This window comes from Pseudonocardia sp. EV170527-09, assembly GCF_008369905.1.
Lineage (GTDB): Bacteria > Actinomycetota > Actinomycetes > Mycobacteriales > Pseudonocardiaceae > Pseudonocardia.
Genome location: NZ_VRMC01000039.1, coordinates 1 through 51,904, shown reverse-complemented (window position 1 = coordinate 51,904; position 51,904 = coordinate 1). Strand labels below are relative to the sequence as shown.

Genomic DNA, 51,904 nt, shown 5'->3' with positions numbered 1-51,904 from the left:
CAACGACTGAACACCCGACAAGGGGGTCAGTCCCAATCCGTCGTTACGGGGTTACTCCCAACCCGCCGTTGACAGCTGCAGACCCCGCAGCACGCCGACGCCGCCGTCGACGCCCTGACCTCCACCGCGGGCCGGTTCGTGCTCGCCTACGGCAACATCCACGACGCCCCCGCGAACTGGACCGCCGACCCCGGGTTCGCGGAGTTCGTGTCGCGGCGCATCACCCCCGGCGACGACATGCTGGGCTTCCAGCTGGCCTTCGACGTCACCGGCGACCCGGCGTTCCCCGAGCGTCCCGCGTTCGAGGTGGCCCGTGAGCTCGGCATCGGCGTCACCACCCACGCCGGGGTGTGGGGCGCCACGGGCGACGACGGCGTCCGGCTCATGCACGAGCACGGCTTCGCCGGCCCGGACACCGTCTACGTGCACGCCGCGTCGCTGTCCGCGGACTCCTACCACCGGATCGCCGCGACCGGCGGCTCGGTGTCGGTGTCCACCGAGAGCGAGCAGAGCGCCGGTCAGGGCTACCCGCCCACCTGGGCGCTGCGCGAGCACGGCATCCCGGTGTCGCTGTCGATGGACTCCTCGATGTGGTGGAGCGCGGACCTGTTCTCGGCGATGCGCACCACGCTGGGCGCCGACCGGTCCCGCGAGCACCTGGAGGCGCACGGGCGCGGGGACACGGTCACCCACTCGTCGCTGCGGGCCGAGCAGGTCGTCGAGTGGGCCACCCGCGGCGGGGCCCGCGCGATCGGGCGCGAGTCGGACCTGGGCTCGGTCGAGGTCGGGAAGAAGGCCGACCTGGTGCTGCTGCGCAACGACCACTCACCGGTGTCGTTCCCGGTGCTGCACCCGCACGGCCACGTGGCGTTCCAGGCCCAGCGCGGCGACGTGCACACGGTCCTGGTGGACGGGCGCGTGGTGAAGCGCGACGGGCGTCTCGTCGACGTCGACCTGCCCGCCGCCCGCGCCGCGGTCACCGCGACCGTGGAGCACCTGCGCGCGACGATGGGTGAGCAGGCGTGGCAGGCGGGGATGAACCCGGAGATCCCGGAGGCCAAGGTCCTCGACAACCCCTACACCTACACCGACTACCGCAGCGCGGCGACGCACGGCGGCTGAGCGGCGGCGCCCGTTCAGGCGGGGGCGCGGGCGACGAGGTGCGCCTCGCCGTCGCCCTCGCGGTGAGCGAGGACCTCGAGGCCGGCGAACGCGGCGGTGAGCTCCCCCGGCGCCGCCCGGAACGCCCCGCCCATGTCGCCGACCTCGGACAGGACCGTGACCACCAGAAGCCCTCCCGGGGCGAGCGCCGCGGCCATCGCCGGGTAGAGCGCCGGGTCGCGGAAGCGCTGGCACACGACGAGGTCGTAACGGTCGTCCTCGGCCGGGAACCCGGCGTCGAGGTCGGCCTCCACCCAGCGCACGCGACCGGGCGGCTGCTCGCGGGTCACGAGCTCGGCCCCCGCGGCGAGCGCGGCCGGCGACACGTCGACGGCGACGACGTCGAGCCCGCGCCCGGCCAGCCACACCGCGACGCTCCCCCGCCCGCAGGCCACGTCCAGCGCCCGGCCGGACGACGGAAGCAGGTCGAGGTGCCCGCGCAGGGCGTCCGGCGGAGCGGGGGTGCCGGTGCCGAGGGCGCGGTGCTTCGCGTCCCACCGGTCCCGGTCGGTCCGGGCCACGGCGGGCCTCAGCCCGCCAGGGCGGTCACGACGGCGTCGGTGACCGCGTCCAGCGGGACGTCCTGCTGCTCGCCGGAGACGAGGTCCTTGAGCCCGACGGTGCCGTTCTCCAGGTCCCGGTCCCCCAGGACCAGCGCGAACCGCGCCCCGGACCGGTCGGCGGACTTCATCGCGCCCTTGAGTCCCCGGCCGCCGTAGGCCAGGTCGACCCGCAGGCCCCGGGCCCGCAGCTGCGCGGCGATCACGACCAGGCGGCGCTGGGCGGCGTCGCCGAGGGACACCCCGAACACCTCGACCCGCGCGTCCGACCAGGGCTGGACACCCTCGGCGCGGCAGGCGAGCAGCGTGCGGTCGACGCCGATGCCGAACCCGACGCCGGACAGCTCCGGTCCGCCGAGGGTCGCCATGAGGCCGTCGTAGCGGCCGCCGCCGCCGATGCCGGACTGGGCGCCGAGGCCGTCGTGGACGAACTCGAAGGTCGTCTTGGTGTAGTAGTCCAGGCCCCGGACCATGCGCGGGTTCGGCGTGTAGGCGACGCCGAGGTCGTCGAGGTGGGCCAGCACGCGGGCGTGGTGGTCGGCGGCGGCGTCGGACAGGTGGTCCATCAGCAGCGGCGCGTCGGCCATCGCGGCGCGGATCTCGGGGCGCTTGTCGTCGAGCACCCGCAGCGGGTTGATCTCCGCCCGGGCCCGGGTCGCCTCGTCGAGGTCGAGCCCGGCGAGGAACTCCTGCAGCAGCGTGCGGTAGGCGGGGCGGCACTCGGCGTCGCCGAGGGAGGTGATCTCCAGCCGGTAGCCGGTCAGGCCGAGGGCCTTGAACCCCTCGTCGGCGATCGCGATGACCTCGGCGTCCAGGCCTGGGTCGTCCACCCCGATCGCCTCGACGCCGACCTGCTGGAGCTGCCGGTAGCGGCCGGCCTGGGGGCGCTCGTAGCGGAAGAAGGGTCCGGCGTAGCGCAGCTTGACCGGCAGCCCCTGCTTGTCGAGGTTGTGCTCGATCACCGAGCGGACCACGCCCGCGGTGCCCTCGGGACGCAGCGTCACCGAGCGGTCGCCGCGGTCGGCGAAGGTGTACATCTCCTTGGAGACGACGTCGGTGGACTCCCCCACCCCGCGGGCGTAGAGGCCGGTGTCCTCGAACACCGGCAGCTCGATGTGGCCGTACCCGGCGCGCTCGGCGGCGGCGGCGAGGGTGTCCCGCACGTGCACGAACCCGGCCGAGGACGGCGGGAGGTACTCGGGGATGCCCTTCGGCGCGGCGAACGGCTCGGGCCTGCGGGCCCGGCTCGCCTGCGGCTCGGTGGCGGTCACGGTGGGTGCACGTCCTCTCCGGGGATCAGATCGGGTCCTCCCAGCCTAGAACCGGTGTCTCTCAGCTTTCTCCCCAGGTCGCCCCGATACCCTCACCGCGCGTACGGATGATCAAGTCAGGGAGTTGGCGGGACGTGGCGACGAACGAGCAGCGCCGGGAGGCGGCCAAGCGCAAGCTGGAGGCGCAGCAGGCCCGCCGGGCCGAGCGCGAGCAGAAGCGCAAGCGGAACACGACGATCGCGGCCGTGGTGACCGTGCTGGTCGTCGTACTGGCCGCGGTCGGGATCTACGCGCTGACCTCGGCCTGGGGCGGCCCCGACGACGCCACCCCGCCCGCCGCCGCCCCGCCCGCCGGGAACGGCCCGGACACCTCCGGGCTGCCGACCGTCGCCCTGCCGAAGCGCCCGACGGCGCTGCCCGCCTCGGTGGACTGCACCTACCCCCGGTCGTCCGAGCCCGCGTCGAAGCCGGTGAACCCGCCGGCCGCCGGCGCCACCCCGGCCCAGGGGACGGTGACCGCGGACCTGCAGACCAGCGCCGGCCCGATCGACCTGACGCTGGACCGTGCCCTCGCGCCGTGCACGGTCAAGAGCTTCGCGAGCCTCGCGCAGCAGGGCTACTTCGACGGGACCTCCTGCCACCGGCTGACCACCAGCCCCGGCCTGCAGGTGCTGCAGTGCGGCGACCCGTCCGGCTCGGGCAGCGGCGGCCCCGGGTACTCCTTCGCCGACGAGGTGTTCCCCGGTCTCACCTACGGCCGCGGCCTGCTGGCGATGGCCAATGCCGGGCCGAACACCAACGGCAGCCAGTTCTTCATGATCTACGGCGACGCCCAGCTGCCCCCGAACTACACCGTGTTCGGCTCCATCGGCTCCGAGGGCCTCTCGACCCTGGACAAGGTCGCCAAGGGCGGCGAGTCCGGTGGCTCCGGCGACGGTGCGCCGAGCATCCCGGTCGAGATCCAGCGCACCACCCTCGGCTGACCGGCGCCCCGGTCCACCCCCCCGAGTGGGGTGGACCGGGGTCAGGCCGCGCTGGTGACGCGGTAGACGTCGTAGACGCCCTCGATGTTGCGCACCGCGTGCAGCAGGTGCCCGAGGTGCTTCGGGTCCCCCATCTCGAAGGAGAACCGGGAGATCGCGACCCGGTCGCGCGACGTGGTCGTCGTCGCCGAGAGGATGTTGACCTTCTCGTCGGCCAGGACCTTGGTGACGTCGGACAGCAGCCGGTGCCGGTCGAGCGCCTCGACCTGGATGGCGACCAGGAACACCGACTCCGGCGACACCGACCAGGTCACGTCGACCAGGCGCTCCTCGCGGGCGGTGAGGTCGCCGGCGTTGGTGCAGTCGGTGCGGTGCACGCTGATCCCGCCGCCGCGGGTGACGAACCCGAGGATCTCGTCGCCGGGCACCGGGGTGCAGCAGCGGGCGAGCTTGACGTAGAGGTCACCGAGGGACTGGCCGTCGGCGCCGGTGACGACGACACCCGCGTTGCCCGACGGGCGGCGGTGGCGGACCGTCGACGGCGTCGCCCGCTCGGCGAGCTCCTCCTCGGCCTCCTCCTCGCCGCCGAACCAGGCCACGAGGCGCTGCACGACGTGCTGGGCGCTGGCCTGGTGCTCGCCGACGGCGGCGTAGAGCGCGGAGACGTCGGAGTAGTGCATCTCCCGGGCGAGCGCGGACATCGCGTCGGCGGAGATGAGCCGCTGCAGCGGCATCCCGGTGCGGCGTGCCTCCCGGGTGATCGCCTCCTTGCCCTCCTCGACGGCCTCCTCGCGACGTTCCTTCGCGAACCACTGCTTGATCTTGGCCTTGGCCCGCGGGGACTTCGCGATCTGCAGCCAGTCCCGGCTCGGGCCGGCGTCCTCGGCCTTCGAGGTGAAGATCTCGACGACGTCGCCGGAGGACAGCTGGCGCTCCAGCGCGACGAGCTTGCCGTTGACCCGCGACCCGATGCAGCGGTGCCCGACCTCGGTGTGCACGGCGTAGGCCAGGTCGATCGGGGTGGAGCCGGTCGGCAGGGTGACGACGTCGCCCTTCGGGGTGAAGACGAAGATCTCCCGCGCGGCGAGGTCGAAGCGCAGCGAGTCGAGGAACTCGCCGGGGTCGGCGGCCTCGCGCTGCCAGTCGAGCAGCTGGCGCATCCACGCCATCTCCTCGACCTCGACCTCCTTGTTGCCGCCGCCCTTGACCTCCTTGTACCGCCAGTGCGCGGCGATGCCGTACTCGGCGGTGCGGTGCATGGAGTGGGTGCGGATCTGCACCTCGAGGGGCTTGCCGTCCGGTCCGATCACCGTGGTGTGCAGCGACTGGTAGACCCCGAACCGGGGCTGGGCGATGTAGTCCTTGAACCGGCCGGGCATCGGCTGCCACAGCGCGTGCACCATGCCGATCGCGGCGTAGCAGTCGCGGACCTCGTCGACGAGCACCCGGACCCCGACGAGGTCGTGGATGTCGTCGAAGTCGCGGCCCTTGACGATCATCTTGCGGTAGATCGAGTAGTAGTGCTTCGGCCGGCCCTCGACCTTCGCCGGGATCCGCGCGGAGTCCAGCTGGGCGGACACCTCGTCGATGACCTGGCGCAGGTAGGTGTCACGCGAGGGCGCCCGGTCGGCGACCAGCCGCACGATCTCCTGGTACTTCTTCGGCTGCAGGATCGCGAAGGACAGGTCCTCCAGCTCCAGCTTCACCGTGGCCATGCCGAGCCGGTGCGCGAGCGGGGCGAACACCTCGAGGGTCTCGTTCGCCTTCTTGACCTGCTTCTCCGGGCGCAGGAAGCGCATCGTGCGCATGTTGTGCAGCCGGTCGGAGAGCTTGATGACCAGCACCCGCGGGTCCCGCGCCATCGCGACGACCATCTTGCGGATCGTCTCGGCCTCGGCGGCGGTGCCGAACTCGACCTTGTCGAGCTTGGTGACCCCGTCGACGAGGTGCGCGACCTCGTCGCCGAAGTCGGCGCGCAGCCGTTCCAGGGAGTAGTCGGTGTCCTCGACGGTGTCGTGCAGCAGCGCCGCGACCAGCGTCGTGGTGTCCATGCCCAGCTCGGCCAGGATCGTGGCGACGGCGAGCGGGTGGGTGATGTAGGGGTCCCCGGACTTGCGGGTCTGCCCGTCGTGCTTGTCCTCGGCGACGTCGTAGGCGCGCTGCAGCAGCACCAGGTCGGCCTTGGGGTGCAGCGACCGGTGGACCGCGGCGAGCGGCTCCAGCACCGGGGTCACGATGGCGACACGCTGCGGGGTCATCCGCCGGGCGATCCGGGCGCGGACCCGGCGGGTCGCGGACGGGCGTGGCGGCTCGTCGTCGGCAGGCGACAGCGGCCGCGTGGCCGGGTGGGTGCTCGTCCGGTCGACCTCGGTCACCGCACCTCCTGCTCGTGCTCGGGTGGCGGGGAGGTCCCCGCCACCCGAGGATAGTCCGCGTTCGGGCCCGCGTCGTCGTCAGGCGTTCAGCAGGGCGTCGATCCGCAGGTCACCGAGCTTCGCCCGACCGTTCAGCGCGGTCAGCTCCAGCAGCGTGCCGAACCCGACGACCTCGGCCCCGACGTCGGCGAGCAGCGCGCAGGCCGCGGTGGCGGTGCCACCGGCGGCGAGCACGTCGTCGACCACGTAGACCCGGGCCCCCGGCTCGACGACGCCGGCCGGCAGCTCCAGGGTGGCGCTGCCGTACTCCAGGTCGTAGCTGCGCGACGCGGCGACCGCGGGCAGCTTGCCCGCCTTGCGGACCGGCACGGTCCCGACCCCGGCGACGAGCGCGACGGCGGCGCCGAGCAGGAACCCGCGCGCCTCCACCCCGACGACGAGGTCCGCCTGGCCGGCGCCCGCGGCCAGCTCGGTGGTGACGGTCGCGAAGGACTCCCCGTCCGCCAGCACCGGGGTGATGTCCCGGAACAGCACGCCGGGCTGCGGGTAGTCGGGCACCGAGCGGACCAGCTCGGCGACCCGGAGCAGGTCCTCTGCGGAGTCGCCGCTGATCCCGGGCCCGACCCGGATGCCGTCGACCTGTGCCCCGCTCACCCGCGACGCCGTCCGGTCTTGCCGGTCGGGCGGGCGCCGGGCCGCGGGGCGGCGGGTGCGGAGGAGCTCACGGCGGCGAGGGTATCGGTGGCCGGGCCGCCGTCGACGTCGGAGTCGGTCCCGGTGTCGGGCCCGGAGTCCGTCCCGCCGCGGCCGGCCGCGCGGGCACGCCGGGCCTCGACCCGGGCGGCCTGGTCCCGGACCCGCTTGTCGCGCAGCTTGATGTCCACCAGCACGGGGGTGGCCAGCAGCAACGAGGAGACGACACCGGAGATCATGCCGACCAGCTGGACCAGGGCCAGGTCGGCCAGGGTGCCGACGCCGAGCAGCCCGACGCCGATCACGAGCAGGCCGAGCACCGGCAGGATCGCGATCAGCGAGGTGTTCATCGACCGCATGAGTGTCTGGTTCAGCGCGAGGTTCGCGGCCTCGGCGTAGGTCCGCCGGGTCAGCTTGAGCAGTCCGCGGGAGTTCTCCCGGACCTTGTCGAACACCACGACGGTGTCGTAGAGGGAGAACCCGAGGATGGTGAGCAGCCCGATCACCGTGGCCGGGGTGACCTCCAGACCGATGATCGAGTACACGCCCGCGGTGACGACGATGTCGTTGATCAGGGCCACCAGCGCGGCGGCCGCCATCGCCCGCTCGAAGTAGAACGCCAGGAACAGCGTGACCAGCACGATGAACACGGCGAGCGCGATCAGCGCCTGCGTGGTGACCTCGCCGCCCCAGGTGCCCGAGACCTGCGAGTCGCTGATCGAGGCGGCGCTGGGGGTGCCGTCCGCGCCGAGCGGCTGCAGCTGGGTGAACAGCGCCTCGCGCAGCGGCACGAGCTGCTCGGAGGTCAGCGGCTCGGACTGCAGCACGATCGACGCGGCGTCGCCGGACCCGACGGACTGGGTGACCTCGGGCGCGGAGCCGATCACGCTCTCGTAGACCCGGTCGACCTGCTGGGTGCTGATCGCGCCGTTCGCCCCGGTGGCGGGCATCTGGATCTGGGAGCCGCCGGTGAAGTCGATCCCGAGGTTGAAGCCCCGGAAGACCAGCGACAGCAGGCAGATCGCGATGAGCACGCCGAACCCGATGTACCAGGTCTTCCGGCGGCCGATGATGTCGACGTTCGCGGTGCCGGTGGTGAGCCGGGTCCAGCCCGACATCGACTCGGGGTTCGTCATGCGCCCGCTCCCTTCCCGGTGGTGGCCGCGCGCCTGCCGACGGCCGGCTTCTCACGGCGGTGCCGCTGCCCGATCCGGTCGACCGCGCCGAGCCCGGACAGCCCGGGCCTGCCCAGCGACTTCGACCGGGAGATGAGCACGACCAGCGGGAACGTCACGAGGAACACGACGACGAGGTCGAGGACCGTGGACATGCCCAGGGTGAACGCGAAGCCGCGGACCTCGCCGACGGCCAGGATGTAGAGCACCGCGGCGGCGAGGAAGCTGACGGCGTCGGCGGTGAGGATCGTGCGCCGCGCCCGCTCCCAGGACCGCGGGACGGCCGAGCGGAACGTGCGGCCCTCCCGCATCTCGTCCTTGAGCCGCTCGAAGAAGATGACGAACGAGTCGGCGGTGATGCCGATGGCGATGATGAACCCGGCGACCCCGGCGAGGTCGAGGGTGAACCCGATCCAGCGCCCCAGCAGGATCAGCACCGCGTAGACGACCAGGCCGGACAGGGCCAGCGACAGGATCGTCAGGATGCCGAGCAGCCGGTAGTAGAACAGGCAGTAGGCGAACACCAGGGCCAGTCCGACGGCGCCGGCGAGCAGCCCGGCCTCCAGCGAGGCGAGCCCCAGGGTGGCCGAGACGGTCTGGGCGTTGCCGGAGTCGAACGACAGCGGCAGCGAGCCGTAGCGCAGCACCTGGGCGAGCTGCTGGGCCCGCTCCTGGTTGAACTGCCCCGAGATCTGGGTCTGCCCGTAGATCGGCTGGTTGATCGTGGGGGCCGAGACGACGTCGCCGTCGAGCACGAACGCCACGTTCTTGCCGACGTTGTTCGTCGTGTACTGCCCCCAGGTGTCGGCGCCCTGCGGCTTGAAGGTCAGCGAGACCACCCAGCCTGCGCCCTGCGGGTTCTGCTGGGCCTGGGCCGAGGCGATCTCGGTGCCCTCCAGGAAGGAGGGGCCGAGCAGGTACTTGTTCTGCTTGTCCTCGCTGCACGCGACCAGCGGCTTCGTCGGGTCGTCGTAGCCCTGCAGCGGGTCGGGGGCGTTGCAGTCCAGGGTCAGCAGCGCCTGCAGCTGGGTGGCCTGGTCGGTGCTCTGCCGGGTCTCACGGAGCTTCGCGACCTCGGCGGCGACCCGCGGGTCGTCCGGGGCGAGCCCGCCCGGGCCCGGAGCGGGGGACGGCGCAGGCGTCGGCGGCGGGTCCTGCAGCGGCGAGACCTGCGCGACCGGGGCGACGGGGCGGCTCTGCTCGCCCATCCCCTGCGGCTGCGCAGGGGCAGGGCTCGCGGGGGCCGGGCTCGCCGGGGCCTGGCCGGTCTGCGCGCCCTGGCCCGGTGCGGGCTGCCCGCCGGCGGCCTGGTTCGCCGGGACCGGGCCCTGCAGCACCTCACGGAAACGCAGCTGGGCGGTCTGCCCCAGGGAGCGGGCCTGCTCGCCGGCGTCACCGGGGACGGTGATGACGATGTTGCTGCCGTCCAGCTGGACCTCGGCGCCGCTGACACCGAGCCCGTTGACGCGCTGCTCGATGATGTCCTGCGCCTGGACCAGCTGGTCACGCGGCGGTGGCTGCCCGTCGGTGGTGCGCGCGGTGAGCGTGACGCGGGTGCCACCCTGCAGGTCGATGCCCAGCTTCGGCGTGAGGTTGCCGCCCCCGGTGAGGAACACCAGTGCGTACAGCACCACGACGATGCCTGCGAAGGCCGTCAGGTAGCGCCAGGGGCGCACGTGCTGCTGCCCCGACGACGTTGCCACGTGATCGTTCTCCTGATCCGACTCGTGCGGCGGCCGCGGCCGGCCTCACGGTCGGTCGCCGTCCCACCGGGCCGGTGCGGCAGAGCCGCGGCCGGACCCGGTACGGACGCCGAGGCCGCCGGAACGGGCCGTCCGGCCCGTTCCCGACGTGCTCAGTGGATGGTCGGCTTGTTCTCCGACGCGTCCTTGTCGGCCGGCTCGGCGACGGTCTCCTCCGTCGCCTCGTCGGTCGTGACCTTCTCCCGGATCGCCGCACGCAGCCAGGTGGTGACCACGCCGTCGGCGATCTCGAGGTCGATCGTGTCCTCATACGAGGCGTCGACGATGGTGCCCCGCAGCCCGGACGTGGTGACGACGACGTCGCCGTCCTCCAGCGCCTGCTGCATCGCCTGCGTCTCCGCCATCTGCCTGCGCTGCTTGCGGCCGTTGAGGAACAACGGCACGAACAGCAGCAGGATGATGAGGAACGGCAGCAGGGAGAAGATGCTCGAGCCGCCACCGGCCTGCTGGGCGAGAATTGATGTCATCGTGCGGGGTCTCCGTCTCGTCTCGTAATCGTGAGTGTGCCAGCCGGGACCGACACCGACGGCCTGCCCCCTCCCGGCGGCGGACCGCTCGTCGCAGTGCGGCGGGCCGAACGGCGTCGTCCGAGACCTGTCGACTGTCCGACCTGCCCCGGAACGAGTCGCACGCCCGGATCGTTCCGACGTCCCGGTCCGGGTCGCCGGTCGGGGCACGCGGTGTCCGGAGGGCTCCGCGCGGTGTGCGGGCACCAGGGTGCCCGTCGTCCCGGCCGGGCGCTGCCCGATCCGTTCGGTCCGTCCGGATCCTCCCATGTGCGACCGGCCGTGCGCTCCGGTGCCCCGGCGGCGCGCCCGGGTCAGAACAGCGGGTCGGTCCGGTGCCCGGCCGGCGCGTCCGCGGGCGGGGTGAGCCCGAGGTGGGTCCAGGCCAGCGGGGTCGCGACCCGCCCGCGCGGGGTGCGGGCGATCATCCCGGCCCGCACCAGGTAGGGCTCGCAGACCTCCTCGACGGTCCCGGGCTCCTCCCCCACCGCGACGGCGAGGGTCGACACCCCGACCGGGCCGCCGTGGAAGGAACGGACCAGCGCGCCGAGCACGGCGCGGTCGAGGCGGTCGAGGCCGAGCTCGTCGACGTCGTAGACGGCCAGCGCGTCGCGGGCGACCTCCCGGGTGACCACCCCGTCCGCACGGACCTCGGCGTAGTCGCGGACCCGGCGCAGCAGCCGGTTCGCCACCCGGGGGGTGCCGCGGCAGCGACCGGCGATCTCGGCCCCGCCGTCGGGGCGCAGGTCGATGCCGAGGATCCCGGCGGCACGGCGGAGCACCAGTTCCAGCTCGGGGACGTCGTAGAACTCCATCTGCCCGGTGAACCCGAACCGGTCGCGCAGCGGACCGGTCAGTGACCCGGCCCGCGTCGTGGCGCCGACCAGGGTGAACGGCGCGACCTCGAGCGGGATCGAGGTCGCCCCCGGGCCCTTGCCGACGACGACGTCGACCCGGAAGTCCTCCATCGCGAGGTAGAGCATCTCCTCGGCGGGCCGGGCGGTGCGGTGGATCTCGTCGATGAACAGCACGTCGCCGGGCACGAGGTTGGACAGCATCGCCGCGAGGTCCCCGGCACGCTCCAGCGCCGGGCCGGAGGTCAGCCGGATCGCGGCCCCCATCTCCTGGGCGATGATCATGGCGAGGCTGGTCTTGCCGAGCCCGGGCGGGCCGGACAGCAGGATGTGGTCCGGCGGGTCGCCGCGGCGACGGGCGCCCTCCAGCACCAGCTGCAGCTGCTCGCGGACCCGGGGCTGGCCGACGAACTCGGCCAGCGAACGGGGCCGCAGCGACGCCTCGACGTCGGTGTCCCCCGGCTGGACCCCGGCGTCCACGGCGCGCTCGTCGAGCCGGCCGCCGACCCCGGCGTAGGGGTCGGGGTCGGTCACCGCGACCTGCCCAGGCTCGACAGCGCGGTGCGCAGCAGGTCCCGGGCGTCGGTGTCGGGGGCGTGGGCGAGCACCGCGTCGACGGCCTGCTCGGCCGGGCGCTGGGTGAACCCGAGCCCGAGCAGCGCCTCGACGACCTGGTCGCGCACCCCGAGCATCGGGGCCGGTGCGGCCGCGACGGCGCCCGCGGGCACCGCAGCCGGCGCGGTCACCTTGTCGCGCAGCTCCACGACCAGGCGCTCGGCGCTCTTGCGCCCGACGCCGGGGATGCGGGTGAGCACGGCCAGGTCGCCGTCGGCCAGCGCGCGGCGCAGTGTGTCCGGCTCCAGCACCGCGATCGTCGCGAGCGCGAGCCGCGTCCCGATCCCGGACACCGTCTGCAGCAGCAGGAACAGCTCGCGTTCCTCGGCGTCGGCGAACCCGTAGAGGGTCAGGGAGTCCTCGCGCACCACCAGCGTGGTCGGCAACCGGGCCTCGTCCCCGCGACGCAGCCCGCCCAGCGTGGCGGGGGTGGCGTACACCGCGAGCCCGACCCCACCCACCTCGATGACCGCGTGGTCCAGCCCGATCTCCAGCACCGGACCGCGCACCGAGTGGATCACTGACAGGTCCCCTTCCGACGAACGACCGTTCGAGCACCGACGCTACCGGGCCGCACCGACCGGACCGCACGCGACACCACGCCACCACCGGGCGAGAGGGGTCAGCGCGCGCGCCACCCGCCGGCCGAGCGGGCGTCGGCCGCCGCGCGTGCCGCGGCCCACTGCTCGGCGGCACCGGGCCGGGTGCCACCCCGCTCCCGCTGGGCCTCGGCCAGCCGGGCCCGGTGCACCGCGGCCAGCTCCTCGGCGCGGGCCTGGGCCTGCGCCATCCGGTCGATCATCGGTGAGCGCCAGCAGTGGCAGATGGCGAGCGCGAGCGCGTCGGCGGCGTCGGCGGGCTTCGGGGGTGCGTCCAGGCCGAGGAGCCGGGTGACCATCGCGGTGACCTGCGCCTTGCCCGCGCGGCCCTCACCGGTGACGGCGGCCTTCACCTCGCTGGGGGTGTGGAAGGCGACCGGTAGCCCCGCCCGGGCCGCGACGAGCGCGACGACGCCGCTGACCTGCGCGGTGCCCATCACGGTGCGGACGTTGTTCTGGCTGAACACCCGCTCGACGGCGATCACGTCGGGTCGGTGCCGGGCCACCCAGCGCTCCACCTCGTCGGCGACGGCGAGCAGCCGCCGTTCCAGCGGCAGGGCCGGCTCGCTGCGGGCGACGCCGACGTCGACGAACCCGACGGTCCGGCCCGCACCGGCCTCGACGACGCCGATGCCGCACCGCGTCAGTCCGGGGTCGACCCCGAGCACCCGCACCGCGTCCCCCTCGCCTCGGACCGCACAGCCGTTCGAGAACCGTACCGGTCGGGACGGTCCCATCCGGGCGGGCACGCCGGACCGGCGGGTCCGGGCCGGGCCGGACGGAGCGGGATGACAGGGTGCGCAGGTGACGTCGTTCCTCCGGGTCCTCGCGTGGGTGTGGGCCGCGCTGCTGCTGGTCGTGCTGGTGGGGACGTTCCGCCCCGAGACCCCGGCGATCGGGCTCGCGGGGTCGTTCCTGTCCGGCGCATACCCGCTGCACGTCGCCCTCGCCGGAGTGCTGGGGATCCTGTTCGGGCTGGCCGCGCGGGCCGCGGGCGCCCGGTTCACCGGCGTCGCGACGGCGGTGCTCGCCCTGGCGGCGGTCGTCGGGTCGGTCACGGTGCTGGCCGCGCAGGGCCGGGCCGCGTCCGAGCAGGGCGTCCCGCTGGACTGGACGGCGGCGCTGACCGAGCTGGGCCAGCCCGACGGGAAGCCCGACCGGTCGGTGGAGTTCGCCCCCGGCCGCACGCTGGACCTCTACCTGCCGACCGGCGCGGGTCCACATCCGACGATGGTCTGGGTGCACGGCGGGTCGTGGACCAGCGGGGACCGCAGCGACCGCACCGCGCTGAACCGGTGGCTCGCCGAGCGCGGCTGGGCGGTCGCCGCGGTGGACTACCGGCTGCCGCCGCCCGAGCCCGTCGGCCGTGACCAGCAGCGCGACGTCGCGTGCGCCGTCGACTGGGTCCGCGCGCACGCGGGCGAGGCGGGTCTGGACCCCGCGCGGCTGGTCCTGGGCGGGCAGTCCGCCGGGGCGACGCTGGCGCTGTCGGTCACCTCCGGGCTGCTCGACGGGACGCTGGCGTGCTCCGAGGCACCCGCCGCGTACGGCGGCACCGGCCCGGCCGACGCCCCACCGCCGACGCCCGGCCCGCCGCCGGTCGGCGTGGTCGCCTACTACCCGCCCGTCGACCTGACGCTGGTCGACCCCGACGTGGCGCGCACCCTGTTCGGCGGCACCGCCGACCAGGCGCCGGGCCTGCTGCGGCTGCTCTCCCCCGCCGAGCAGGTGCGACCCGGGCTCCCACCGACCCTGCTGCTGGTCGGCTCCGCGGACCACTACGTCCTGCCCGACCGGGTCGCCGCCTACGACCGGCAGCTCCGATCCGCGGGGGTCGACGGCAGGCTGGTCACCGTCCCCTACGCCGACCACGTCTTCGACCGCCCCTTCGGCAGTCCCGGTGCGCAGCTGACCCGAGAGGCCGTGATCCGCTTCCTGACCGGGCTGAACTGATGCGGGTCGAGATCACCGCACTGGTGGTCGCCTCCCGGCACGCCTACGAGGGCAGGCCCGCCGACGGGCCGCGTCCCGACCCGGAGCCGCCGCTGCGCGACGAGGTCCGGGTGCGCGCCGGCCACGGGATCGTCGGCGACCGCTACGCCGGCCGACCGGCGCACGCCCGGGCCGCGGTGACGCTGCTGGCCGCGGAGTCGCTGGACCACCTGCGCACGGTCCTCGGCGACGTCGTCGAGGCCACCGCGACCCCGCGGGCGGCGCGGCGCAACATCGTGCTGCGGGGCGCCCCGGTCGACGCGCTCGCCGCACCGGGCCGGGGCGGCACCGGCGCGCTGTTCGCCCTGGACTCCGGCGACGGCCCGGTCCGCTTCCGCGCGCACCGCGCCGCCGCGCCGTGCCGCTGGATGGACACCGAGATCGGCGACGGCGCGTGGGCCGCGCTGCGTGGCCGGGGCGGGGTCCGCTGCGAGCCCCTCGACGACGGCGTGCTCCGCGTCGGCCCCGCCGAGCTGACGATCCTGGAACGGGCGGCGGCCGCACCGCAGACGGCCTTACCGCCGACAGCCGCACCGCGGGGATCCGCGACGCCGGGAGCCGCACCGCCGGACGCCGGGCACGAACCGTCCGGCGGGGGGCCCGCACCGTCCGCCGCCGCGCCGTAACAGCAGGTGGGAGGGTTTGCGACCCTACCGACGTCGGCACCGCAGGAGGTGACGCCGATGTCGTCCCCGGTCCCGCATCCCCGCCGCCCCGACGTGCCACCGGCCGTCCCCGCGCAGGGGGGCGTCGTTGTGCACCGGGGTCTGCCCGGGGACCGGGCGACCTGGGCCCGCCGGGCCGTCCTGATCGGGGAGCTGCTGGTCGCCCTGGCCGATGCCGAGTCCGACGGTCTGGGGCTTCCCCCGTCGCTGGCCGGGCGGCGTGCGCTGCGGGCGTGGTCGCGTTCCGCGGAACGCGCGGTGGCCGCGGCCGGGGACGCCGAGGCGGTCGTCTCGGTCCACACCGACGACGCCGACGTCCTCGCCGCCGCCGGGCGCGACCTGGCCGCGGTGCTGCGCCACGAACGCGACATCCGACGCCGCACCGGCCCCCGTGCCACCCCGACCGGCGCCACGGCCGACACCACGACCGGTGTCACGGCCGGCACCACAGGCACCGCAGGCACGGCCGACACCACGGGCGACGCGGGCACGGCCGACACCGCCGACACGGTCGGGCGGCTCTGCGCGATCCTGCACGCCACGGCCCGCCGTCAGGACGTCGCGGTCGAGCAGCTCGTCGCGGAGCTGGGCCGCGCCGCCCGGATCCTGGCACCGGGACATCTGCGCCCCCGCTCCGTACCCGCCCTCGGCACGGGAGCCGGCACCGCGCCCACCCCGGGAGCGGTCGCCGGCTGACCCTGGCGCGGGTCAGTGCGCCGCGGCGTCCCAGCTCCGGCCGGACCCCACCGACACCTCCAGCGGCACCGACAGGTCCGCCGCGGCCGCCATCTCACGACGCACGAGCGCCTCCAGGGCCTCGCGCTCGCCCTCGGCGACCTCGAGGACGAGCTCGTCGTGCACCTGCAGCAGCATCCGGCTGCGCAGCCCCTCGGCCTGCAACGCCCGGTACACCCCGAGCATCGCGACCTTGATGATGTCCGCCGCGCTGCCCTGGATCGGGGCGTTGAGCGCCATCCGCTCGGCCATCTCCCGACGCTGACGGTTGTCGCTGGTCAGGTCGGGCAGGTAGCGCCGCCGCCCCAGGATGGTGGCGGTGTAGCCGTCCTTGCGGGCCTGGTCGACGACTCCCGCGAGGTAGTCGCGCACTCCGCCGAACCCGGCGAAGTAGTCGTCCATCAGCCCCTTCGCCTCCTCGGTGGAGATCCGCAGCTGCCCGGACAGGCCGTAGGCCGACAGCCCGTAGGCCAGGCCGTAGTTCATCGCCTTGATCTTGGCGCGCTGCTCGGGCGTCACCTCGGTGGCCGCGACGCCGAAGACCCGGGCGGCGGTCTCGGCGTGGAAGTCGTGCTGTGAGCGGAAGGCTTCGATCAGCGCGGCGTCCTCGGACAGGTGCGCCATGATCCGCATCTCGATCTGGCTGTAGTCCGCGGTGAGCAGCTCGGCGTAGGGCGTGCCGTCCGGCGCGGACCCGACGACGAACGCGTCCCGGATCCGGCGCCCGGCGGCGGTGCGGATCGGCACGTTCTGCAGGTTCGGGTCGGTGGAGGACAGCCGGCCGGTCGCGGCGATCGTCTGCGAGTACGTGGTGTGGATCCGGCCGTCCTCGGCGACGGACTTCATCAGCCCGTCGACGGTCACCTTCAGCCGGGTCGCGTCGCGATGCTGCAGCAGGAACTGCAGGAACGGGTGCTCGGTCTGCGCGTAGAGGCTCGCCAGCGCGTCCGCGTCGGTGGTGTAGCCGGTCTTGGTGCGCTTGGTCTTGGGCATCTCCAGCTCGTCGAACAGCACGACCTGCAGCTGCTTGGGCGAGCCGAGGTTGATCTCCTTGCCGATCACCTCGTAGGCCTGCCGCGCGGCCTCCCGGACCTGGGTGCCGAAGTCGGACTCCAGGTCGGACAGGGTCTCGCCGTCGACGGCGATCCCGGCGGCCTCGCAGTCGGCCAGTACGAACGCCAGCGGCAGCTCGAGGTCGGCCAGCAGCTCGCTGCCGCCCCGCTCGGCGAGGTCGGCGTCGAGGGCGTCGGCGAGCTCGGCGATCGCCGAGGCCGCGAGCATCTCCTGCTCGGCGGCCCGGGCGTCGGCCTCCTCCTCGCCGCCCAGCAACGACAGCTGACCGTCGGCGGGCTCCTCGGTGCGCAGCTCGCGACGCAGGTAGCGCAGCGCGAGGTCGGCCAGGTCGAAGGTCCGCTGCCCGGGCTTGGCCAGGTACGCGGCGAGCGCGGTGTCGCTGGTCAGCCCGCCCAGGGTCCAGCCCCGCGCCCGCAGCGCGTGCAGCACCGGCTTCACGTCGTGCGCGGCCTTGGGCACGGACGGGTCGGCGAGCCAGTCGCCCAGCGCGGCCTCGTCGTCCGGGGTGAGGCCGGTCAGCGCGAGGTAGCCGGCGGCCGGGACACCCGCGGTGGCGCCGGCTGCCCGCTGCTCGACGGTCGGCTCGCCCGCGGCGAGCGCGATCCCGTCGAGGTCGCGCCCGGCGATCGGGCCGGTGACCCCGGCGAAGCTCACCGCGACGCGACGGCCGTCGCGGGCGTGGGTGTCCAGCCAGGCCCGCACCGCGCCGGGGGCGACGACCTCGCCGGCGACCTCGAAGACGGACTCGGCCTCGGGCTCGGCGGAGGACAGCGTGGAGAACAGCCGCTCGCGCAGCACCCGGAACTCCAGCTCGTCGAACAGGCGGTGCACCGCGTCACGGTCCCAGGGGCGCAGCTCGAGCTCCTCGGGATCGGCGCCGAGGTCGACGTCGCGCACCAGCTCGGTGAGCTGGCGGTTGAGCAGCACGTTCGCCAGGTTGGCCCGCAGGTTGTCCCCGGCCTTGCCCTTCACCTCGTCGACCCGGTCGGTCAGCTCCGCGAGCGAACCGAACTCCCGGACCCACTTCGCCGCGGTCTTCTCCCCCACCCCGGGGATGGAGGGCAGGTTGTCCGAGGGGTCGCCACGCAGCGCCGCGAAGTCCGGGTACTGGGTCGGGGTGAGCCCGTAACGCTTGTCGACCTCGGCCGGATCGATCCGGCCGAGGTCGGACACGCCGCGCTTGGGGTACAGGACGGTGACGTCGTCGGTCACCAGCTGGAACGCGTCGCGGTCTCCGGTGGTGATGAGCACCTGGAAGCCGCGTGCCTCGGCCCGGGTGGCGAGGGTGGCGATGAGGTCGTCGGCCTCGTACCCGTCGACGGCGAAGACCGGGATGTTCAGCGCGCCCAGGACCTCCTTGATGAGGTCGATCTGGCCGCGGAAGTCGTCCGGCGTCGACGAGCGGTTCGCCTTGTACTCGGCGTAGCGCTCGGAGCGGAAGGTCGTGCGGGACACGTCGAAGGCCACCGCGAGGTGGGTCGGCTCCTCGTCGCGCAGCAGGTTGATCAGCATCGAGGTGAAGCCGTAGACCGCGTTCGTGGTCTGCCCGGTCCCGGTGCGGAAGTTCTCCGCGGGCAGCGCGAAGAACGCCCGGTAGGCCAGGGAGTGGCCGTCGAGCAGCAACAGGCGCGGCTTCGCCGGTGCCTTCTTCTTCGCCGAGGCCGACTTCTGGGTGCCCTGCGTCGCTGTGCTCATCGGCGGCGAGTCTAGAACCGACCCCCGACAGTGAACGCGGCCGCGGGTCGGCTCCCGGACGGGGCCGGCCCCGGAGACGACGGAGCGGCCGCCCCACGAGGGGGACGGCCGCACCGGGACGGGACCGCGCCGCTCAGCCGACCTCGGCCATGACCTCGTCGGAGACGTCGAAGTTGGCGTAGACGTTCTGGACCTCGTCGGAGTCCTCGAGCGCCTCGATCAGCTTGAAGACCTTCTTCGCACCCTCGGCGTCCAGCTCGACCTGCATCGACGGGACGAAGACCGCCTCCGCGGAGTCGTAGTCGATCCCGCTGCGCTGGAGCGCGGTGCGCACCGCGACGACGTCGGTCGGCTCCGAGACGACCTCCCAGCTGTCGCCGAGGTCGTTCACCTCCTCGGCGCCGGCGTCGAGGACGGCCATCAGCACGTCGTCCTCGGACAGGTCGGCCTTCGGCAGCACCACGACGCCCTTGCGGTTGAACAGGTACGCCACCGACCCCGGGTCGGCCATGGTGCCGCCGTTGCGGGTCATCGCGGTCCGGACCTCGGTCGCCGCCCGGTTCCGGTTGTCGGACAGGCACTCGACCAGCACCGCGACCCCGTTCGGGCCGTAGCCCTCGTAGGTGATCGTCTGGTAGTCGGCGCCACCGGCGTCGGCACCCGAACCACGCTTGACCGCACGGTCGATGTTGTCGTTCGGGACCGAGCTCTTCTTCGCCTTCTGGATGGCGTCGTAGAGCGTCGGGTTTCCGTCGGGGTCACCGCCGCCGGTCCGGGCCGCGACCTCGATGTTCTTGATCAGCTTGGCGAACATCTTGCCGCGGCGGGCGTCGATCACGGCCTTCTTGTGCTTGGTCGTCGCCCACTTGGAGTGACCGCTCATCGGCTCGTCTGCCCACCTCTCGTGCTCGCACCACGCACACGACGCGCGGTGAGGGGCAGGTCCGACGCCCCGCAGCGCGAGCTGCGGTCGGGCCGACCTGCGGGAACCCGTCAATGCTACCGACGACGCGGCTCCGCGCCGGGTCGGGCCCGAGCAGACCCCACCCCACGAGGACACATGCATGATCCGCTATGGTTCGCCACCGCGTCCCGTCGGGAACCCGGCGAGGACTACTCTGACAACCGTTGTCGGCACCTGCACCGGGCGCCGGTCGCGAGAGGAGCGCACGTGTTCGGAGCAGTGGCAGGCAAGGCCGTGGGGCTCGTCGTGAGCGGGCTGGCCGGCGCGGTCGCCTACGACGGCGTCAAGAAGGTCGCGCGCTCCGGCGCCGTCCGCGAGGCCGCCGTCTCGGTGACCACCTGGGGCCTCAAGGGCGCCCGCGCCGCGGAGACCGGCGCCGAGAAGGCCCGCCTGGCGACCGCCGACATCGTCTCCGAGGCCCGCGGCCGCATCGGCGAGGAGGCCCCCGCGCCGGGCAACGGGCACGGGCACGGCCACGAGCACTGATCCCGGTCCTCCGGGCACGACGAGCGAGACGAGCGAGACCGTGAGCACCGACACCGCCGGCCCGGAGGCCACCGTCCTCAGTGACGCCGCGGGCCGTGTCCGCTTCGCCGTCCCCGCGCTGCGCGGGCGGACGGCGCTGGCCGTGGCCGTCGAGGACGAGCTGGACCACGTCGGCGGGGTGCGTCAGGTGCACGCCTACCCGCGCACCGGCAACGTCGTGGTCTGGTACCGCCCCGGCTGCCAGCGTGTCGAGCTCGTCGAGGCCATCGGCAAGGGCCTGGGCGCCGAGCCCGAGGCCACCGCGGCCCGCACACCGCGCTCGGCCGACCAGCACAACGGCGAGCTGGCCCGGCTGGTCGTCGGCGGGGTCGCGCTCGCCGCACTGGGATTCCGCCGCTACGCGCTCCGCCGCCCGCCGCTGCTGGGCCCCGCCAGCCGCACCGTCGCCACCGGCGTCACGATCTTCACCGGCTACCCGTTCCTGCGCGGTGCGCTGCGGGCGCTCGCCGGCGGGAAGGGCGCGGGCACCGATGCGCTGGTGTCCGCGGCGACCGTCGCGAGCCTGGTGCTGCGCGAGAACGTCGACGCGCTGACGGTGCTGTGGCTGCTCAACATCGGCGAGTACCTCCAGGACCTCACGCTGCGCCGCTCCCGGCGCGCCATCTCCGAGCTGCTCACCGGCGCCACCACCCGCACCTGGACCCGCACGGTCACCCCCGACGGCAGCACCGTCGAGGTCGAGGTCGACATCGCCGACCTCTCGGTGGGCGACGAGGTCGTGGTGCACGAGCGGATCGTGCTGCCCGTCGACGGCGAGGTCGTCGAGGGCGGGGGCGTCGCCGACCAGGCCGCGATCACCGGCGAGCAGCTGCCGGTCTCGGTCGCCCCCGGCGACACCCTGCACGCCGGGTCGGTGCTGCTGCGCGGGCGGATCGTGGTCCGGGCGACGGCCGTCGGCCAGGACACCGCGATCGGCCGGATCATCGACCGGGTCGAGCAGGCCCAGGGCGACCGGGCCCCGATCCAGACCGTCGGCGAGAACTTCTCCCGCCGGTTCGTGCCGGCGTCGTTCCTGCTCTCGGCACTGACCCTGATCGCCACCCGCGACGTGCGGCGCGCGATGACGATGCTGCTCATCGCCTGCCCGTGCGCGGTCGGCCTGTCCACCCCGACCGCGATCTCCGCGGCGATCGGCAACGGCGCGCGGCGCGGCATCCTCATCAAGGGCGGTGCGCACCTCGAGGCGGCCGGGCGGGTCGACGCGGTCGTGTTCGACAAGACCGGCACCCTGACCCAGGGCCGCCCGATCGTCACCAACGTCATCTCCTTCCACGACGACTGGTCGCCCGAGCAGGTCCTCGCCCACGCCGCGTCGTCGGAGATCCACTCCCGGCACCCGCTGGCCCAGGCGGTCATCCGCTCCACCGAGGAGCGGCGGATCGAGATCCCGCCGCACGAGGAGTGCGAGGTCCTGCTCGGCCAGGGCATGCGGGTCCAGGCCGACGGCCGGGTGCTGCTCATCGGGTCCCGCGACCTGCTCCGCGCGCAGGGCGTCACGGTGCCGCGCAAGGCCGCGGACTGGGTGCGACGGCTGCAGAAGGCCTCGGAGACCCCGCTGCTGCTGGCCGTCGACGGCACGCTGGTCGGGCTGGTCTCGCTGCGCGACACCGTGCGTGCCGAGGCCCGCGACGTGCTGGAGCGGCTGCGCGCCGACGGCGTCACCCGGATCGTCATGCTCACCGGCGACCACCCGCAGACCGCGAAGGCCGTCGCCGAGGAGCTCGGCATCACCGAGTACCGGTCCGAGGTCATGCCCGAACAGAAGCAGGACGTCGTGCGGGCGCTGCAGGAGCAGGGCCACACCGTCGCGATGATCGGCGACGGCACGAACGACGCCCCGGCACTGGCGCTGGCCGACATCGGGATCGCGATGGGCGTGGCCGGGACCGACGTCGCGGTGGAGACCGCCGACGTGGCCCTCGCCGCGGACGACCTCGGCGCGCTGCTGGACCTGCGTGACCTGGGACGGCGCTCGATCACCCTGATCCGGCAGAACTACGGCATGTCGATCGCGGTGAACGCGGCGGGGCTGCTGGTCTCCGCGGGCGGCGCGATGTCACCGGTGGTCGCGGCGATCCTGCACAACGCCTCCAGCGTCGCCGTCGTCGCGAACAGCTCCCGGCTGATCCGCTACCGGCTCCCGCCCGCCGCACCGGCGACGGTCGTCGACGGCGAGGTCGTGCGGGCGGACGCGCGGTAGAAGGTCCGCGCAGCGGGGTGGAACAGCAGCACGACGGCGGCGAGCACCTCCGCCATGTGCAGCGCGCGCAGCGCGGCGGCGGCCAGCTCGGGGCCGGTCGCGGTCGTCAGGAACAGGCCGACCGATCCCCCGTCCGCCAGCGCCCGCAGCGGCCCCACCACCAGTGACGCCGTGCCGAGCACCCCCAGGACGCCGACGACGGTCCAGCGGTGCACGTCGTGCCCGGAGAGCAGCTGCACGACCAGCACGCCCAGCACCAGGTAGATCCCGCCGCGCGCGAGGATCTCCACGACCGAGGGCGGCACCGGGCCCACCAGCCGGACCAGGGTCTCGGCGAACCCGGCCAGGATCGCGCCGAGCCACAGCGCGACGCTCAGCCCCACCGCGGACGGCGGGGCCGGGCGCGACCCGGTGGGCACGACGGTGCTGGTCATGACGCCATGCTCCCCGCGGCCGGCCGATCGGCCCACACGGCGCTCCCCCGGGTGCACCTGGGGCAACCCCCACCCCGGGGGCCTGCCGCCACCGCCTCGCCAGGGCGGCGGCCGGAACCCCCGAACCCCGACGACCTGCTCGTCGCCGCGTTCGCGGCGACCAGCTCCCGGACCGTCGCCATGGCCGTGGCGGCCTGCGCCCACCGGGTCACCCGGCGGCGGCCCGCACCGAATCACCCGGCGGCGGCCCGCACCATGTCGACGAACAGTGCGTGCACCCGCCGGTCCCCGGTCAGCTCCGGGTGGAACGAGGTGGCGAGCACCGGGCCCTGCCGCACCGCGACCGCGCGCCCCGAGGCCTCACCGGCGTCGGCACCGGTGCTGGTGACGGCGGGGACGGTGGCGAGCACCTCGACCTCGCCGCCGGTCTTCTCCACCCACGGAGCCCGGATGAACACCGCGTGCACCGGATCACCGGTGAGCCCGGTGAACTCCAGGTCGGTCTCGAAGGAGTCGACCTGCCGGCCGAACGCGTTGCGCCGCACGACGACGTCGAGCCCGCCGAGCTGGTGCTGGTCGGGCCGCCCGTCCAGGATCTCCTCGGCCAGCAAGATCATGCCGGCGCACGAGCCGTAGGCGGGCAGGCCCTCACGCAGCCGGGCACGCAGCGGCTCCAGCAGCTCGAAGGTGTCGAGCAGCTTCGACATGGTCGTCGACTCACCACCGGGCAGGACGATGCCGTCCACCGCGGCCAGCTCGGACGCACGGCGGACCGGCACGGCCTCGGCACCCGCCCCGGTCAGCGCCGCCACGTGCTCGCGGACGTTGCCCTGCAGGGCCAGCACACCGATCCTCACCGCCATGCCGACCAGCGTAGACCCGCCCGACCTGCGGCAACCGCCCGTCCGGGGGTGAGCCGCGGCACCGTACGGCGACCTCCCCGTCGAACGCGGCCCGGCGTCCGCGCCGGTGCCCGCGTCGTCCGGGGTGGTCGCCCGCCGGTGGGCCGGGTCAGCCCGCCTCGACCTCGCCGCGCTTGGCCTGCTTCGTGGCGGCGTTGCGGAGCGCCTCGGCGACGGCCGGGGCCACGCTCTGGTCGAACACGCTCGGCACGATGAACGACGGGTTCGGCTCGGCGACGACGTCGGCGATCGCCGCGGAGGCCGCGAGCATCATCTCGTCGGTGATGTCGTGGGCCTGCGCGTCGAGCAGGCCACGGAACACACCGGGGAAGGCGAGCACGTTGTTGATCTGGTTCGGGTAGTCCGACCGCCCGGTCGCGACGACGGCGGCGTGGCGCATCGCCAGCGTCGGGTCGACCTCGGGGTCCGGGTTGGCCAGCGCGAACACGATCGCGTCGTCGTTCATCGACCGCAGCTCGGTCTCCCCGAACAGGTTCGGCGCGCTGACCCCGATGAAGACGTCGGCCCCGACGAGCGCGTCGGCCAGCGTGCCCTGCTTGCCGTCCTTGTTGGTCTGCGCGGCGATCGAGGCGAGGTTGTCGTCCATCCCCTCGCGTCCGGTGTGGACGATGCCGTCCACGTCGACCGCGACGACGTCGGCGGTCTCCTCCGACCCGAGCAGCCGGATGATCGCCGAGCCGGCCGCACCGACCCCGCAGACGACCACGCGGACGTCGGAGAACTTCTTGCCGACCACGCGCAGCGCGTTGCGCAGCGCGCCGAGGACGACGACCGCGGTGCCGTGCTGGTCGTCGTGGAAGACCGGGATGTCGAGCAGCTCGCGCAGCCGGCGCTCGATCTCGAAGCAGCGCGGGGCGGCGATGTCCTCCAGGTTGATGCCGCCGTAGCCCGGCGCGATCAGCTGGACGGTGCGGATGATCTCCTCGGTGTCCTGGGTGTCGAGGCAGACCGGCCACGCGTCGACGTTGGCGAACTGCTTGAACAGCGCCGCCTTGCCCTCCATGACCGGCATCGCCGCGGCGGCGCCGATGTTGCCCAGGCCGAGCACCGCGGACCCGTCGGTGACGACGGCGACGGTGTTGCGCTTGATCGTCAGACGGCGGGCGTCGGACGGGTTCTCCGCGATCGCCATCGACACCCGCGCGACGCCCGGGGTGTAGGCGCGCGACAGGTCGTCACGGGTGCGGAGGTTCACCTTGGAGCGGACCTCGATCTTGCCACCGAGGTGGAGCAGGAAGGTCCGGTCCGAGACCTTGCGGACCGAGAAGCCCTCGAGCTGCTCGATGGCGGCCTTGATCTCCTCGACGTGCTCGGTGTTGCGGGCGTTGACCGAGATGTCGACGACGAGACTCTCGGTGCGCGCCTCGACGACGTCGAAGGCGGTGACGACGCCGCCGACCTGGCCGACGGCGGCGGTGAGGTCACCGGCCGAGGTCGGGTTGGCGGGGGCGTCGACGCGTGCGGTGATGGCGTAACCGGGACCGGGAATGGACACGGCCCCGAACAGTACCGCCAGGCGTGTGGTTACCGGGGCGTCAACGATGTGACGACGCACGTCACCGGTCGTCGGGCTCCTCCGCGGGGATCCGCGGCAGCGGCCCGGTGGGCGCGTCGGCGACGGCCATCTTCGCCGCCGAGTCGGTCGGGGCGCGGGTCCCGAGCGCCGCCAGTGCCGCCTCGTTGCCGACGTCGGCACCGGCCCGTTCGGACAGCAGCCAGCGCACCTCCAGCAGGTCGCAGTAGGCCTGCACCGGATCCCCGGCACCGCCGAGCGCGGCGTGCGCGCGGGCCGAGCCGGGCTCGAGACAGTGGTCGATCCAGCTGCGTGCGGCCGCGCGGTCCGAGACCGGCTGACCGGTGCGCCGCTGCATCCAGTCGCGGTGTGCGTTGAGGTCGCCGAGCAGGATCCGTGCCTGGCCCTCCCCCACCTCGACGCCGGTCAGCCTGCGCAGCGTCGCGGAGTGGTAGTTCCGGTCACCGACGGCGATGTGCAGCCGGGACCGGCCGTCGCCGACCGGGAGCAGGGAGACCTCGTCCACGGCGAAGCCCAGGTCGTTGAGCTCGCGGATGGCACCCTCGACCCGGTAGCGGTCACCGAAGGCGAAGACCGGCGAGGCGTGCAGGGCGTCCCACAGCTCGCGGTAGCGCTCGGGCAGCGCGGTGGCCTCGTCGATCAGCTGCGGGATCATCTCCGGCGGCCGCTCCAGCGAGGTCGCGAGGTCGATCATCCCGGCGGCGACGTTCTCGACCAGGATCGTCACGTCGTGCTCGCGCTGACCGTCGGACAGGCCGTCCGGGTGCACCTCGCTGGTCTCGGCGTCGACGAGGAAGGCCTGCAGGGTCTGCCCGTCGCGGGTGAACAGGGTGTTGTTCAGCGAGCAGTCGCCCCAGAACACGCCGTGCCGGTGCAGCTCGACCAACAGCGAGATCATCGCGTCGAACAGCCGGGCGCGGTGCCGCGGCCGGTTCGGGGGGAGCCGCAGGAACAGCCTGCGGTACTGCCAGGACCCGCTCAGGTACCGGGTCACCAGGATCGCGGTCTCGTGCGCCGGCTGGTTCACCAGCCCGGCCGGGCGGACCGCGGGCAGACACTGGTGCTCGAGACGGCGCAGCACGTCGTACTCGCGACGGGCGATCCGCTCGGGCATGTCCTTGAGCGCCCACAGTGCACCGTCGGCCTCGACGAACCGGACGAGGTGCCGACTGGGACCGACCTCCATGTCGCGCAACGGGACCCGCGTCTCGTCCCAGTGCTCCAGCGGCTCGTTCCACGGCAGGGCAATCAGCTCGGGGCCGGGGGCCCGCAGCACGAGCTCCGGTGAAGTGTCCATTCAGGACACTCCCCGGGCGCCGCGGGCCGGTGGGGCGGTGGAACCGCGGATGACCAGCCGGGTCGGCAGAGTGGCGAGCGGGTCGACCGGCTCGCCCGCCAGCGTCGCCAGCGCCATCCGGGCCGCGACGGCGCCCTGCTCGGCCGCCGGCTGGGCCACGGTGGACAGATCGGTCAGCGCGGCCAGTGGGTGGTCGTCGATGCCGATGACCGACACGTCGCCGGGCACGGCGAGCCCGGCCCGACGCAGCGTCGCGACGGCACCGAGGGCGACCTCGTCGGTGTGGGCGTAGACCGCTGTCGGGGGGTCGGACAGCCCGAGCAGCTCGCCCATCGCGCGCGCCCCACCCTCCGGGCTCCACGGCACGCAGACCGTCAGCGCGGGGTCGTACCCGACGCCGGCGTCGGCGAGCGCGGCCCGGTAGGCGGCGGCCCGTCCCGCGGGCTGGCCCGGGTCCAGCTCCGGGTCGGTGGTGACGATCATCCCGATCCTCCGGTGTCCGAGGTGGAGCAGGTGGTCGACGGCCTGGCGGCCGGCGACGCGTTCGTCGATCGACACCGATGGGTGGTGCCCGATCCGGGTCCCCGCCGACACGATCCCGACACCGATCCGCTCCAGCCGGGCACGTTCGGCGTCGTCGACGCCGAACCCGAGCAGCACGACGGCGTCGGCGCGGCGCCGGGCGGGCAGCTCGGCGAAGAACGCGCGCCGGGCCGCGGCGTCGCCGAGGTGGTACAGCAGCAGGTCGCGACCGGCCTCGCGCAGCACCTCGGACAGCCCCTCCAGCGCGGCCCCGAACCACCAGCGGGACAGGTGCGGGACGACGACGGCGATCCGCCCCGTGGTGCCCCGCGCGAGCCCGGCGGCGTCCGGGCTGACCACGTACTCCAGGGCGCGCGCGGCCCCCCACACCCGGGCACGGGTGGCCGCGGCGACGTGGGGGTGATCGCTGAGCGCACGCGACGCGGTGGCCGGTGAGACCTTGGCCAGCCGGGCCACGTCCGCCAGGTTGACCGGCTCGGGCACGACACATGTATGCCGAAAGCTGGAAGCGATTGCAAGAGCGGATGTTATCCGTCCGCGCTGGACCAGCGCCTGTTGATCAGTAAGGATCGTCGCCGACCAGCGCGAGCGCTGTGAGCCTTGACACTCCCGGGTGAAGGGCTCACAGTCTCGGCTGGAAACGCTTCCAGCGACGCCGACGTGCGTCGGGACAGCAGCGGTATCGAACACGGGAGTTCGGAGTTGACCATGCGTCGCACACGGTGGAGGAGGACGCTGGCCGCCGGTGCGGCCGCCGTCGCCCTCGCCCTGCTGGCGGGCTGCGGAGGCGCACCCGCGGGCCCGCCGGTCCTCAACTGGTACATCAACCCCGACGACGGCGGGCAGGCCGAGATCGCCCAGCGTTGTTCGGCGGCGTCGAACGGCGAGTACTCGATCGCGGTGTCGGTGCTGCCCCGCCAGTCCGCGGAGCAGCGCCAACAGCTGATCCGCCGGCTCGCGGCGAACGACAGTTCGATCGACATCATGTCCATCGACCCGCCCTACATCCCCGAGTTCGCCGAGGCGAAGTTCCTCGCCCCGGTGCCCGAGGACGTCGCCCGGCGGACCACCGCGGGGATCGTGAACTCCGCGAAGGAGGGCGCGAGCTGGAACGGCAAGCTGGTCACGGTGCCGTTCTGGGCCAACACCCAGCTGCTCTGGTACCGCAAGTCCCAGGTCGCCGGCACCGGGCTGGACATGTCGAAGCCGGTCACGTGGGACCAGGTCGTGGCGGCCGCACGGTCCAAGAACTCGATCATCGCGGCGCAGGGCATCCGGGCCGAGTCGCTGACCGTCTGGCTGAACGCGCTGGTGGAGGGCGGCGGCGGCCAGATCATCACCAACGCCTCGCCGCAGGACCCGGAGGGTGTGCAGCTCGGGCTGGACTCCCCCGCCGCGACGAAGGCCGCGGAGATCATGAAGGCCGTCTCCGCCGTCGGCGGTCCCGGGTTCTCGACCAACTCCGAGGACGAGAACTCCAACGCCTTCCAGGCCGGTGAGGCGATGTTCCAGGTGAACTGGCCGTTCGTCTGGGGCAAGGTCAACAGCGCGGTCGAGGCGGGTACCGTCCCGCAGTCCACACCGGACGACTTCGGCGCGGCGCTCTACCCGCAGACCGAGGCCGGCAGGCCCTCGTCGCCGCCCTACGGCGGCATCAACCTCGGCGTCGGCGCGTTCAGCAACCACGTCGACCTGGCCTACAAGGCCACCGAGTGCATCGTCTCGACCGAGAACCAGAAGCAGTACTTCCTCACCAACGGCAACCCGGCTGCCCGGATCTCGGTGTTCACCGACCCGGACGTGGTGAAGAAGTTCCCGATGGCCCCGGTGATCGCCCAGTCGCTGCAGCAGGCCAAGCCGCGCCCGCAGACCCCGTACTACAGCGAGGTCTCCGAGTCGATCCAGCGCACCTACCACCCGACCGCGGGCATCGACCCGCCGACCGTCGGTCCCGCGACCGCCGCGCTGATCAAGGCGGTCCTGGCCAAGGAGGAGCTCCTGTGACGACGACGGAGTCGACGACGGCGCGCCCCGCCGCGGGGGCGACGCCCGCCCCGCGCGGTGGCAGCGACCGGGCCCGCGCCGAGCAGAAGCTCGGCTGGTACCTGGCCGGGCCGGCGTTCGCCGTGATGTTGCTGGTGACGGCCTACCCGATCGTCCAGGCCGTCTACTACTCGCTGTTCGACTACCGGCTGACCGACCCGGAGAACATCTCGTTCGTCGGCCTGAAGAACTACGCGGTCATCCTCACCGACTCGATCTGGTGGACCTCGTTCGGCGTCACGGTGTTCATCACCGTCGTCACCGTCGCGGTCGAGCTGGTGCTCGGCTTCCTGCTGGCGCTGGTGATGATGAACGCGCTCAAGGCGATCCGGCCGGTCCTGCGCGCGGCGATCCTGATCCCGTACGCGGTCATCACGGTCGTGTCGGCGTTCTCCTGGCAGTACGCGTTCTCCCTGGACTCGGGCTTCGTCAACTCCTGGTTCGACTGGCTGCCCGGGGTCTCGGCGGACACCGACTGGTTCGGCTCGACCGGCTCGTCGCTGTTCGTGATCTGCCTGGCCGAGATCTGGAAGACCACCCCGTTCATCTCGCTGCTGCTGCTCGCGGGTCTGGCCCAGGTGCCCGACGTGCTGCAGGAGGCCGCCCGCGTCGACGGCGCGACCTGGTGGCAGCGGATGTGGAAGGTGACGCTGCCGAACATGAAGGCGGCGATCATGGTCGCCCTGCTGTTCCGGACCCTGGACGCCTTCCGCGTGTTCGACTCGGTGTTCGTCATGACGGCGGGGGCGAACAACACCGAGACGGTGTCGTTCCTGGCCTACCGCCAGACCATCGCCCGGGTCGAGATCGGGCTCGGCTCCGCGGTGTCGGTCCTGCTGTTCCTGTCCGTCGTGATCATCTGCGTCGGCTTCATCAAGGGGTTCAAGGTCGACCTGTCCCAGGCCCGAGGGGAGAAGTGATGTCCACCCGCGAGCGAGTCCTCTGGATCGTGGCCGGCATCGCGATCGTCGTCTACGCCCTGTTCCCGGTGGGCTGGATCGTGTCGCTGTCGCTGAAGTCGAGCGACGACATCGCCAACAAGCAGTTCCTGCCGACGTCGGTGTCGTGGAGCAACTACGAACAGATCCTCGTCGGCGACGCGGCCGAGCTGTTCCTGCCCGCGCTGCGCAACTCCTTCGGCATCTGCATCATCGCGACGTTCCTGGCGTGCGTGCTGTCGATGTTCGCCGCCTACGCGATCGCCCGGCTCGACTTCCGGGGCAAGAAGCTGATCCTGTCCACCGCGCTGGCGGTGGCGATCTTCCCGGTCATCTCGATCGTGACGCCGCTGTTCAACCTGTGGCGCCAGATCGGGCTCTACGACACCTGGCCCGGCCTGATCATCCCCTACCTGTCGCTGACCCTGCCGCTGTCGATCTGGACCATGTCGGCGTTCTTCCGCGAGATCCCGTGGGAGATGGAGCAGGCCGCCCAGGTCGACGGCGCCACCACCTGGCAGGCGTTCCGCAAGGTGATCGTCCCGCTGGCGACGCCCGGGGTGTTCACCACCGCGATCCTGGCGTTCTTCATCGCCTGGAACGACTTCGCCTACGGCATCTCGCTGACCTCGACCGGCGCGTCCCGCCCGGTCCCGGCCGCGCTGGGCCTGTTCTCCGGAGCGTCGCAGTTCGAGTCGCCCAACGGCCCGATCGCCGCCGCCGCGGTGATCGTGACCATCCCCGTCGTCGTGCTCGTCCTGATCTTCCAGCGGCGCATCGTCGCCGGTCTGACCAACGGCGCCGTCAAGGGCTGACACGCCCTGCCGCTCCGCAACACGGAAAGGAACCGACCGGCCATGGCGTCGATCGAGATGAAGAACATCGTCAAGAAGTACGGGGACGGCTTCCCGGCCGTGAACGACGTGAGCATGGACATCGCCGACGGCGAGTTCATGATCCTCGTCGGCCCGTCCGGCTGCGGGAAGTCGACGCTGCTGCGGATGATCGTCGGCCTGGAGGACATCACCTCCGGCGACATGATCATCGCCGGCAACCGGGTCAACGACAAGGCCCCGCGGGACCGCAACCTGTCGATGGTGTTCCAGAACTACGCGCTCTACCCGCACCTGTCGGTCTTCGAGAACATCGCGTTCCCGCTGCGCCTGGCCAAGGCACCCGAGGACGAGGTCAGGCAGAAGGTCGACGCCGCGGCGAAGGTCCTGGAGCTGCAGGAGCACCTGCAGCGCAAGCCCGCAAACCTGTCCGGCGGTCAGCGCCAGCGGGTCGCGATGGGCCGCGCCATCGTCCGCGACGCCGACGCGTTCCTGTTCGACGAGCCGCTGTCCAACCTGGACGCGAAGCTGCGCGGGCAGATGCGCACCGAGATCGCCCGGCTGCAGCGCCGCCTCGGCATCACCACGGTCTACGTCACCCACGACCAGACCGAGGCGATGACCCTCGGCGACCGGGTCTGCGTGCTGCGCAAGGGCGTCATCCAGCAGGTCGCCTCGCCGCGCGAGCTCTACGAGCAGCCGGTCAACCTGTTCGTCGCCGGGTTCATCGGGTCGCCGCCGATGAACTTCCTGCCCGCGACGGTCTCCGGGAGCACGCTGGAGACGCCGTTCGGTCCGATCGAGCTCGACGCCGCGCGCGCCGAGAAGATCACCGGTCGCGACCTGGTGCTGGTGGGGATCCGCCCGGAGTACTTCGAGGACGCCTCCCTGGTCGACGAGGCGAAGAAGCACGTCGGGTCCACCTTCACCGCGAAGGTCGACGTGACCGAGTGGCTGGGCGACTCGCAGTACGCCTACATCCCCTACGAGGCCCCGGCCGAGGTGGAGACCAAGCTCAAGGAGCTGTCGCGCGAGCTCGATGCCGACCAGCTGCGTACCCAGGCGATCGTGTCGATCGATTCGACCAGCCGGATCCGGGAGGGCCGCGACGCCGAGTTCTGGCTGGACGCGAGGAAGATCCACGTGTTCGACCCGGAGTCGGGCGAGAACCTCACCCGCGACCCCGAGGCCGGCGCCGAGCTGACCCGGCTCGCGGCCGAGGACCGCGCCGAGCAGGTGGCGCAGGCCCGCGGCCAGGGCTGACGCGCCGCGTGGTGCCGCGCCCGTGCGGGTGCGGCACCACGCGTCCCGGCACCCGCCTCCCGCGTCCCGGGCGCAGCAGCACCCCATGCGGCGGACCAGCGGGGTGGTGCGTGGGCGTCAGAGGGCGCGGACCTCGCGCCGGTAGCGGGTCTCGGCGACCCCTGCCAGGGTCCGGGCCATCACCGCGAACACGAAGCGCTGCGAGGGGTAGGCGGCCAGCCACCCCAGCCGCCCGGCCATCCCGCGCGGGGCGAACCGCAGGGTCTGGGTGTAGCGGCTGGTCAGCCGGTCGGTCGGGGTGACGGCGAGCTCCAGCCGGGCGTCGCCGGGCAGCCGGTCGGCGGCCCGCAGCACCAGCCGGTGCCCCGGCTCGACCGTCTCGACGATCCAGCGGTCCAGGGGCTCCCCCGGGACGAGGCGGGCCGGGCCGTCGCCCTGCCGCCGCGGGACCACGCCGGGCCCGCCGGCCAGGACGTCGAGGTGGCCGGTCAGCGTCGCGACGCCCGGGACCGTGTACCAGCCGTGCGGGCCGCCGAGCGTCTCGATCACCGACCAGACGGCGTGGGCGGGGGCGGCCACGTCGCGGACGTCGGTCGTCGACCACTCCAGCGGACCGGTGCCGGGCGGGTCGGACGGCCCCGGTCCGGCCGCGCCGACGCCGTCGAGGGCACGGCGGACCGCGGTGCGGTACGGGGTCCGTCCGCCGGGCGGGGTGCCGATGAGCGCGTCGAGGGCCGCGAGGTCGTCGGGGTCGGCCACCAGCTCGTGGCGCATCGACTCGACCAGCGGCTCGGCCAGGCCCCGGCCGACCGGGGTGAGCGCGGCGACGGCACGGGCGGTGAGCCGCGGCGCGGACAGCGGGACGGGCACCGGGAACGGTCGCAGCAGCCCGGCCTCCGCGGCGAACTCGCTCATCAGGGAGCGGTAGGTGTGCACGTCGGGGCCGCCGACGTCGAACGCCCGGTCCACCTCGGCGGGCAGGTCGAGGCAGCCGACGATGTCGTACAGCACGTCGTCGACGGCGATCGGCTGGATCCGGTTCCACGCCCGGTCGGGCAGCGGCAGGAGCAGGGGACCGCCCATCGCCGTCTCGGTGAGGTGGCGGATCATCTCGAAGCTGGCCGAGCCGGTCCCGACGACGATCCCGGCGCGCAGCACCGCGGTCGGCACCGGACCGGCGAGCAGGATGTCGCCGACCTCCCGGCGCGAGGACAGGTGCTGCGACACCCGCCGGGTGCCGGCCGCGGGCTGCAGCCCGCCCAGGTAGACGATGCGACGCACACCGGCCGCGGCGGCCCCGTCGGCCAGCGCGTGCGCGGCAACGCGGTCCCGTGCGGCGTAGCCGGGGCCGTCCATCGCGTGCACCAGGTGGACGACGGCGTCGACGCCCTCGCAGGCCCGGCGCACGTCGGCCACGTCCTGGGCGTCGCCGCGGGCGACGTCGACCCGGTCGCCCCACGGGTGCGCGGCCGGCTTGGCCGGGGTGCGGGCGAGCACCCGGACGTCGTGGCCGGCGTCGAGCAGGCGCGGGACGAGCCGGGATCCGACGTAGCCGGTGGCACCGAGGACGAGCACGAGCATGGGGTGATCCTCGCGGTCCCCGGGGCGGGGCGCGCGCCGGGGTGACGACCGGCTCAGCCGATCCCGGCCAGGCGCAGCCCGGCCGTCGTCGCCGCGGCGAGGACGACGACCAGCACGAACGGCATCCGGAGCAGCAGCGCCCCCGCGGCCACGGCCACCCCGGCCGGGCGGGCCCAGCCGGCGAACCCGGCCCCCTCGAACCAGGTGCCGGTGGCGACGAGCGCGACGAGCAGCCCGACCGCGCCCAGCTCGACGAGGCGGACGGTGCGCGGTGACAGGGCGACCCGGTCGTGCAGGACGAGCGGCAGCAGCCGCATGAGGTAGGTCCCGCCGGCGAGGACGAGCAGGGCGGCGACGGTCACGGCTGCTCCTGCGTCCGTCCGGCGGCGGTGACGCCGAGCAGGCCGGCCAGCACGGGCAGCCCCGCCGGCAGGAACGGTGCGCAGGCCAGCGAGACCACGGCGGCGGTGGCACCGACCCGGCGGGCGTCGACCCGGCGCAGCATCGGGACGAGCATCGCCAGCATCGCGGCGGGGAAGGCCGCATCCAGGCCGAACGCGCCCGGGTCCGGCACGCTCGCGCCGAGTACGAGACCGGCCGCGGTGCCGAGCTGCCAACACAAGTACTTCACGACGCCGAGGATCCGGAACGCACGCCACCCCCGCCCGGGGACGTCGGTGCGGGCCAGCACGAACGCCGTCGACTCGTCGGTGACGACGTGGGCCGCGGGCAGCCGCACCCAGCCCCCGCCCAGGTGGCGGGCCAGTGCCAGGCCGAACGGCAGGTGCCGGAGGTTGAGCACCAGCCCCGCGGCGACGGCGGCCCACATGCCTCCGCCGGCGGCGAGCACCCCGGTGACGAGGAGCTGGGCGCCGCCCGCGAACACCAGCAGCGACATCGCCATCGTCATGGCCGGGGACAACCCGGCGGCCGGCGCGAGCGCGCCGAAGGACACCCCGACGACGGCGACGGCCACCGAGATGGTGAGCGCGTCGCGGACGTCCCCGCGGGTCGTTCGCTGTATCGAACGCATGCCCGATACAGTGAACAACGCCGCCCGTGTTCGTCAAGTCGAACGAGGAGAACGATGAACCGAACGCCTGAGCCGCCACTCGCGACGATCGCGGCGGCCATCCGCCGGGAGCGCGAACGCCTCGGGATCTCCTCGGCCGAGCTGGCCCGGCGCGCGGGGATCGCGAAGTCGACGCTCTCACAGCTGGAGGCGGGGACCGGGAACCCGAGCGTCGAGACGCTGTGGGCGATCGCCGTGGTCGCGGGGGTGCCGTTCAGCGCCCTGGTGGAGCCGCCGTCGTCGCCGCTGCGGGTGGTGCGCTTCGCCGACCGTCCCGCCATCCGGTCGGAGGAGGCCGCGTACACCGGCACGCTGCTGTCGCCGTGCCCGCCGGGCGCACGCCGCGACCTGCACCTCATCACCTGCGAACCCGGGCCGGCGCGGACGGCAGACGCCCACTCCCCCGGCACCGTCGAGCACATGGTGGTGTCCACGGGCCGGTGGAGCGTCGGGCCGGACGACGAGGAGGTCGAGCTCGACCCGGGTGACCACGTCACCTTCCCCGCCGACCGGCCGCACAGCTACCGGGCGCTCACGCCGGGGGCCACCGCGGTGCTGGTGATGGAGTACCGCTGATCAGGTGCCGCTCGCGCCGCGGGTCGCCGAGCCGGGCTCGGGGTCCGGACCGCCCTCGGTGATGCGGTGCAGCAGTCCGTCGAGGAGCCCCTCGTCGTTGCCGCCCGAGCTTCCCGAGTCACCCTTCTCCGACTCGGGCAGCGCGTACTGACGGACCCAGTCGACCTGCATCTCCGAGGGCTTCACGTCGCCGCCGCCCTTGGGGAACCAGTCGAGCTGGATGGTCAGGTGCATCGGCCCGGGAGGCAGGATCGAGGTGTCGTCGGTGTGCCACCACTGCTTGCCGTCGACGAAGGCGGTCACGCCCTTCGGCGTCCACTCGACCGCCCAGTTGTGCCACTGGGTCGCGTCGATGTCGACCGAGCCCTGGACCTGGGAGTTGTCCTCGCCGTAGTGCAGGAACAGGTTGGTCTTCTGCCGGAGGTGGTCGGTCATCTCCATGAAGTCGATCTCGCCGCCGACCGGGAAGTTCTCCGCGGTCGGCCAGAGCAGCAGCAACGCGTTGTACGACGGGTCCGACGCGGGCGCCCGCACCCGGCCCTCCCAGCGGCCGTACTTCTGGCTGCTGTCCGACCAGGCCATGCCACCGGTGGTGCCGTCGGCGTCCCCGTCGATGGTGAGTACGCCGTCCTTCACCGAGATCGCCGACGGGGAACGGGTCCCCTTGCCGGCGTGGCCGGGGCCGTCGTAGGGGCTCCAGCCCGTGAGGGCGTCGCCGTTGAAGTCGTCGACCTTGGTGGGCTCGCCCCAGCCGTGCTCGACGGCGGCGCTGGTCGCCGCACCCGGATAGGACGGGACCGCCGGGGCCGCCGGGGCCGCGCCTGCGGTGCAGTCCGCGGGGGCCGGGGTAGCGCCGGGGGCTGGGGTCGCGCCGGGGGCCGAGGTGTCGGTCGGGGTGGTCGTGGCGCCGCCGGGCGCCGTGCCCGGGTTCGCGGTCGCCGAGGTCGTGTCCGAGGGTGAGCCCTGCTCTCCGCCCTGGTCGCCACCCTGGTCGCCGCCGGATCCGGCCTGGTCACTCCGATCGCCCTGGTCGCCGGCCGAACCGCCCTGGCCGTCGCCCGAGGTCGTGTCGTGGCCCGGGTCGTCTGCCGCGCCCTTGTCGCCGTCGGAGCCCTTGTCGCCGTCGGAGCCCTTGTCGCCGCCGGAACCCTTGTCGGCGCCCGATCCCTGGTCGCCGCCGGAACCCTGGTCGCCGCCGGAGCCGGTGTCGCCGCCCGGGGATGCGTCGTCGCCGGACCCCTTGTCGCCGGAGCCGGAGTCGCCCGTGCCCGAGGTCGTGTTGCCGGAGTCCCCACCGGAACCCGACCCCTGGTCTCCGCCCGAGCCCGAGCCCGAGCCCGAACCGGAACCGGAACCACGGTCACCTCCCGAGCCGGACCTCGCATCGCTCCCCGAGCCACCCGACCCCGACGATCCCCCGTCGCCACCGGAGCCACTCCCGGACGCACCGTCTCCCCCGGGCTCGGCCGTCCCGGGGGCTGCGGAGGTGCCGGGCTTCCCCGTCCCGGCACCTCCGTCACCGCCGGTGGCCGGACCACCCGAACCGGCTCCCCCGCCCGGGGCGGCGCCCGTCGTGGGGCAGTCCGCGGTCGTCGTCGCACCCGCTCGACCGTCTCCGGTGTCCGCGAACGCCGCGGCCGGAAAACTGATCAACATCGCGGCGGCGATCGCCACGACCCTCACAGAGCGTCCCATCAGGCTCCTCCATCACAGTGGTCTCCTGATCCACACCGCACGCTAGATGCCACAGCGTCACCACGAGCCCCTCTGTCACCACATCGAGTAGGCAACCCTCCACCGAGCGACCGCGGAACGTGTCCGGAACGGGCGGCCCACGCGTCCGGGGGACCGATCGGGTCACCGGACCGTGACCCCCGGAACGACGAGAGCCCCGTCCGGCGGTGTGCCGGACGGGGCTCTCGGGGCGGAGCGGGGGGTGCTTACCAGCCGCGAGCGGCGTAACGCTGCTCGTCGGGGATGTCGGCGATGTTGATGCCGACCATCGCCTCACCGAGACCGCGGGAGACCTTCGCGATCATCTCGGGGTCGTCGTGGAAGGTCGTGGCCTTCACGATCGCCGACGCGCGCTGCGCCGGGTCGCCGGACTTGAAGATGCCGGAACCGACGAACACACCCTCGGCGCCGAGCTGCATCATCATCGCGGCGTCGGCCGGGGTCGCGATGCCACCGGCGGTGAACAGCACGACCGGCAGCTTCCCGGTGCGGGCCACCTCGGCGACCAGCTCGACCGGGGCGCGCAGCTCCTTGGCCGCGATGTAGAGCTCGGCGGCGTCGAGCGAGGCGAGCCGGCCGATCTCGGCGCGGATCGAGCGCATGTGCCGGGTGGCCTCGACGACGTTGCCGGTGCCGGCCTCGCCCTTCGAGCGGATCATCGCCGCGCCCTCGGAGATGCGGCGCAGGGCCTCACCGAGGTTGGTGGCACCGCAGACGAAGGGGGCGGTGAAGCTCCACTTGTCGATGTGGTGCGCCTCGTCGGCCGGGGTCAGCACCTCGGACTCGTCGATGTAGTCCACACCCAGGGACTGCAGGACCTGGGCCTCGACGAAGTGGCCGATGCGGGCCTTCGCCATGACCGGGATGGACACGGCCTCGACGATGCCGGTGATCATGTCCGGGTCCGACATGCGGGCCACGCCGCCGTTGGCACGGATGTCGGCCGGGACGCGCTCGAGGGCCATGACGGCGACGGCCCCGGCGTCCTCGGCGATCTTGGCCTGATCCGGGGTGACGACGTCCATGATCACGCCGCCCTTCAGCATCTCGGCCATCCCGCGCTTCACCCGCGCGGTGCCGTGCTGCGGACCGGCGGTGTCGGGGGTGTTCTCAGCTGCGGACACGGGTGATCGGAGCTCCTCACATGACGGTCGGACTGCGTCGTGATTCTACGTGAGGTCGCGCAGGTGAACGCGGCGGTTCCGGATCGGCGATCTCGAAGTACACCGGCTCCGGTGCGGTCCCGTACAACCGCAGCATCCGGACCAGCCGCCGGGACCGCAACGCACGGGTGTCGCGGACGGCGTCGTTGTGCACCCGGCGGGCCAGCACGACCAGCGCCTCCGCCTCGGCGAGGTCGCCGCAGGGTGCGGGCTCCCCCGGTCCCCGCCGGACGGCGGCGAGCTGCCTGGTCAGGGCGTTCTCCGCGGCCTCGCGGGCGGCGCGGCTCCCGGCCGGGTCGCGGCCGTCCGGCGCCGGGGCGGGCAGCGCACGCGCGGCGACGGCGGCCCGGCGCAGGTCCGGTGGCGCGGCGGGACCGAGCACCTCGGCGACGGCGAGCGCGACCCGGGCCCGGGCGTCCAGCGCCGCGGCGAGCCCGGCGCGGGCGGCGTCGACCCGCACGTGCAGCCGGTGCAGCCGCCGGACCCGTGTCACGCACCACAGGGTGAGAGCCGCCACCAGCAGTGCCGCGAGGACCGCTGTCCCGGCGGCGACGGCGGTGCTCACCGCGCGCCCCCGCGCACCAGCGGTCGCGGGGCGGCGGCGATCGCGGCCCGGTACACGCGCAGCACGTCCCCGGCGACGACCGGCCAGTCGTAGCGCTGCACCCGTTCCCGACCGGCGGCGGCGAGCCGGGCCCGGGCGGTGTCGTCGTCGAGCAGGCCGGACAGCGCGGCGGCCAGGGCGGCGTCGTCGCCGGGCGGGAACAGGGCGCCGGCGCGGCCGTCGTCGAGGACGGCGCGGAAGGACTCGAGGTCCGCGGCCAGCACCGGGGTGCCCGCGGCCATGGCCTCGGTCAGCACCATCCCGAAGCTCTCCCCGCCGCGGTGCGGTGCGCAGAACACCGCGACCGAGCGCAGCGCGGCGGCCTTGGTCTCCTCGTCGACCGGACCGAGCAGGTCGATCCGCTCGGCCAGCCCGGGCCCCGCGGTGCGCAGCAGCCGGTCGCCGTCGCTGCGGCCGACGACGAGCAGCCGCACGTCCGGCCGGTCGGTGACGACCCGGCGCAGCGCGTCCAGCAGCACCGGCATGCCCTTGCGGGGCTCGTCGAAGCGGCCGACGTAGCCGACCCGCACCGCGGGCGGCAGGTCCAGCGCCGGTCCGTGGGCGAACCGGGCGACGTCGACGCCGTTGGGGATCTCGGTGGCGTCCCCGCCCAGGTGCTCGACCTGCACCCGGCGCGCGGTCGCCGACACCGCGATCCGCGCCGTCACCCGTTCCAGCAGGGGCCGCGCCATGGGTCCGAACGCCGCGAGCGCCCGGGACCGTTCGGTGGAGGTGTGGAAGGTCGCGACGACCGGCCCGCGAGCGTCGAGCAGCGCCAGCGCCGACACCGACGGGGTCGTCGGCTCGTGCACGTGCAGCACGTCGAAGTCGTGTGTGGCGAGCCAGCGTCGGGTGCGGTGGCGGGTCATCGGGCCGAACGCGACGCGGGCGACGGAGCCGTTGTAGGGGACGCCGACGGCCCGCCCGGCCGGGGTGACGAACTCCGGCGCCGTGCCGGTCGCCGGGGCCAGGACCTCGACCGTGTGCCCGAGCCCGCGCAGCGCGGCGGCGAGGTCCAGGACGTGGCGCTGCACTCCCCCGGCGACGTCGAGGGAGTACGGGCAGACGATCCCGATCCTCATCCCGCACCGACCGGTTGGAGCATGTGCCAGTCCCACGGACGGCGGGCGATCATGTCGCCGAAGGCGTCGGCGAGGCGCTGGACGGCGTCGGGGCCGGGCGGGACCGGCGCGCCGACCTCGACGCCCCAGGCGTCGTCGGTGAAGTAGGGGTAGGCCGGGTGCAGCGCGGCACCGGTGAGCCGGGCGAGCCGGGCCGGGCCGGGCGACAGCCGGGCGGGCCCCCCGAGGAAGGTCACCTCGGTGCCGGTGCCGGACAGGTCGCGGTCGGCGACCAGGCAGACCACGCCGCCACGGCGGAGCCGCCCGGTCAGCGCCCGGTGCGCCGTGCGGGGGTCGTCGGCGGTCACGACCTCGAACCCCAGCCCGGACCGGTAGGCGAGGAACCGGCGGAACAACGGCTCCGGGCGCAGCCGCTGCACGACGGTGGTCAGTGCCGGTTCGAGCCCGAGCCGGTCGAGCTCGCGCAGCAGGTAGAGCCCGGCCAGGTCCCAGTTGCCGGCGTGCGGGAGGGCGAACACGACCCCGCGCCCGGACCGGACGGCCGCGAGTGCGTCGGCGACGCCGTGGGCGTGCGGGTGCATCGCGGCGTGCACCGCGGCGGGGTCGAGCCCGGGCAGTGCGAACGCCTCCCGCCAGTAGCGGGCGTAGCTGCGCATCCCGACGGCGACCAGCGCGTCGAGCTCGGCGGGGGTCGCGTCGGGGCGGACCCGGCGCAGGTTGTGCCGCAGCCGCCGCACCCCCGGGCCGTCGCGGCGCACCGCGAGCGCGGCGCCCGCGTCGAACACCCGCTCCACGACGCCCGTGGGCAGCCGCCCCGCGACCGTCCAGCCCGCCGCGTACCCGGCGACGCCGAGCGCGGCGGATGTGCGTTCCCGCAGGTCAGGCACGGGGAGCCTCGCGGGAGCTCCGCCGTACCGCGAGGATCCGCTGGCCGAGGGTCACCGCCGTCCCGAGCGCCAGCACGACGAGGGTGACGGTCAGCGCCCACGGCACCCCGACGCCGGACAGGAACGCCCCGACCAGGCCGAGGATGAGCCGTTCGGCGCGTTCGACGAGACCGCCCTCTGCGGTGAGCCCGACGGACTCGGCGCGGGCCTTGACGTAGGACACGATCTGGCCGCCGACCAGCGCCACCAGCGCGGCGGCACCGGCGAGGGGCTCGGCCCCGCCGGTCAGCGCCCACCAGGCGAGCCCGGCGAACAGGGCGCCGTCGACGATCCGGTCGCAGGTGGAGTCGAGCACCGCCCCGAACGGGGTGCCGTGCCCGCGGGCACGGGCCATCGCGCCGTCGATCAGGTCAGTGAGCACGAACAGGGTGACCAGCACCGCGCCGAGCGCCAGCCACCCGGTGGGCAGGAACGCCAGCGAGCAGGCCACGGCCCCGACGGTGCCGAGCACCGTGACGGTGTCCGGGCTGACACCGCGGTCGATCAGGGCTCGTCCGACGGGGTCGGTGAGCCGGTTGACGTGCGCGCGGGCGAACAGGTTCAGCATCGGCGGCTGCGTGCTCCCGTGCAGGACGGCGACGGTGGGGGGACCCTGCCAGCCTAGTCCGACACCGGATCCGCCCGCCGTGGGTGCGGCCGGAGTCAGCGACGTGGCGGTTCCCACGCCCGGGCCAGCTGGTCGCGGGTCTCGGCGAGCAGCTGGGGGATCACCTTGGTCTGCCCGACGACGGCGATGAAGTTCGCGTCCCCGCCCCACCGCGGGACGACGTGCTGGTGCAGGTGCTCGGCCAGCGACCCGCCCGCGACGTGGCCCAGGTTCAGCCCCACGTTGAACGCGTGCGGCGCCGCGACCTTCTTCATGGTCACGACGGCCTGCCGGGTGAACGCCATCAGCTCACCGGCCTCGGAGTCGGTGAGGTCCTCCAGGTCCGCGACGTGCCGGTAGGGCAGCACCATCAGGTGCCCCGGGTTGTACGGGTGCAGGTTGAGCAGCGCGAACACCTCGTCGCCGCGGGCGACGACGAGGTTGTCCGCGTCCGGGTCCGCCGAGTCGCCCAGGGTCTCCCCCCGGGCGATCCGGCAGAACGGGCAGCCGGTGTCACCGGCACCCTGGATGTAGGCGAGCCGGTGCGGGGTCCACAGCCGGGCGAAGCCGTCGGGCGTCCCGGTCCCCTCCTGCGGGACCCACTCCTGCTCCATGCGCCGATCCTAGGCGCCGGCCGGGAAGCTCTCCGCGGTCGGCGAGGTGTTCGTGCGCGAGCGCACCCACTCGATGATGGAGGTGACCGCCTGCTCGACCGGCACCGCGTTGGTCTGCGAGCCGTCGCGGAACCGGAAGCTGACCGCACCGGCCTCGACGTCGCGTCCGCCGACGAGCAGCAGGAACGGCACCTTCGCCAGGGTGTGGGTGCGGATCTTCTTCTGCATGCGGTCGTCACCGGAGTCGACGTCGACCCGGATGCCGGCGGCACGCAGCCGCGCGGCGACGTCGCGGACGTAGTCGTCCTGGGCCTCGGTGACCGGGATCCCCACGACCTGGACGGGCGCCAGCCACGCCGGGAAGGCGCCGGCGTAGTGCTCGGTGAGCACGCCGAAGAAGCGCTCGATCGACCCGAACAACGCGCGGTGGATCATGACCGGGCGCTGCCGGGAGCCGTCGGAGGCGGTGTACTCCAGCTCGAAGCGGTCCGGCAGCATCAGGTCGACCTGGATGGTCGACATCTGCCAGTAGCGGCCGATCGCGTCACGGGCCTGCACCGAGATCTTCGGGGCGTAGAACGCGGCGCCGCCCGGGTCGTCGCACAGCTCCAGCCCGAAGCTCTCGGCGGCGTCGCGCAGCGCCTGGGTGGCCTCGGCCCACGACTCGTCGGACCCGATGGACTTCTCCGGGTTGCGGGTGGACAGCTCCAGGTAGAAGTCGTCGAGGCCGTAGTCGCGCAGCAGGTCGAGCACGAACTGCAGCAGGCTGCGGATCTCGCCCTGCATCTGCTCGCGGGTGCAGTAGATGTGCGCGTCGTCCTGGGTGAAGCCGCGGGCCCGGGTCAGGCCGTGCACGACACCGGACTTCTCGTAGCGGTAGACGGTGCCGAACTCGAACAGCCGCAGCGGCAGCTCGCGGTAGGACCGCCCGCGCGAGGCGAAGATCAGGTTGTGCATCGGGCAGTTCATCGGCTTGAGGTAGTAGTCCACCGCGGGCCGCTTGAGCTCGCCGTCGGCGGTGTACTCCGCGTCGAGCTGCATGGGCGGGTACATGCCCTCGGCGTACCACTCCAGGTGCCCGGACTTCTCGAACAGCGCGCCCTTGGTCGCGTGCGGGGTGTAGACGAACTCGTAGCCCGCCTCGGCGTGCCGCTCGCGCGAGAGGTCCTCCAGCTCCTTGCGGACGACCCCGCCCTTGGGGTGGAAGACGGGCAGGCCCGACCCGATCTCGTCGGGGAAGCTGAACAGGTCCAGCTCACTGCCCAGGCGGCGGTGGTCGCGGCGCTCGGCCTCGGCGATGCGCTCCAGGTAGGCGTCGTGCGCCTCCTGGGACTCCCACGCGGTGCCGTAGATCCGCTGGAGCTGGGCGTTGGCCTGGTCGCCCCGCCAGTACGCGGCGGCCGAGCGGGTCAGCGAGAACGCCGGGATGTACTTGGTGGTCGGCAGGTGCGGGCCGCGGCAGAGGTCCGACCAGACGGTCGCGCCGGTGTGGGCGTGCACGTTGTCGTAGACGGTGAGCTCGCCGGAGGAGTCGACCTCCATGACCTCGCCGTCGGAGTCGGCACCGCCCTTGAGGTCGATCAGCTCCAGCTTGTACGGCTGGTCGGCGAGCTCGGCGCGGGCCTCGTCGCGGGAGGCGTAGCGGCGGCGCTCGAAGCGCTGGCCGGACTTGACGATCTTCTTCATCGCCGACTCGATCTTCTTCAGATCCTCGGGGGTGAAGGGGGTGTCGACGTCGAAGTCGTAGTAGAAGCCGTCGGTGACCGGCGGGCCGATGCCCAGCTTGGCCTTCGGGAACAGCTGCTGGACGGCCTGGGCGAGCACGTGCGCCGCCGAGTGCCGGATGACGCTGCGCCCCTCCTCGGTGTTCGCCGGGACCGGCACGACCTCGGCGTCGGCCTCGGGGGCCCAGGCCAGGTCGCGCAGGACACCCTCGGCGTCGCGCACGACGACGATCGCCTCGGGACCGCTGGTCGGCAGCCCGCCCTCCCGGACGCGCGCACCGGCCGTCGTCCCGGCCGGCACCCGGATCGGGGCGGACGCTGGCGGGGCGGACAGTGCGGACACGGGGGTGCCTCCTGCGGTGGTGCGAACGGATGGACCTCCGATGCTAGTCGGGGGGCGCGAACCGGTTTCGACCGCGGGGAACACGGGCGCCGGGTGGCCCCGGACCGGGGCGGCCGGGGATGATCGCGGACGTGAACGACGCCGCCGCCCGCTTCCGGGCCGCGATCGAGGCCGGAGACCTCGACGCGGCCGTCGCCCTCTGCCGCGACGACGTCGAGTTCCGCTCGCCCGTCGTGCACCGCCCCTACCGGGGCCGGGAGGCGTTGCGCCCCATCCTCGGCGCGGTGTTCACCGTCTTCGGCGGGTTCCGCTACGTCGCCGAGTACTCCGGCGACGACGGCCACGTGCTCGAGTTCACCGCGACCGTCGGGGAGCGCGAGGTGCAGGGGGTCGACGTGCTGCGCACCGACGACGAGGGCCGCATCCGCGAGCTGACCGTGCTCGTGCGGCCGCTGTCGGCCGCGGTCGCACTGCGCGACCGCATGGGCCCGCTGCTCTCCTGACCCGGGCCCGTCGCCGCAGGTCGGGGACGGGGTTGCCGCCGCCCGGCGACCGACGACGGCCGGTCGTCCCGCCGGATACCGCCGTCCGGCCGTCCGGCCCCGGCTCGCTCGCGCGTCGTCGCACACAACCGGCCGTTGCTCGATGCAGTGATCGTCTCGCCTGTGCAGCCCTTCGGCCGCGGGCACGATGGTCCACATGCCGCACCATGATCGGGCGATCCGGTCACGGAGCGCGCCATCACCCCGCTGACGTGCCGACATTCGAGTGACGTCGATCAGGTGGGCACAACGCCGCCCTCCGGTCCCTCGTTGACGCAGGGAGCTCGTTGACCGGGTGAGACCACGCCACCGTCCGGCTGCGCCGGCAGACGACCAGAAGGGAGAGCCGGTTGCCCGCAGGCCCGCCCCCACCGCCGCGGTCGCGCCGCTCTCCCGAGTCCGATTCCTACGGTGTGTCCGGCTCTCATGGTGTGTCCGGCTCCCACGGTGCGTCCGCTTCCGGTCGTGCGGTCGACACCGAGGAGCGCCCGACCGGACGACGCCCGACCGGACGACACAGCAGCGACCAGGTCGCCCGCGCCGACTCCGGCGCCCCGGCACGGCACGGCGCCCCCGCCGCAGGCGGGCATGTGCGGTCCGGTGAGCCGGAGGCGCGGTCCTTCACCGACGTCGTGCGGGCCACCGGGTCCACCGCGCGCCCCGGCCCGGACGGACCGCGAGGCGCCGGCGCGGACAGGTTGCCCGGTGCCGGTGCGGACGGCCGCCGTCGACGCTCCCGGCGGGCCGACGAGGCCGCCTCCGCGGGCACCGGAGCACCGACGAACGGCGCCCCTGCGCACGGCGCTCGCACCCACGGTGCAGTCGCGAACGGATCCGCTGCGAACGGTGCTGCCGCGAACGGGTCATCCGCGCACGGTGCCGCCGCGGCGGGCTCCGGGGTCCACGGTTCCGGGGGCAGCACGAAGGTCGGGCTGCGTGTGCGCGGCGGCACCGTGCCCCGCGAACCCGGCCGCGGCCCGCAGCCCGGCACCACCGGCGCGACGCCCGCAGGTCCGCCCGCCCCCACCGGGGCCACGCCGACGGGGGCCACCCCGACCAGGACAACGCCGACCGGGGCCACGCCGACCGGGAACCGGCACACCACCGGCCCACAGCGGCGCCCCGGTACCGACGGGCCCGGCCCCACGGCGTCCGGCCCCGCGCCCTCCGGCGTGTCGGCAGGCCCCGCACCGTCCCGTCCGGCCGGAACGTCCACCCCGTCCGCGCCGCCCGGCCGCCCGACCCCGCCCGCCGCGGGGCGCCGGGACACCGGGCCCCGCCGGAGCCCCGCCGCCGGCCCGTCGGCCGCCGCACCCCGGGCCGCCGCACCCCGCCCCGGGCAGCACCCCTCGCTGCCGCCGGTCCCACGGCCCGCGGTGCCCCCGACCCGATCCGCACGGACCGCCCCGGCAACCGCCGCCACCCCGGCGACCACGGCCACTCCGGCGACCACGGCAACGACCGCGACCCCGGCGACCACAGGGGCCCTCGCCGCGCCCCCGGCACCGATCCCGGGCCCGTCGGCCCCGGGCGGCACGAGCGGCACCCTCCGCACCGGACGCCGTCGTCGTCCCGAACCGGACGGAAGCGCCGGGAGCGCCACGGACGCCCTCCCCGCGCACACCGGCGGCCGCCGCCGATCCGGACTCGACGACGACGCGACCGCGCTCGCCCCCGCCGCCGCGGCCCGCACCGGACTCGTGCCCGCCGCCCGCCCCCGCACCGACGGCGGAGCACCCACCGCGCTGGTCCCCGCCCCCGGCGACGACGCTGGCACCGAGCTCGTCGACGCCGCGGCCCCCGGCCCGCGCCGCCGGCGCCGGGCCGAGCCCGACGGACCGTTCGACCGGGTCATCGCACTCGTCGGCCCCGGAGTGGGTGTCGTGCGCCGCCGCCTCGGCATCCTCGACGCCGACCAGAAGGCCGCTCTCACCCCCGAGGAGCGCCGGGCCCGGCGCCGCCGGCAGATCGTGTACTCGCTGGTCGGGACGGCCGCGTCGATCGTGCTGCTGCCGCTGCTGCTGCTCGGGATCGGCTGGCTGCTGTTCCCGATCCCCAGCACCGACGACGCCGTGCAGAACCAGATCGCCACCGTCTCCTACGCCGACGGCGGGCAGCTCGCCCGGCTGGTGCCCGAGCAGGGCAACCGGATCAAGGTCGGGATGGACGCCATCCCGATCCACGTGCGCGAGGCCGTGCTCGCCGCCGAGGACCGGTCGTTCTACTCGAACCCGGGCTTCGACTTCACCGGCATCCTGCGCGCGATGGTCAACCAGCTGACCGGCGGCGTCGGCGGCGGATCGACGATCACCCAGCAGTACGTCAAGAACACCCTGGTCGGCAACGACGCGACCTACTGGCGCAAGTACAAGGAACTGATCGTCTCGCTGAAGGTCTCCGGGCAGAAGTCCAAGGACGAGATCCTCAACGACTACCTCAACGCCATCTACTTCGGCCGCGGCGCCTACGGCATCGAGTCCGCCAGCCTCGCCTACTTCGGCAAGCCCGCGGCCCAGCTGACCCCCAGCGAGGGCGCGCTGCTCGCCGGGATCATCCAGTCACCGTCCAACTGGGACCCGGCGAACTCCCCGGAACGGGCGAAGCAGCGCTGGAACTTCGTCCTCGACGGCATGAACGCCCAGGGCTGGATCACCACGGCCGACCGGCGGGCCGCGGTGTTCCCGCAGACGATCCCGCCGCAGAACACCTCCCGGTCGTCGTCGCTGACCGACGCACGCGGCCACATCCTCAACGCCGTCCGCTCCGAACTGGGCTCGCTGGGCATCTCCGAGCAGGCGTTCGCCCAGGGCGGCCTCCAGGTCACGACGACGATCGACCCGCAGCGCCAGCAGCAGCTCACCGACTCGGTCGAGCAGAAGCTGCGCGGCGAGCCCGAGCTGCTGCGCACCGGCGCCGTCGCGATCGACCCGCGCACCGGCGGGATCGTCGGCTACTACGGCGGATCGAACGGCACCGGCCTCGACTACGCCCAGGTCATGAAGCAGCCCGGGTCGACGTTCAAGCCGTTCGCCGTGCTCGCCGGGCTCCTGAACGACCCGCCGATCGGCCTGGGAACCACCTTCGACGGGTCCGAGCGGCCGGGGCTGCGCAACGCCGAGGGCGCCAACTGCCCGCGCTGCGACCTCAAGCAGGCGATGACGATCTCCAACAACGTCGTCTTCACCAAGCTCGCCGCGCAGGTCGGACCGCAGAAGGTCGCCGACGCCGCCCGGCTCGCCGGGATCACCGCGCCGCTGGACAACCCGGACGCGCGGCTCCCGCTGGGCAACAAGGAGGTCACGCCGGTCCAGCTGGCGTCGGCCTACGCCACCATCGCCGCGGGCGGCGTCTGGCACCCCCCGCACATGGTGTCCAAGGTCGTCGACTCCGACGGGCGCGTGCTCTACGAGTACCAGCCCGGCGAGGGCGAGCAGCGTTTCCCCGAGCAGGTGGCGCGCAACGTCGTCGAGGCGATGATGAACGTCGTCGACAACGACGGGCTGCAGCTGCCCGACGGGCAGGAGGCCGCCGGCAAGACCGGCACCGTCCAGTCGCGCTTCGAGGGCCAGAACAACGACGCCTGGTTCGCCGGCTTCACCCCCCAGATCGCGACGGCCGTGTGGGTCGGCACCGACCGCAACGACCCGATCCAGGACTCCTCCGGCCGCCCGATCAACGGCTCCGACCTGCCCGGGTCGGTGTGGAAGGAGTTCATGTCCGACACCGTGCGCGCCACCGGCACGACCGAGTTCCCGGCGTTCAGGCCGATCGGCGAGGCACCCTCCACCCTGGCGCCCAACGAGCCGACCGCCCCGGCGACGCCGACCAGCACGCCCTCCGCCGAGCCCACCCCGGAGCCGACCGCGGAACCGGCCGCCCCCGCCGAGCCGCCTGCCCCGGCCCCCGTGGACCCGACCGGCGCCCCGGAGGCCACCGGCGACCCGCTGCCCGCCCCGCAGGACGACACCCAGCCGGGCGGCGACGCAGGCCGTGCCGCGGACCCGACCGTCGGCTGATCCGCCCCGTTCGCGCCACCGCCGGGCTACCGTGGACGGGTGACCGGTGACCATCACTTCGAGGTGGTGGCCTGGCGGGCGGACCGCAGGCTCACCCTCTACGTGCCGGGCATCGAGGCGTCGACCACCGTCGACGACCCCCGGGCGGCCGAGGACGCGGTCCGCGACCTGATCGCGGACCTCACCGGCGTCGACCGCGGGGTCATCACCTGCGACATCCGGCTCGGACGCCCCTGGCGCTCCGGGATCTGAGACCTCCCCGGGCCTCGGGATCTGCGACCAGTCAGCGGGACGGCGGCACCAGGATCGTGGCCGCCGCCGCACACACCGACTCGGTGAGCGCGTCGAGCACGGTGGTGCTGAGCTTCCAGTGCTGCCAGTACAGCGGGACGTCGAGATGGCGATCGGCGTCGAGCAGCACGAGCCGCCCGGCGGCCGCCGCCTCCCGCGCCGGGCCGTCGGTGAACATCCCCCAGCCCAGACCGGCGCGGATCGCCTCGTGGTAGCCGTCGGCGGCGGGCACCCGGTGGGCCGGACCGGTGCACGGCCGGTGGGTGAGCCCGCGGACGAACCGGGTCTGCAACACGTCCTTCGACCCGAAGTCGACCCGCGGTGCGAGCGGGAACGCCTCGGCCGGGTCCCGTCCGGCGAACCACCGGTCGTACACCGGCCGGGCCGCGACGGGCCGGTAGCGGGTCGCGCCCAACGGCCGGACCGCGCAGCCCTGCACCGGCGCCGACGACGTCGTGACCGCCCCGACCACCGACCCCTCGCGGAGCAGGGCCGCGGTGTACTGCTCGTCGTCGACGTGCAGGTCCAGCCGAACCCCGTGCCGGGCGGCCAGGGGCACCACCGCGGACAGGAACCAGTGGGTCACCGAGTCCGCGTTCACCGCGATCGGCAGGTGCGTGCCCGCGGTGTCGGCGCTGCCGAAGCCCGCCTCGACCTCCCCCTCGAGCACCGCGATCTGGCGGGCCAGCCGCAGCAGCGCGGCCCCCTCCTCGGTCGCGACGCACGGACGCGTGCGGCGCACCAGGATCCGGCGCGCCTGCCGCTCCAGGGCCTTGATCCGCTGGGACACCGCGGACGGCGTGATCGACAGCCGCGCGGCGGCGGCGTCGAAACCGCCCTCCTCGACCACGGCGCTCAGGGTGGCCAGCTGATCCCGGTCGTACATGAAGCGAATCTACAGTTCATGAAGTTCTTTCAGTTCCCGACGTCTTCCTGACGCGGTCGGCCTAGCGTCGGCGACGTGAGTGTGCTGGCGGGATTCGGGACGGGACTGTCGCTGATCGCGGCGATCGGGGCGCAGAACGCGTTCGTGCTGCGGCAGGGGCTGCGACGCGAGCACGTCCCGGCGGTGGTGCTGTTCTGCGTGCTGGCCGACCTGGTGCTGGTGACCGCGGCGGTCGCGGGCGTCGGGCTGGTCGTCGACCGCGTACCGGGCCTGGTCGAGGTGGTGCGGTGGGGCGGCGTCGTCTGGCTGACCGGCTACGGGCTGGTGGCACTGCGGCGCGCCGTCCGTCCCGGCTCGCTCGACACCGACGCGCACGGCTCGGCCCGGCCGCTCGTACCCGTCCTGGGGAGCGCGGCCGCGCTGACCTTCCTCAACCCGCACATGATGCTGGACCTGCTCGTCCTCGGGTCGCTGGCCGCCGCGCACGGCGACGACGGCCGGTGGGCGTTCGGCGCCGGGGTGGTCGTGGCCAGCCTGACCTGGTTCTCCGGGCTCGGCTTCGGCGCGGCGCGGCTCGCCGGGCTGTTCGCGCGGCCGACCGCGTGGCGGGTGCTCGACGGCGTCGTCGCAGCGGTGATGCTCGGGCTCGCCGCCGGCCTCGCCGTCTCCTGAGTCCCGCCCGGACCGTCCCGGCGGTGCGCGACCCGGCCGCCCGGAGTAGAACGTGACCCGTGTCCGCCGAGTACGTGTCGGTGCAGCCGCCCGTCGCACTGCGCGGCCGGGTGCTGCGCCTGCTCGGTTACCGCGAACACGCCTCCGCGCCCCGGCGGCGTCGTCAGCCCGCGGCCGGCGGGGTCGCACTGATCCTGGGGCTGCATCCGCTGACCCTGTCCGGACCCGCGCTCGGCACCGCGACGGCGGACGCGTTCGTCGGCGCGCCGAGCGACACCTGGGTGCTGACCGAGTTCACCGGCCCACAGGCCGGGGTGCAGGTCGACCTCACCCCGGCGGCGGCGTTCACCGTGCTCGGCGGGCGTGCGCTGCGCGGCGGCGCGGTCCCGCGCCTGGACGAGCTGCACGACCCCACGCTGGCCGCGCTACCCGCACGCCTCGCCGCCGAACCGACCTGGGCCGGACGGTTCGCACTGGTCAACGCACTGCTGGCGGAGCGGCTGCTCGACCCGCGCGCACGCGTCGTCGCACCGGAGGTGTGCTGGGCGTGGGACCGGCTCCTCGCCACCGACGGCCGCGTCGGCGTCGCGGAGCTGGCCGCGGGGACCGGGTGGAGCAAACGGCACCTGCAGTCCCGCTTCCGTGACCAGGTCGGTCTGACCCCGGGCACCGCGCGCCGCGTGCTGCGCTTCGGCCGGGCCGCGGGCCTGGTCGGGCGTGGCAGCGACCCGCTCGCCGGGATCGCCGCCGCGTGCGGCTACGCCGACCAGGCCCATCTCACGCGCGAGTTCCGCGCGCTAGCTAGCTGTGATGTCCAGGGAGGTTGTCCCGTCCGGGGGCGGTGAGTCTGGCTGACAGACGAAGGCCTCCGGTTGTGAAGTGGAGCTGTCGAGGAACCGCTTCACCCACCGGAGGCCTTCGTGTCCCACGCTAACGCCGCCCTGACCCCGCGCGCCCGGCTGCGGCTCGCTCAACTCGTCGTCGAGCACGGCTGGACCCACACCGCGGCCGCGACAATGTTCATGGTCTCCGCGCGGACCGCCAAGAAGTGGTCCGACCGCTACCGGGCCGAGGGGCCGGCGGGGATGGCCGACCGCAGCTCACGGCCGAGGTCCTCACCGACGAAGACCCGTGTCGGTCTGGTGCGGCGAATCGTACGGCTGCGCTGGCGGCACCGGCTGGGCCCGGTCCAGATCGCCGGGCGCCTGGGCATGGCCGCCTCGACCGTGCACGCGGT

46 protein-coding genes and 1 pseudogene are annotated in these 51,904 nt (G+C 73.9%); 18 read left to right on the top strand and 29 right to left on the bottom strand.

Annotated features, from left to right (window positions below; all coding sequences use genetic code 11):
- Positions 1 to 75 precede the first annotated feature (75 nt).
- Positions 76 to 1,122, top strand: a pseudogene (locus FVA95_RS14260) (amidohydrolase family protein); the annotation flags it as partial.
- A 14-nt stretch (positions 1,123 to 1,136) separates the two neighbouring features.
- On the opposite strand, the gene FVA95_RS14255 reads toward FVA95_RS14260, so the two are convergent.
- Together FVA95_RS14255 and hisS are read right to left on the bottom strand one after the other, a co-directional pair.
- Positions 1,137 to 1,682 carry a bifunctional 2-polyprenyl-6-hydroxyphenol methylase/3-demethylubiquinol 3-O-methyltransferase UbiG gene (locus FVA95_RS14255; protein WP_149664648.1) on the bottom strand — a complete coding sequence of 182 codons (546 nt, stop codon included), beginning with the start codon at positions 1,680 to 1,682 and terminating at the stop codon, positions 1,137 to 1,139.
- A gap of 8 nt (positions 1,683 to 1,690) precedes the next feature.
- Positions 1,691 to 2,992 carry a histidine--tRNA ligase gene (gene hisS / locus FVA95_RS14250; RefSeq protein WP_149664647.1) on the bottom strand — a complete coding sequence of 434 codons (1,302 nt, stop codon included), beginning with the start codon at positions 2,990 to 2,992 and terminating at the stop codon, positions 1,691 to 1,693.
- 134 nt (positions 2,993 to 3,126) lie between these two features.
- On the opposite strand from hisS, the gene FVA95_RS14245 reads away from it, so the two are divergent.
- Positions 3,127 to 3,975, top strand: coding sequence for a peptidylprolyl isomerase (locus tag FVA95_RS14245; protein ID WP_149664644.1), 849 nt, complete (start codon positions 3,127 to 3,129; stop codon positions 3,973 to 3,975).
- Positions 3,976 to 4,016: 41 nt separating this feature from the next.
- Here FVA95_RS14245 and FVA95_RS14240 read toward each other — a convergent pair whose 3' ends face one another.
- The 8 genes from FVA95_RS14240 to ruvC all read right to left on the bottom strand — a co-directional run bounded on the left by FVA95_RS14240 (position 4,017) and on the right by ruvC (position 13,229).
- The gene (locus FVA95_RS14240; RefSeq protein ID WP_149664652.1) at positions 4,017 to 6,305 is read right to left on the bottom strand and encodes a bifunctional (p)ppGpp synthetase/guanosine-3',5'-bis(diphosphate) 3'-pyrophosphohydrolase; all 2,289 of its coding nucleotides are present in this window, start codon (positions 6,303 to 6,305) and stop codon (positions 4,017 to 4,019) included.
- 123 nt (positions 6,306 to 6,428) lie between these two features.
- On the bottom strand, positions 6,429 to 6,962 hold the full coding sequence (locus FVA95_RS14235) for an adenine phosphoribosyltransferase (RefSeq protein WP_205015860.1): 534 nt from the start codon (positions 6,960 to 6,962) through the stop codon (positions 6,429 to 6,431).
- Positions 6,963 to 7,000: 38 nt separating this feature from the next.
- Positions 7,001 to 8,179, bottom strand: coding sequence for a protein translocase subunit SecF (gene secF / locus FVA95_RS14230; RefSeq protein ID WP_020625471.1), 1,179 nt, complete (start codon positions 8,177 to 8,179; stop codon positions 7,001 to 7,003).
- Positions 8,176 to 9,921 carry a protein translocase subunit SecD gene (secD, locus tag FVA95_RS14225; RefSeq protein ID WP_149664643.1) on the bottom strand — a complete coding sequence of 582 codons (1,746 nt, stop codon included), beginning with the start codon at positions 9,919 to 9,921 and terminating at the stop codon, positions 8,176 to 8,178. The genes secF and secD overlap by 4 nt, the downstream gene beginning before the upstream one ends.
- A 152-nt stretch (positions 9,922 to 10,073) precedes the next feature.
- Positions 10,074 to 10,448: a preprotein translocase subunit YajC gene (yajC, locus tag FVA95_RS14220; protein WP_020623496.1), complete on the bottom strand. Its 375-nt coding sequence runs from the start codon at positions 10,446 to 10,448 to the stop codon at positions 10,074 to 10,076.
- A gap of 353 nt (positions 10,449 to 10,801) precedes the next feature.
- Positions 10,802 to 11,821: a Holliday junction branch migration DNA helicase RuvB gene (gene ruvB / locus FVA95_RS14215; protein ID WP_193564353.1), complete on the bottom strand. Its 1,020-nt coding sequence runs from the start codon at positions 11,819 to 11,821 to the stop codon at positions 10,802 to 10,804.
- 50 nt (positions 11,822 to 11,871) lie between these two features.
- Positions 11,872 to 12,477 (bottom strand): Holliday junction branch migration protein RuvA, encoded by a 606-nt coding sequence (gene ruvA / locus FVA95_RS14210; protein WP_075329803.1) that lies wholly within the window; start codon positions 12,475 to 12,477, stop codon positions 11,872 to 11,874.
- A 101-nt stretch (positions 12,478 to 12,578) separates the two neighbouring features.
- On the bottom strand, positions 12,579 to 13,229 hold the full coding sequence (gene ruvC, locus FVA95_RS14205; protein WP_149664641.1) for a crossover junction endodeoxyribonuclease RuvC: 651 nt from the start codon (positions 13,227 to 13,229) through the stop codon (positions 12,579 to 12,581).
- 130 nt (positions 13,230 to 13,359) lie between these two features.
- On the opposite strand from ruvC, the gene FVA95_RS14200 reads away from it, so the two are divergent.
- Genes FVA95_RS14200 through FVA95_RS14190 form a run of 3 tightly spaced genes read left to right on the top strand, consistent with a single transcriptional unit; the run spans position 13,360 to position 15,908 of the window.
- Complete coding sequence (locus tag FVA95_RS14200; RefSeq protein ID WP_149664640.1) at positions 13,360 to 14,508, top strand: alpha/beta hydrolase; 1,149 nt, start codon at positions 13,360 to 13,362, stop codon at positions 14,506 to 14,508.
- Positions 14,508 to 15,173 carry an MOSC domain-containing protein gene (locus FVA95_RS14195; RefSeq protein ID WP_240051482.1) on the top strand — a complete coding sequence of 222 codons (666 nt, stop codon included), beginning with the start codon at positions 14,508 to 14,510 and terminating at the stop codon, positions 15,171 to 15,173. Before FVA95_RS14200 ends, FVA95_RS14195 begins: the two co-directional genes overlap by 1 nt.
- 57 nt (positions 15,174 to 15,230) lie before the next feature.
- On the top strand, positions 15,231 to 15,908 hold the full coding sequence (locus tag FVA95_RS14190) for a hypothetical protein (protein WP_149664639.1): 678 nt from the start codon (positions 15,231 to 15,233) through the stop codon (positions 15,906 to 15,908).
- A gap of 12 nt (positions 15,909 to 15,920) precedes the next feature.
- Here the strand turns inward: FVA95_RS14190 and polA are convergent, their stop codons facing one another.
- Positions 15,921 to 18,716: a DNA polymerase I gene (gene polA, locus FVA95_RS14185; protein ID WP_083695858.1), complete on the bottom strand. Its 2,796-nt coding sequence runs from the start codon at positions 18,714 to 18,716 to the stop codon at positions 15,921 to 15,923.
- Positions 18,717 to 18,849: 133 nt separating this feature from the next.
- Positions 18,850 to 19,599 (bottom strand): YebC/PmpR family DNA-binding transcriptional regulator, encoded by a 750-nt coding sequence (locus FVA95_RS14180; RefSeq protein WP_020621849.1) that lies wholly within the window; start codon positions 19,597 to 19,599, stop codon positions 18,850 to 18,852.
- A 288-nt stretch (positions 19,600 to 19,887) separates the two neighbouring features.
- On the opposite strand from FVA95_RS14180, the gene FVA95_RS14175 reads away from it, so the two are divergent.
- Positions 19,888 to 20,166: a DUF1490 family protein gene (locus tag FVA95_RS14175; protein WP_226362629.1), complete on the top strand. Its 279-nt coding sequence runs from the start codon at positions 19,888 to 19,890 to the stop codon at positions 20,164 to 20,166.
- 40 nt (positions 20,167 to 20,206) lie between these two features.
- The gene (locus FVA95_RS14170) at positions 20,207 to 22,426 is read left to right on the top strand and encodes a cation-translocating P-type ATPase (protein ID WP_149664638.1); all 2,220 of its coding nucleotides are present in this window, start codon (positions 20,207 to 20,209) and stop codon (positions 22,424 to 22,426) included.
- Here FVA95_RS14170 and FVA95_RS14165 read toward each other — a convergent pair.
- The 5 genes from FVA95_RS14165 to FVA95_RS14145 form a co-directional block, all read right to left on the bottom strand.
- Complete coding sequence (locus FVA95_RS14165; RefSeq protein WP_149664637.1) at positions 22,357 to 22,860, bottom strand: hypothetical protein; 504 nt, start codon at positions 22,858 to 22,860, stop codon at positions 22,357 to 22,359. The genes FVA95_RS14170 and FVA95_RS14165 overlap by 70 nt on opposite strands.
- Before the next feature lie 233 nt (positions 22,861 to 23,093).
- The gene (pdxT, locus tag FVA95_RS14160; RefSeq protein WP_149664636.1) at positions 23,094 to 23,723 is read right to left on the bottom strand and encodes a pyridoxal 5'-phosphate synthase glutaminase subunit PdxT; all 630 of its coding nucleotides are present in this window, start codon (positions 23,721 to 23,723) and stop codon (positions 23,094 to 23,096) included.
- Between the two features lie 148 nt (positions 23,724 to 23,871).
- Positions 23,872 to 25,278, bottom strand: a complete 1,407-nt coding sequence (locus FVA95_RS14155) for an NAD-dependent malic enzyme (RefSeq protein WP_020621856.1) — start codon at positions 25,276 to 25,278, stop codon at positions 23,872 to 23,874.
- A 61-nt stretch (positions 25,279 to 25,339) separates the two neighbouring features.
- On the bottom strand, positions 25,340 to 26,614 hold the full coding sequence (locus FVA95_RS14150) for a DUF4032 domain-containing protein (protein WP_149664635.1): 1,275 nt from the start codon (positions 26,612 to 26,614) through the stop codon (positions 25,340 to 25,342).
- Positions 26,615 to 27,640: a LacI family DNA-binding transcriptional regulator gene (locus FVA95_RS14145; RefSeq protein ID WP_149664634.1), complete on the bottom strand. Its 1,026-nt coding sequence runs from the start codon at positions 27,638 to 27,640 to the stop codon at positions 26,615 to 26,617.
- A gap of 225 nt (positions 27,641 to 27,865) precedes the next feature.
- Between FVA95_RS14145 and FVA95_RS14140 the strand changes: the two genes are divergently transcribed.
- From FVA95_RS14140 to FVA95_RS14125, 4 genes are read left to right on the top strand one after another with little or no spacing between them, the layout of a single operon-like run.
- Positions 27,866 to 29,161, top strand: coding sequence for an extracellular solute-binding protein (locus tag FVA95_RS14140; protein ID WP_149664633.1), 1,296 nt, complete (start codon positions 27,866 to 27,868; stop codon positions 29,159 to 29,161).
- Positions 29,158 to 30,120, top strand: coding sequence for a carbohydrate ABC transporter permease (locus tag FVA95_RS14135; protein WP_149664632.1), 963 nt, complete (start codon positions 29,158 to 29,160; stop codon positions 30,118 to 30,120). Before FVA95_RS14140 ends, FVA95_RS14135 begins: the two co-directional genes overlap by 4 nt.
- Positions 30,120 to 30,953: a carbohydrate ABC transporter permease gene (locus tag FVA95_RS14130; protein WP_020621862.1), complete on the top strand. Its 834-nt coding sequence runs from the start codon at positions 30,120 to 30,122 to the stop codon at positions 30,951 to 30,953. The genes FVA95_RS14135 and FVA95_RS14130 overlap by 1 nt, the downstream gene beginning before the upstream one ends.
- A 42-nt stretch (positions 30,954 to 30,995) precedes the next feature.
- On the top strand, positions 30,996 to 32,234 hold the full coding sequence (locus tag FVA95_RS14125; protein WP_020621863.1) for an ABC transporter ATP-binding protein: 1,239 nt from the start codon (positions 30,996 to 30,998) through the stop codon (positions 32,232 to 32,234).
- A gap of 117 nt (positions 32,235 to 32,351) precedes the next feature.
- On the opposite strand, the gene FVA95_RS14120 is transcribed toward FVA95_RS14125, so the two are convergent.
- Genes FVA95_RS14120 through FVA95_RS14110 form a run of 3 tightly spaced genes read right to left on the bottom strand, consistent with a single transcriptional unit; the run spans position 32,352 to position 34,848 of the window.
- Entirely contained in the window at positions 32,352 to 33,815 is a 1,464-nt protein-coding gene (locus FVA95_RS14120) for a DUF2867 domain-containing protein (RefSeq protein ID WP_149664631.1), read from the bottom strand.
- A 53-nt stretch (positions 33,816 to 33,868) separates the two neighbouring features.
- Complete coding sequence (locus FVA95_RS14115; protein WP_082375354.1) at positions 33,869 to 34,177, bottom strand: AzlD domain-containing protein; 309 nt, start codon at positions 34,175 to 34,177, stop codon at positions 33,869 to 33,871.
- Positions 34,174 to 34,848, bottom strand: a complete 675-nt coding sequence (locus FVA95_RS14110) for an AzlC family ABC transporter permease (RefSeq protein ID WP_149664630.1) — start codon at positions 34,846 to 34,848, stop codon at positions 34,174 to 34,176. The genes FVA95_RS14115 and FVA95_RS14110 overlap by 4 nt, the downstream gene beginning before the upstream one ends.
- 54 nt (positions 34,849 to 34,902) lie before the next feature.
- Between FVA95_RS14110 and FVA95_RS14105 the strand changes: the two genes are divergently transcribed.
- A complete protein-coding gene (locus FVA95_RS14105; protein ID WP_149664629.1) occupies positions 34,903 to 35,463 on the top strand; it encodes a helix-turn-helix domain-containing protein in 561 nt (186 codons plus the stop codon).
- On the opposite strand, the gene FVA95_RS14100 is transcribed toward FVA95_RS14105, so the two are convergent.
- From FVA95_RS14100 to thrS, 8 genes are all read right to left on the bottom strand, one after another.
- Complete coding sequence (locus FVA95_RS14100; protein WP_149664628.1) at positions 35,464 to 37,158, bottom strand: glycoside hydrolase family 16 protein; 1,695 nt, start codon at positions 37,156 to 37,158, stop codon at positions 35,464 to 35,466.
- A 245-nt stretch (positions 37,159 to 37,403) separates the two neighbouring features.
- A complete protein-coding gene (gene pdxS, locus FVA95_RS14095) occupies positions 37,404 to 38,321 on the bottom strand; it encodes a pyridoxal 5'-phosphate synthase lyase subunit PdxS (RefSeq protein ID WP_075333495.1) in 918 nt (305 codons plus the stop codon).
- 16 nt (positions 38,322 to 38,337) lie between these two features.
- Positions 38,338 to 38,925, bottom strand: coding sequence for an NUDIX hydrolase (locus FVA95_RS14090; RefSeq protein ID WP_149664627.1), 588 nt, complete (start codon positions 38,923 to 38,925; stop codon positions 38,338 to 38,340).
- A complete protein-coding gene (locus FVA95_RS14085) occupies positions 38,922 to 40,046 on the bottom strand; it encodes a glycosyltransferase family 4 protein (protein WP_149664626.1) in 1,125 nt (374 codons plus the stop codon). The genes FVA95_RS14090 and FVA95_RS14085 overlap by 4 nt, the downstream gene beginning before the upstream one ends.
- Positions 40,043 to 40,933: a phosphatidylinositol mannoside acyltransferase gene (locus tag FVA95_RS14080; protein WP_240051481.1), complete on the bottom strand. Its 891-nt coding sequence runs from the start codon at positions 40,931 to 40,933 to the stop codon at positions 40,043 to 40,045. The genes FVA95_RS14085 and FVA95_RS14080 overlap by 4 nt, the downstream gene beginning before the upstream one ends.
- Positions 40,926 to 41,540: a phosphatidylinositol phosphate synthase gene (gene pgsA, locus FVA95_RS14075; RefSeq protein ID WP_149664625.1), complete on the bottom strand. Its 615-nt coding sequence runs from the start codon at positions 41,538 to 41,540 to the stop codon at positions 40,926 to 40,928. The genes FVA95_RS14080 and pgsA overlap by 8 nt, the downstream gene beginning before the upstream one ends.
- Positions 41,541 to 41,635: 95 nt before the next feature.
- Positions 41,636 to 42,193, bottom strand: a complete 558-nt coding sequence (locus tag FVA95_RS14070; protein WP_149664624.1) for an HIT domain-containing protein — start codon at positions 42,191 to 42,193, stop codon at positions 41,636 to 41,638.
- A gap of 9 nt (positions 42,194 to 42,202) precedes the next feature.
- Positions 42,203 to 44,260: a threonine--tRNA ligase gene (thrS, locus tag FVA95_RS14065; protein ID WP_149664623.1), complete on the bottom strand. Its 2,058-nt coding sequence runs from the start codon at positions 44,258 to 44,260 to the stop codon at positions 42,203 to 42,205.
- 131 nt (positions 44,261 to 44,391) lie between these two features.
- On the opposite strand from thrS, the gene FVA95_RS14060 reads away from it, so the two are divergent.
- The 3 genes from FVA95_RS14060 (at position 44,392) to FVA95_RS14050 (ending at position 49,070) form a co-directional block, all read left to right on the top strand.
- Entirely contained in the window at positions 44,392 to 44,763 is a 372-nt protein-coding gene (locus FVA95_RS14060; RefSeq protein ID WP_233147562.1) for a nuclear transport factor 2 family protein, read from the top strand.
- Positions 44,764 to 45,233: 470 nt separating this feature from the next.
- Positions 45,234 to 48,818, top strand: a complete 3,585-nt coding sequence (locus tag FVA95_RS32905) for a transglycosylase domain-containing protein (protein ID WP_240051480.1) — start codon at positions 45,234 to 45,236, stop codon at positions 48,816 to 48,818.
- Positions 48,819 to 48,857: 39 nt separating this feature from the next.
- Entirely contained in the window at positions 48,858 to 49,070 is a 213-nt protein-coding gene (locus tag FVA95_RS14050; protein WP_020626576.1) for a hypothetical protein, read from the top strand.
- Between the two features lie 31 nt (positions 49,071 to 49,101).
- Here FVA95_RS14050 and FVA95_RS14045 read toward each other — a convergent pair whose 3' ends face one another.
- Positions 49,102 to 49,995: a LysR family transcriptional regulator ArgP gene (locus FVA95_RS14045; protein ID WP_075306736.1), complete on the bottom strand. Its 894-nt coding sequence runs from the start codon at positions 49,993 to 49,995 to the stop codon at positions 49,102 to 49,104.
- Between the two features lie 75 nt (positions 49,996 to 50,070).
- Here FVA95_RS14045 and FVA95_RS14040 point away from each other — a divergent pair, with 75 nt between their 5' ends.
- The 3 genes from FVA95_RS14040 to FVA95_RS14030 form a co-directional block, all read left to right on the top strand.
- Positions 50,071 to 50,667 (top strand): LysE/ArgO family amino acid transporter, encoded by a 597-nt coding sequence (locus tag FVA95_RS14040; protein ID WP_149664622.1) that lies wholly within the window; start codon positions 50,071 to 50,073, stop codon positions 50,665 to 50,667.
- A 59-nt stretch (positions 50,668 to 50,726) separates the two neighbouring features.
- The gene (locus FVA95_RS14035; RefSeq protein WP_149664621.1) at positions 50,727 to 51,512 is read left to right on the top strand and encodes an AraC family transcriptional regulator; all 786 of its coding nucleotides are present in this window, start codon (positions 50,727 to 50,729) and stop codon (positions 51,510 to 51,512) included.
- A 75-nt stretch (positions 51,513 to 51,587) separates the two neighbouring features.
- On the top strand, positions 51,588 to 51,904 hold a 317-nt coding region (locus FVA95_RS14030; RefSeq protein WP_149664620.1), incomplete at its 3' end, for a leucine zipper domain-containing protein.

Excerpts from the sequence above, each read along its gene's own strand:
- secF (WP_020625471.1), bottom strand. The coding sequence starts at position 8,179 with ATGACGAACCCCGAGTCGATGTCGGGCTGGACCCGGCTCACCACCGGC.
- yajC (WP_020623496.1), bottom strand. The coding sequence starts at position 10,448 with ATGACATCAATTCTCGCCCAGCAGGCCGGTGGCGGCTCGAGCATCTTC.
- FVA95_RS14195 (WP_240051482.1), top strand. The coding sequence starts at position 14,508 with ATGCGGGTCGAGATCACCGCACTGGTGGTCGCCTCCCGGCACGCCTAC.
- FVA95_RS14190 (WP_149664639.1), top strand. The coding sequence starts at position 15,231 with ATGTCGTCCCCGGTCCCGCATCCCCGCCGCCCCGACGTGCCACCGGCC.
- polA (WP_083695858.1), bottom strand. The coding sequence starts at position 18,716 with ATGAGCACAGCGACGCAGGGCACCCAGAAGTCGGCCTCGGCGAAGAAG.
- FVA95_RS14180 (WP_020621849.1), bottom strand. The coding sequence starts at position 19,599 with ATGAGCGGTCACTCCAAGTGGGCGACGACCAAGCACAAGAAGGCCGTG.
- FVA95_RS14165 (WP_149664637.1), bottom strand. The coding sequence starts at position 22,860 with ATGACCAGCACCGTCGTGCCCACCGGGTCGCGCCCGGCCCCGCCGTCC.
- pdxT (WP_149664636.1), bottom strand. The coding sequence starts at position 23,723 with ATGGCGGTGAGGATCGGTGTGCTGGCCCTGCAGGGCAACGTCCGCGAG.
- FVA95_RS14150 (WP_149664635.1), bottom strand. The coding sequence starts at position 26,614 with ATGGACACTTCACCGGAGCTCGTGCTGCGGGCCCCCGGCCCCGAGCTG.
- FVA95_RS14140 (WP_149664633.1), top strand. The coding sequence starts at position 27,866 with ATGCGTCGCACACGGTGGAGGAGGACGCTGGCCGCCGGTGCGGCCGCC.
- FVA95_RS14130 (WP_020621862.1), top strand. The coding sequence starts at position 30,120 with ATGTCCACCCGCGAGCGAGTCCTCTGGATCGTGGCCGGCATCGCGATC.
- FVA95_RS14125 (WP_020621863.1), top strand. The coding sequence starts at position 30,996 with ATGGCGTCGATCGAGATGAAGAACATCGTCAAGAAGTACGGGGACGGC.
- FVA95_RS14120 (WP_149664631.1), bottom strand. The coding sequence starts at position 33,815 with ATGCTCGTGCTCGTCCTCGGTGCCACCGGCTACGTCGGATCCCGGCTC.
- FVA95_RS14110 (WP_149664630.1), bottom strand. The coding sequence starts at position 34,848 with ATGCGTTCGATACAGCGAACGACCCGCGGGGACGTCCGCGACGCGCTC.
- FVA95_RS14105 (WP_149664629.1), top strand. The coding sequence starts at position 34,903 with ATGAACCGAACGCCTGAGCCGCCACTCGCGACGATCGCGGCGGCCATC.
- FVA95_RS14100 (WP_149664628.1), bottom strand. The coding sequence starts at position 37,158 with ATGGGACGCTCTGTGAGGGTCGTGGCGATCGCCGCCGCGATGTTGATC.
- FVA95_RS14085 (WP_149664626.1), bottom strand. The coding sequence starts at position 40,046 with ATGAGGATCGGGATCGTCTGCCCGTACTCCCTCGACGTCGCCGGGGGA.
- pgsA (WP_149664625.1), bottom strand. The coding sequence starts at position 41,540 with ATGCTGAACCTGTTCGCCCGCGCGCACGTCAACCGGCTCACCGACCCC.
- FVA95_RS14070 (WP_149664624.1), bottom strand. The coding sequence starts at position 42,193 with ATGGAGCAGGAGTGGGTCCCGCAGGAGGGGACCGGGACGCCCGACGGC.
- FVA95_RS14045 (WP_075306736.1), bottom strand. The coding sequence starts at position 49,995 with ATGTACGACCGGGATCAGCTGGCCACCCTGAGCGCCGTGGTCGAGGAG.